Below are 57671 nucleotides of genomic sequence, written 5' to 3'. Positions count from 1 at the left end.
CATAACCAGGTCTAAAAAATTTGACATTTTCAAAGCCAGCAACAGACTTTAATGCTTTAAATTGAACATCTTCAGGTAAGGATGTAGAGAATCCATTGACATAAACCTCAACTGTATTCCAACCCTCAGGCTCTACAAATAATTGATGTCTTTCTTTATCTGCAAATCGATTAATTTTATCTTCAATTGAAGGACAATAACGTGGTCCAGTACTTTTAATTCTACCATTAAACATTGGTGAACGCTCAAAGCCTTCACGTAACAAATCGTGCACTTCAGGACTCGTATACGTCATATGACACGAACGCTGTTCTGTTAATGGTTTAATATGCTCTAAATATGAAAATTTTTCAGGATACTCATCTCCTGGTTGTTCAATCATTTTAGAATAATCTAAAGATCGACCATCTACTCTAGGAGGCGTTCCTGTTTTCATGCGTCCAGATTCAAAACCTAGATCTATAAGTTGTTCAGTAATACCTGTAGCTGCTCTTTCTCCTGCTCTTCCTCCTCCAAAATTTTTGTCACCAATATGAATTAGTCCGTTTAAAAATGTTCCGTTTGTAAGCACTACGGTTTTTGCTTTAACCTCTAATCCCAAAGATGTTTTAACACCAACAACTTTATCTTTTTCAACCAACAAACCAGAAACCATTTCTTGATAAAAATCTAAGTTATTGGTCTGTTCTAAAAGCAATCTCCAATCTTCAGCAAAACGCATGCGATCACTTTGAACTCTCGGACTCCACATAGCTGGTCCTTTAGATTTGTTCAACATCTTGAATTGAATTGCAGAAGTATCGCTTACAATTCCGCTATAACCACCTAAAGCATCAATCTCTCTAACGATTTGTCCTTTAGCAATTCCTCCCATAGCTGGATTACAAGACATTTGAGCAATGTTTTGTAAATTCATAGTAATAAGAAGTGTTTTGCTTCCCATATTTGCCGCTGCAGCAGCAGCTTCGCTTCCTGCATGACCAGCTCCAACTACTATAACATCATATACCTCGTTAAACATAATCTATAAAATTGTTCCACGTGGAACATTAGTTTTTAAAATTTTCAGTTTGCAAATATACGCCTAAATCCGAATATATTAAGATAGTTGATTGATATAGAAATCTTCTTTTGAGCGCATTGTAAGTTTATCAGATTCTGATTTATCTTTATAACCACAATAATGAAGCACTCCATGTACCATAACACGCTTTAGTTCTTCTGTGAACTCTACATTAAAATCTTTAGCATTATCTGCTACTCTTTCAATCGAAATGTAAATATCTCCATGTAGTTCTTTTCCTACGGAATAATCAAAACTAATAATGTCTGTTAAGGTATCGTGATTTAGATATTTCAAATTAATATCATGTAAGTAATCATCACTACAAAAAATGTAGTTAATATCACCTTCACGGCAATCTTCGGAAACAATCACATTAGAAATCCACTTAGAAAAATCTTGTGCCTTAGATAACTTAAAATCGGTTTCGTAGTTAAAGCTGATCATTGGTTTTTTTAAAATACTCTTGGACTTTCTTTTTGTAAACGTCCTGCAAAGGTAAGGCTTGTCTGTTTAAAATTTCAGTTGTGTTAAAATATTCTTTTGCAGTAGGTAGCTTATTATTGCTTGTGTTTTTAAACGTTGTGTTATCAGTTTCGGATTTGCGTTTATTATCTTCGCCTTGCATAAATGTTGCGTTTTCCATTTTCAATAATTGATGTTGTAAATCCATCATTTTTTGAAGTGTTTGGTTTGTAAATCCTTTATTGATCAAATCCAGCTCAACGTCTTCCATGTCTTTTAAAAGCTGCTTGCCTTGACCTTGTTTTCCTAATTCACCAAGTTTATTTTCTAGAGCTTGTCGCAATTGTTGTTGTTGTTGGTAAATTTTATACAATTCGCCATTTAAATCTTCGTTACTTCCTTCGCCTTCGCCTTGAGAATTTCCATTTTCTCCACCATCACCTTCACCTTGTTCTCCCTTTTTGCCTTTTTTTGATTTTTTCCCTTTACCTTCTTTATCTCCTTCTTTCTCACCTTCACCTTCTTTTTCTCCTTCGCCTTCTTGTGGCTTGCCTTGCTGACTTTTTTTCATACCATCTTTCATTTGCTCATTAAGCTGCTCCTGACTCATGATAATGTCTGGCAGTTGCATATCTCCTCCTCCTTGTCCCATTGAAGGATTCATTTGCATATTCATATTGTCAAGAATGTCACTTAAAAAACTCGCTAATTCATTAGTCGCTGTAATTGTGTATTGTTGCGCTGCTACACCTTGATGTAAGCGGTTTTCAGATAATTGTCCGAGTGATTTATCAATATTAAAATACACTTCTGTGATTTGCTTATTGACTTGCTCTGAAATTTTAGGCTGACGTAATGATAATGCAAACAAACTATCATCTACGTGTTCAAAGTGTTCTTTTAAGTTGCTTTGCTTTCTTAAAAATTTACCATATTCATTGTGGTTAATTTCTATGCTCTTAAACTGATCCATTAGACCTTCTTGATCAAACGAAAACAACACCAAATTATCTAAAATTTGTCTCAACATCGTAGCATCTTCTTGCATTTGATCACCACCACTCATTTGCATCATTTGAGCCATTTGTCCGCTCATTTCTTTCATTTTCTTTGCAGCTTGCTTTTGCTTCTTTTTAGCTTTTTGTTGTGGGCTTTGAGGTTGAGTTTCTTGTTGACTATCCTCTTGCTTCTCTTGTTCTTCTTGTTGTTCTTGTTTTTCGCCTTGTTCTCCAGACTCTTGCTTATCTTTTGCTTCTTGTTCTTTTTGCTCTAAAGCATCTGTCGCTTCTTGTTGGTCTTGCTTAATAGATTCCTCTGTTGGCTTATCTTGAGGCAGCTCTATAGGTTTTTTAAGTTCCTTGTTTTCTTTTTGAAGTTCATCCATTTCCTTTTGGAAATCTTCAAACTTTTTATTTAGTTTTTCTTGCGCTTCTTTAGTGTTGTTTTCTTCGCTTTCTTCTGAAAGTTTTTCTTGTTCTTCAGCCAACTGCTCTAATTCTTGCTGTAATTTTTCAGCCTTTTTAGCCACATAAAAACGTTTTGTTAGTTCCAAAAGTTGTTTTAAGCTTCGCTCTTTGTTTTTATTTTGTTTCGCTAATTCTTCAAGTTTTTGAGTGAGTTCTTCCTTTTGAATTTTATCTTGTAGTTTTTCTAACTCTTCTAAAAGCTTTTCATCTTGTTTAAGTTGTTCTTCATTCTCTTCAAGGCGTTGCTTTAAATCTTCTTTGAATTGGTCTTTTTCTTCGTTTTCGTTTTGAAATTCTTCTAAGTTTTCTTTGAGTTTCTTATTGAAGTTTTTCATCAACTGCTCCTGCTCTTTCTGTCGCTTTAAGAAATTTGAAAATTTCTTTTTATCATTGAAATTAAGTTCTTTCTTTTCTTTTTGTGTTTTAGAAAACTCTTCTAATTGTTTGTCTTGTTCTTTGAGTTTTTCAAAAGTTTTTCCAATATCTTTAATGGTTTCGTTTTGTTCTTGAAGTTGTTTTTGCTCTTCTTCTTCTTGAGTGAGTTTTCTATAATTGTAAACTGTACTCTTAGTGCTTTTATAATTATGAATTGCATCGTTATCAAACACTTGAAAATAGAATTCGTAGTCCACACCTTCCGTTAGGTTCAACTGATTTGGAAATGCGCTTACAAACTCATCGAAATTTGATTTTGATATGGAAATATTTTCAAAAGATTTTTCATTAGGATTTGTTGATGGATAATATACCAATTGTAGTTTGCTTAATCCATAATCATCACTCACTTGTCCGAAAAAATATAAGGTCTGGTTGTCCAACGAATCTTTTTCCATTTTAAGATTGAGTTCAGGATAACTATCTTTAATCACACTAAGTGAAAACGCTAAATTCTCATAGTCTTTAAGGTTTGCATTACTTGTGCTAATACTATAATCTGTGTTATTAAAAATACGCTTAGAGGCTTCAAAATTGCCTTTATTTAAGTGTTTAAAACGAAGTGTGTCTTTTGCATACAACGCAACTTCATCTGTAGATCGTGTAGAAACTTTCCAAGTTACATTAGTGCCTTCAGGAATAGTTGAATTTCCTGTACTTTTTAAAATCTCATCGTTCTTTTGTGTATAAGCAGGATAATCTAATACCATTTCAAAATTAACTAGCGTTGGTACTTTAATCACATCAATATTATAGTCCTTAGAGCGAACTTCGTTAGCCGATAAATTAAAGTTAAGCGCATCTTTTAATTGCGGAAACAGATACTCAAATTGTCCTGGAGCTATTTGTTGTAAAAAATAAGATTGTCCGTTATAATGAATCTGAGCATTGTCTGGAATCACATCACCTGCTGTATTGACCATAAGTTTGAATTCTTTGTTTTCAATTGCAGTCATGTTATCATTTGCAACAAAAAACTCAAAAGGAGCAGGTGGTTCATAAGCGGTTTGGTAGTTTACAACACGCTCATAACTATCACTAAACCAATCTATTTTACCAGTTAAATAAGATATTAGTAATATCACTATTGGAATGGCTGCATATTTTAAATACTTGGTGTTCTTTTTGAAATTAATAGCTAGCTTAAAAGGTATCGGACTTAATTCTGAAGATTTTTGCTCGATACTTGCTTCAAGAAGTTCAGACTGAATGCTATTGTGGTTTAATTGAAGCACATTAAGCAGTTTGTCATTAACTTCTGGAAAGTGATTGCCGATAATTAATGAAGCATCTTCATAATTAATGCCTTGTTTTAGCTTGAATAATTTAGCTAAAGGAAATGCAATAAACTTAGTGAATAAAGCCAGCTCAACAGCAACAAACACCCAAAACAAAATGGTTCTAGCTGTAGGATTGAGCCATAAAAAATACTCAATTAACAATGTTACAATTAAATACAGCAAGCCTATAGCGAAGAATAAAATCGCGCCTTTTAGTAATTCATTAGTGTAATATCTCCTAATAAATTGCTCTAACTTAGATTGTATGTTCTTGAAATTATTCAACATTTCCTATTTAACTTACTAATCTACAATTTTATTTTAACCTGCAAATGCCTAAATTTGGTAAGATTCTGTTAATTTCGAGGAGTTGTGTTAAAATAAAGACCAATTCAAAACACTATATTGATGAAAGACCTTAAATATCTCGCTGCATTTTCTATTCCTATTATTGCTTGGGTTGGATTGTTCTTTAAAGGAAGTCTTGTGTTTTTAACACCAATTTATGCGTTTATAATAATCCCTTTACTTGAATTAATCTTTCCTTTAGATACACGTAACCTAACATCTGAAGATGTGAATCAAAAACTTAAAAACAAAATTTTTGATTGGTTGTTATATCTCAATTTACCAATCGTTTATGGTTTGTTGTTTTTTGGAATATATGAAGCTTCTACAAACAACCTTGCGACTTATGAACTTGTGGGAATGATTGTGTCTGTTGGCATTGTTTTAGGTGTTAATGGTATTAATGTTGCTCACGAATTAGGACATAGGCTAACCACAAACGAACGTTTTATTGGTAAGGCTTTGCTCCTACCTTCACTGTATATGCATTTTTATATCGAACATAATTTTGGTCATCATTTACATGCAGCTACACCTGAAGATCCAGCAACAGCAAGATACAACCAAAACGTATACTCCTTTTGGTTTACTTCGGTGTTTAGACAATATTTAAGTGCGTGGAACATTCAAAACAAATTGCTAAATAATAACAATAGAAACGTCTTTTCAATCAAAAATGATATGCTATGGTATGCCGTGTTTCAGCTTTGTTATTTGATTATTATATATTTTATATTCGGAAAAATTGGACTTCTATTTGCTGTTTCTGCTGGAATAATTGGCTTTTTGCTTCTTGAAACCGTCAATTACATTGAGCATTACGGATTGATTCGCCTTAAAACAAAGTCTGGTCGTTACGAGCGTGTAAAAGAAATTCATTCTTGGAACTCTAACCACATCATAGGAAGAATCGTGCTTTACGAATTAACCAGACATAGTGATCATCATTTTAAATCTTCAAAGAAATATCAAATTTTAGATTGCCATGATGAAAGTCCGCAAATGCCTTATGGTTATCCAACTTCAATGGTATTGGCAATGTTTCCGCCTTTATGGTTTCACATTATGAATAAACGTGTGCCAAAAGAAATGATTTCTGCTTAAGCATTTCTATTCTTAAATATCGTTTTATCTTTGCAGTCATAAATTAAAAACCATGACCAAAGACGTTCGTGTGCGATTTGCACCAAGCCCAACAGGACCTTTACATATTGGAGGTGTTAGAACAGCACTTTTTAATTATTTATTTGCTAAAAAACATCGCGGAACGTTTGTGCTTCGGATTGAAGATACAGATCAAAATCGTTATGTTGAAGGCGCTGAAGATTATATTGTTGAGTCTTTGAATTGGTGTGGCATTCCTTTTGATGAAGGTTCAGGTAAAAACGAAACCTTTGGACCATACAGACAAAGTGAACGCAAGCATTTATATAAGCAGTATGCAGACAAACTCATTGAAAAAGGTCATGCTTACTATGCTTTTGATACTCCTGAAACTTTAGATTTTCATAGAAAAGACCATGAAGCAAAAGGAAAAACCTTCATCTACAACTGGCATAACCGATTAAAATTAAGTAATTCCTTATCACTTACTAAAGACGAAGTTAAAGCTAAATTAGAGGCTGGAGACGACTATGTAATTCGGTTTAAGTCACCACAGGATGAAACCTTACACCTTAAAGACCTGATTCGTGGTGATATTAAAATTGACACTAATATTTTAGACGATAAAGTACTATTTAAAAGTGATGGTATGCCAACCTATCACTTGGCAAATATTGTTGATGATCATTTAATGGAAATCTCTCATGTAATTCGTGGAGAAGAATGGTTGCCTTCATTAGCTTTACATTATCAATTATACAATGCTTTGGGTTGGGAAGCACCTCAGTTTGCACATTTACCTTTAATTCTAAAACCAACAGGAAAAGGAAAATTAAGTAAGCGAGATGGTGATAAATTAGGCTTTCCTGTATTTCCTTTAGAATGGACAGATCCTAAATCTGGAGATGTTTCACGTGGTTATAAAGAAGATGGCTATTTTGCTGAAGCGGTTGTGAATTTCTTAGCATTTTTAGGTTGGAATCCAGGAACAGAGCAAGAAATTTTTAGCTTAAGTGAACTTATCAATGCTTTTGATTTAGATCGTGTTAATAAAGCTGGAGCACGTTTTGATCCTGATAAAATCAAGTGGTTTAATCATCATTACATGCAAGAACAAGATAATTATCGTTTAGCTGTTGCATTTCAAAATTCTAAAAGCGAATTGTTAGAAATCGACACGCAATACATTGAAATGGTTGTTGCTTTAGTTAAAGAAAGAGCCACATTTGTTAGTGATTTTTGGGATTTGAGCCATTTCTTTTTTGTTGCTCCAAATACTTATGATGACAAAGCATTAAAAAAAGCTTTAAAAGAAGGAACAGAAGACATTTTAACAACAGTAAAAGAATTGATTGATGGTGTAGAAGATTTTACAGTTGAAAACCTTCAAAATACTATAAAAGATTGGATTACTTCAAACGAAATAGGCTTCGGAAAAGTGATGATGCCTTTACGTTTAGCACTTGTTGGCGCATTACAAGGACCAGATGTGTTTGATATTATTTATATGATAGGTAAGGCAGAAACCATTAAGCGTATAGATAGTTTAATTGCTAAAGCTTAAATGATAGCTTTAAAAAGAGGAATCCGACAGAAAAGTCTCGTATAAAACCAAAAAAGATTCTTCCACTATTGCTCAGAATGACAACAAAGTGTTGAAAATATATCTAAAACGTAATCATCAAGGCAAAAGCCAACATCGTTTGATTGCCTTCAAACTTTTTTGAAGAAGGTGTTGTAGTTAAATCTTCGTCGTTTAGTTTTCTTAAAATATTTGTAAATCCGTAGCTATAGGTTGCTCTTAATTTAAAGTTACCTATTCCTGCTGATGCACCTACTACTCCATTAGCATTAAAAGGAGCAATGTCGCTTATATCTTCAGCTATTAAGCTATCGTAACCATTGATAAGGAATTCTTCTTGATTGCTGTCTTTAAGATCTAGCTTTCCGTTGTATTGTAGTTGCGGACCAACATCAAGTGTAATATTATCACTAAGTAGTTTCACGTGAAGCATAAACGCTAATTGCACAGCCATAACATCATATTCTATCATTTCGGTTTGAAGAGGTGTGCTAAGAGAACGGCCTTCAATTTCAATAGAATTTTGAGAGAGTTGCAAACCGTAACTCACAGTATACCATTTATGAGGAATATCGACAGTAGCAATCATTCCACCAATAAATCCAGAACCGCTTTTGGTTTTAAAATTATCGGTTGTAATATCATATTGAGTTAATCCTCCTATTAATCCAATCCCATTTTTAATGGTATATCGTTTGTGCTGTGCATTACTTATTGTAACAAAAGCCATACAAAACACTACTAATATTATAAACTGCCTTTTTTGCATATCTCAAATGTGTGATTTGAGCAAATATAACTTAATTTAGTAACTGATTATTTCATCTAACCATTTAAAAAACTCATTATGGGCCAATTTATTTTTATTCCTATTATTTTTTTCAGCTTAATTATATTGATTTCTGCATTCTTTATTGTTAAGCAACAAACAGCTGCAATTATTGAACGATTTGGTAAATACCAAATTATTAGACATTCTGGTTTGCAGATGAAAATTCCTCTTGTAGATAGAATTGCAGGAAAATTAAGTCTTAAAATTCAACAATTAGATGTCATTATTGAAACTAAAACATTAGACGATGTGTTTGTGCGATTAAAAGTATCTGTGCAATACAAAGTGATTAGAGATAAGGTCTATGAAGCGTTTTACAAACTTGATTATCCGCATGATCAAATTACCTCTTATGTATTTGATGTGGTTCGTGCCGAAGTTCCAAAAATGAAACTTGATGATGTATTTGTTAGAAAAGATGATATTGCCATAGCAGTAAAATCTGAATTAAACGACGCCATGATAACCTATGGTTACGACATTATTAAAACCCTTGTAACAGATATTGATCCTGATGCACAAGTAAAAGAAGCAATGAATAGGATTAATGCCTCAGAACGTGAAAAAATAGCAGCGCAATTTGAAGGTGATGCAGCGCGTATTTTAATTGTAGAAAAAGCAAAAGCCGAAGCAGAAAGTAAACGTTTACAAGGACAAGGTATTGCAGATCAACGTCGTGAAATTGCTAGAGGTTTAGAAGAATCGGTTGAAGTGCTTAATAAAGTTGGCATCAACTCTCAAGAAGCTTCTGCATTAATAGTTGTTACCCAACACTATGATACCTTGCAAGCCATTGGAGGAGAAACCAATAGTAATTTAATATTATTACCAAATTCTCCGCAAGCAGGAAGTAATATGCTTAATGATATGGTGGCTAGTTTTACTGCAAGCAATCAAATTGGTGAGGCAATGAAAAATGCTAGTAAGAAAAAGGAAGACTAAAATTATAACTCTTTAAAAACTATATAAGCTTCAAGATAATTCTTGAGGCTTATTTTATGAAAAAGGATGTCGCTCTTCCCAATCTCTAACTGGGTTTGCGTATTTTACTGCTAGCTTCAATACTGTATTTGCAATAAAATTATTGGTGTGTTTTAAATGAATAAACATTTGATATGGCTTCGCTCCTATTGAGCTTTTAATTTCCATGGCTGTTCTTGCAAAAATCACTTGAGAATACTTGTTTTCAATACCAAAAAAAGCCATATCAAACAACATGTTTAAATACATTTGATGTTTGTGTTGAAGCTTAGGATTATAGCCTAAAAAATAGGTTTCAAGTTTATCATTGTTTTTAATAAGTGTATAAAATCCGATTAATTGATGGTCTAAAAAGTATCCAAAAAGTTTAAAATCGTCTTGAAGCTCTTTTTTTAGTTGATAAAAATGATTGTTGTGTAATTTAAAAGAATTAACTCCAGCGTTATCAGATACATTTTCGTAAAGTTTGTAAAGCTCGTCAGATAAATTCTTAACATCAATTAAAGTCAACGCTTTACATTCAATATTTTGGCCTTTTTTACGTGCTGTTTTATATCTCCTTCTGTATTTTTTGTTAAAATCTAACACATAATCTTCAGACGACAACCAATGATTTTTAATTTCAAAAATCATATTGGGCTGTGCTTGAGCCTTATAAAAATTATGTTTTTTAAAGAAGCTTGTACTATTAAGAAATGTGTCATTTTCAAAATAATCTTTGAAAGCGATAATACGTATTTTCTTATTGAATTGTTTTCTTATAACTTTCGTAAGTTCTTTAAGACCTTCAGATACTTGGTTTAAATAAATATCTTGCGTTATCCTTTCAGTATTGTAATACATGCCATGTTGACCAGTATGCATAAGGTTACCAACGATTAAAGCATTGCCTTTAACAATTTTTGAAATAAGAACCTTTCCGCAGCGTTTAAAGAATTTGTTAGAAGTCTTTCTAAACACATCATCTAAATACATTTCAACACGCTGAATAATTGCTATTCCCACGAGATTATTAGAATTAAAAACACCTAAAAAATAAGTTGAAATATTTGTAGGACTAGAGGCTTCTAATGCTTTTAAAAAAGGAGTTTTTAAAAACACGTCTTGCACTGGAAGTTCGTCCCAATATTCAGGTAAATCTGAAGTTGAATGATATAATTTAAAGTGTGTCAAATGATAAAATAAAAAGACTGAAAATGTATGTTTTCAGTCTTTTAAAGTTCTTTTATGTTATAGAATTAAACCCAACCACAAACGATGGCTCCCATAATTGTAAGGCACAAGGTCCAATAACCAGCATTAATAAATGTTAGTTTCCAACTTTTTCTTTCAAATAATCCATTAGTTGCCATAATTGGAAATACTAAAAAGATTCCAGCCATTGCACCATGTAAAGCACCATGTTTAAATGTTCTAAAAGCATTTCCGTAGTCAGCCATAAACGCTTCATACGAAGGCAAAGCCGTTTCAATTTCACCACCAATCATGCCTAAGGCTCCAAATTGATGTATCGTTAAAAATTGAGTGAAAAAGGCAAGTAGAATTGACAACACAAATGACAATCCGAAAATAACAGCCATATTACCACCTTTCATTTTTTCTTCTGTCATTCCAGATTCGCGCATCCAAGCATTTTGAAAAAGCATTGGACCATACCAGATAAACCCTAAAACCATAGGTACTACTGCAGCAACAAGAACTGCTAAAAAATTTAATTCCATGATATAAATTGATTATAGTTAGTGTTATAAATATAAGTAAAATCGAATAGCTTTATTAATTTTTAACGTTTCTGAAATAAACTAAACGCTAAAACTTATATGTTTTATAGCAATTACATCGCTTTGGCTTCGGTAACTAAAAGTTCATTTTTATCCTCTAAGGCTTTCGTGATAAAAGCATCAATGTCAGCATTACGTTCTAATCCATTTTTAAGCAGAATACTGAGGGTTAACATCGTTGCAATTCGCGTTCCTACTTTTTTAACAGCTGTGTTGAATAAAGGTTGTAAATCATCATAATTAACCTCTTCGGCAAGTTTTAGAATCTCAGCTTTAACTTTTTCACGTTTTTCTTCAGGTAAATTAGTGTATTTCTTTCCGAGTTGTTTAATAACTTCAATTGCTGGACGTTGCTGTTGTGGTTGTTTAGGTTTATTTTGATGTTGTTGAGTTTTAGGCTTATGTTTCGCCCAAGAATCTCTTAAACCAACGGTCTTATTAAATACTAAATGCTCTGGAGCAGAATCATCATCTACATTAAAATACCCAATACGTTGAAATTGAAAACGCTCTCCTACTTCAACATTAGCCAAACTAGGCTCTATAAAGGCTTCAATAATTTTTAAGGAATTTGGATTGATAAATTCCATAAAATCTTTGTCTTGATGACTATCTGGAGCTTCGTCCATAAACAAGCGATCATATTCCCTAACCTCAACTTTTATTGCATGAGGAATAGATACCCAATGCAATGTGCCTTTTACTTTTTTAGAGGTATCTTCAGAATAGGTACAATGAATTTCTATAATGTTTCCATCGGCATCTTTAACAACACGTTCACCTTTAATGATGTAAGCGTTTTTTAAACGGACTTCACTTCCTAGTTTTAATCTAAAAAACTTATTACTTGCTTCTTCTTTAAAATCTGATTTCTCAATGTAAAGTTCTCTAGAAAACGGAACTTTTCTTGAACCCGCTTTATTATCTTCTGGATTATTTTCGGCATCAAACCACTCATCTTTTCCTTCAGGATAATTAGTAATCACTAATTTTACTGGATCTAAAACAGCCATTACTCTTGGTGCTGTTTGATTTAAGTCTTCACGAACACAGAATTCTAAAAGGGAAACATCGATGACATTTTCTCGTTTAGCTACACCTACTTTTTCGATGAATTTTCTAATAGAGTTTGGTGTATAACCACGACGACGCAATCCTGAAATGGTAGGCATTCTTGGGTCGTCCCAACCAGATACGTGACCTTCTTCAACCAATTTGAGTAATTTACGTTTACTCATAATGGTATAACTTAGGTTTAATCGCGCAAATTCGCGTTGCTTGGGAAGCATAGGAAGGTTTTTTGAAGCATAACCATATACATGCTCCTTAAACCAATTGTAAAGTTCTCTATGAGGTTTAAATTCTAGTGAACATAAAGAGTGAGAAATTTGTTCGATATAATCACTTTCGCCATGTGTCCAGTCGTACATTGGATAAATGCACCACTCATCACCTGTTCTGTGATGATTTTTCTTTAAAATACGATACATGATAGGATCTCGCATCAACATATTTGGATGCTGCATATCTATTTTAGCACGAAGAATGTGTTCACCTTCATTAAATTCGCCATCCTTCATACGTTGAAATAAATCTAAGTTTTCCTCAACCGTTCTATTGCGATAAGGTCCTTCAACACCAGGTTGTGTTGGAGTGCCTTTCTGCTCTGCCATAGCTTCACTAGACTGAGAATCTACATAGGCTTTTCCATCTTTAATTAACTGAACAGCCCAATCGTATAATGTATGAAAATAATCTGAAGAATATAATTCATTTGCCCATTCATAACCCAACCATTTAATATCTCGCTTAATAGCATCAACATATTCTTGCTCTTCTTTTGCTGGATTGGTGTCATCAAACCGAAGGTTTACAGGTGCATTATAGGTTTCTCCTAAACCAAAACTAATTCCAATAGCTTTTGTATGACCAATATGTAAATAACCATTAGGTTCAGGCGGAAAACGAAAACGCAACTTATCTTTTGATAAGCCATTTGCTAAATCTTCTTCTATGATATGCTCAATAAAATTGAGTGATTTTGTTTCTTCAGACATACGTACAAAATTATTGCACAAAATTAAGTAATTATACTATTTGTTAGTTATAAATCTCACCTAGTTTACCTAATTTTATAGAAAAATTAAGCATGAAGAAAATCTTAATGTTTATTACGCTTATAAGCACTCTACAAATAGTACATTCTCAAGACACAAAAAAAGTACTGTTTCTAGGAAATAGTTATACAGCTGCAAATAACTTACCTAACCTAATAAGTCAGATGGCTACAAACACTGGAGACGTGCTTATTTACGATTCTAATACACCTGGAGGACATCGATTAATGAATCATGCAAGCAATAACACAACAACTAATAAAATTAATTCAGATGATTGGGATTTTGTAACCCTTCAAGCACAGAGTCAGGAAACATCTTTTTCACAAGCTCAAATGGAAATTGAATTATATCCATTTGCTTCTCAATTAGTAAATACTATAAGAACAAATTATAACTGCTCTCAACCTTTGTTTTATATGACTTGGGGAAGAGAAAACGGAGACAATAATAATTGTGCTTTTATTCCATGGGTGTGCACATATGAAGGTATGGATGATGCTATTAGAAGCGCCTATATTTTTATGGCTGAGGAAAACACTTCAGAAGTAGCTCCTGTAGGTGCTATTTGGCGATATCTAAGAACAAATCATCCAGAAATTGATTTATACACCAATGATGGTTCTCATCCTTCTCTTGCAGGTTCTTATGCTGCTGCATGTGCGTTTTATACCATGATTTTCAAAAAAGACCCAACCTTAATTACTTGGAATTCTTCACTTAATGAAACACATGCAAATACTATTAAACTAGCGACAAAAACTATAGTATACAATATAATTAATGATTGGGATTATACAGCAAATTTCAACTATACTATAGACGATAATTATGTGACTTTTACAAATGACTATCCAGCAGATTCTGTAAGCTGGAATTTTGGCGACGGACTTAATTCTGTGGAGGATAATCCAACACATATTTATGAGTCGATTGGAGATTTTGAAGTTATCTTAACCATTACCTCGTGTGGTCGAACACATGTTGTTACTAAAACTGTAAGCATAACAAGTTTAAGCATCAATGATTATTCTTTCGAAAAAATTGTAGTCTATCCCAATCCTGCTTTAAACGAATTACACATTAAAGGAATAAATAAGTCTCACTTAAAAGCAAAACTTTATAATGTTTTAGGTCAAGAAATAAAATCTTTTATGGTTATTGGTAACACTACTCTATCTATTTCTGATATTGAAAACGGAACTTATTTTTTAAAGATATTTCAAAATAATAACACCTCGATTATTAAAAGAATAATTAAACAATAACTTAAGCAATTTAAATACCTTTACACTTTAAATGTAGTTAGAATGGGAATTATAAAAGTTGAAAATATACGGGTTTATGCCTTTCATGGTTGTTTAACTGAAGAAACCAAAATTGGAAGCGATTATCGTGTGGATCTAGAAGTTAAAGCTAATTTGAAAACCTCAGCAACTACAGATGAATTAGCTGATACTGTTGATTATGTGCTTTTAAACAGGATTGTTAAAGAAGAAATGCAACAGCCATCAAAGTTATTAGAAACTGTAGCGAAACGTATATTAGATCGTATTTTTAAAGAGGATACATTAGTTAAAAAAGCAACTATTAGTGTGAGTAAACTAAATCCGCCAATTGGTGGAGATGTTAAAATGGTAACGATAAAAATGACTAAAAGACGAAAAAACTAAGGGTTAATAGTGTAAAATGGTATTTTTTTTTACATTTGCCTTCCTTACTTTTTATAAAGTATATAAATGGCGTCTTGGCCGAGTGGCTAGGCAGAGGTCTGCAAAACCTTGTACAGCGGTTCGAATCCGCTAGACGCCTCAAAAACCTTCAAGTTTTTACTTGGAGGTTTTTTGTTTTATCATAAAGTAATCAAGAATTAATATTAAACTTGAGCTAATAACACCAAAAGTAAACATGATATTACCAAATGGCCAACGTTGAATTTTAAAAAGAATGCCAATTATTATTAATAAGATTGAAATTACTAATATTCCATAGTAAAAGAATTTAAGTACGTTATTACCTTTAAACTGTCTTTTAGAAAAGTAACTCAAGCCTTCTTTTATAAACCACCAGCAAAACAACACAAAGACGATGATGTCTAAAACATAAGGCAAATCGATAAGGTGAAATGCTGTATTGCTATAACTTAAAAACCAAAACAAAACTAAGGCTAGTTTAACATAATCGAGTTGCACTTTATTTATTTTTAATAAAAAACGAATGCAGTACAAAAGTGCAACTAAAATACTTCCGATAAGCATTAATTGTTGTGCATATGGCCAATGCATTACTTTAAACAAAGCACCATAAATTATGATTACGAGTGCTAATCGTAATGGTAAGCCTAATTTTTTTAATCTTTTGTTTTCCATTATTCTATTAGATTAATTAAACCACACAGCATAACGTTGTCGCCTTAACTCTAGAGCTAGAATTTCTTCCATTTTTAAGGCTTCAGCTCTGGTTTTTAATGGTGGAATATGATTGTATAAACTTGGTCTTAAATAAGAACCATATTTTTCAACAATACTAGAAGAAAGTTTATATCCTTTTTTATTACGATAACCTGTTTTGTGTTGTTGAAATCGTTCTTTAGGTGTTTTGCTAGTCATACCAACATACAGGCATTCTAACACACCATTAAATTGCGGATTCGCTGCTCTAAACTTTCGATTTTCGGTGAAAACCTTTTTAGATAACTCAACAACATATATGCGATACTCAATTTTAGACAAGATATTATAAGCGATTTTCGATTTGCTCTTGAATTTTTTCTTTGCCTTTAGGAAATAAACCTTGAACTAAGAGCAAAACACCAAATCCGAGAATAGCTAAAGCAACAATCTTTTTGGTTTTATAAATAAGTCTAGGTGTAAGTTTATTTTTTAATCGTTTTGCTACAGCAATTTTAACCAAATCTGTCAAAAAATAAACTGTAAGCATGGTTACAATAAATACTGTAACACCATTTTTAGATTCTGTAATAGAGCTACCTATAACAATAAAACCAAGCCAACCAAGTAATACTCCAATATTGATAAAGTTTAAAAGAAACCCTTTAATAAATAGTTTTCCGAAGGCATTTTTAGGCATTTCTACTTTATGGTATTCTCTTACAATAGATCGAAATGACTTAGAGGTTTTAATGAATGATATAAATCCGTATGCCACTAATAAAACACCTCCAAATATTAAGAAGTTTGGATCATCTTTTATTTTATCAATAAGTTTATTAGTGCTATAAAATGCAACTAAAATAAAGACTATGTCTGCAAAAATAACACCTAAATCGAAGATTAAAGCGCTTTTAAATCCTTTTGTAGCACTGGTTTCTAACAGTACAAAAAATACTGGACCAATAGTGAACGCAAGAATGATTCCGAAGGGAATTGCTGCTAAAATATCATCAAACATAGATAAGACCTAACTTTCCTACAAATTTAATAAAAAAGAACCTATTGTTGTTAGTTTATCTATACTACTGAAACTGCTGTTCCTGTAACTGAAACAAAAAAGTAAGAACCACTTACGGTTTCGATATCGACACTAATCCCAACGACAGCATTTGCTTTTAAATTGTTAGCATTGGTTTGTAATTTTTGAAATGCTTGCTCTTTGGCTTCGTTCATGAGATCTTCAATAATCTGCATGTTTTTATCATTTTTAAAGGAAAATTTTGTTTTAAGCTCTGAAGATGTTCCTGTAACAATGCCTTTATATTCGGTAATTTTAAAACCTTCGATGTTATTTGTTGTGGTAAGTATCATATATAAGAAATGTTTCTTGTTGGTATATAATTATTTTTAAATGTTACAATATCGCGTTAAGGATGGAGGTTTTGTTGGAGCTCTTTTTACTGTGATAAATATTCTTCGGGGAACTTAAAATAACAGTAAAAAAGCGACTACCGAGAGCCTGACTCTACTTTGCTTTAACAAAGTAGAGTAACGCCTAAAAATTAATCTGTTTCGTGTTTACCAATTAAGGTAAAATCTAAATGTTTTTTAACTAAATCGGTGTTTTTAACTTTTACAACCACCTCTTCACCAAGCTGATACATGGTTTTTGAGTTTTTACCGATGAGCGCATAATGATCTTCATCAAATTGGTAATGATCATCTTTCATATCACGCACACTCACCATACCTTCGCATTTATTCTGAATGATTTCAACATAAATTCCCCAATCTGTGACGCCAGAAATTACACCAATAAACTCTTCGTCTTTATGATCTTCCATAAAACGAATTTGCATGTATTTAATGGAATCTCGTTCTGCTTTTGTGGCTAGATATTCCATATTACTAGAATGGTTGCATTTATCATCGTAAACATCTTCGTTAGCCGATTTTCCACCATCGAGATAGTGTTGTAACAAACGATGTACCATGACATCTGGATAACGACGAATAGGAGAGGTGAAGTGTGTGTAATAATCAAATGCTAAACCATAATGTCCGATATTATGTGTTGTATATTCGGCTTTACTCATAGAGCGAATGGTTAAAGTATCGACTAAATTTTGTTCTTTTTTACCAACCACTTCTTTTAATAAATTGTTTAAGGAACTTGAGACACTTTTTCGATCTTTAAAGTTGAGCTTATAACCAAATCGACCAACAACATTTTGAAGTGCAGCTAGTTTGCTATCATCTGGTTCGTCATGTACACGATAGACAAAGGTTTTCTTCGGATTTTGTTTTCCAATAAACTCTGCCACTTTCTTATTCGCTAAAAGCATAAACTCTTCAATGAGCTTATTTGCATCTTTACTAGTTTTAAAATACACTCCTGTTGGATTAGCATCTTCATCGAGATTAAATTTTACCTCAACTTTATCGAATGAAATCGCTCCAGAACTCATACGTTTACGACGCATAAGTTTAGCAAGTCTGTCTAATACTAAAACAGCTTCTGCTATTTTTGATGTCGTGTTATACGGTTTACTTGTAAGAGAAACTTCTTTTGGAATTTCAGTTTTAATGAGATCTCTCGACTGTGCTCGAGATGACAGTTTGTATGTCGGGTTGTTTTCTAAAATAGCTTGCGCTTCTTCGTAAGCAAATCTAGCATCAGAATAGGTAACGGTTCTCCCAAACCATTGGTCTTTTATTTCGGCTTTATCGTTCATTTTAAACACTGCAGAAAAGGTATATTTTTCTTCATGTGGTCGTAATGAGCAAGCACTATTTGATAAGATTTCAGGAAGCATAGGCACCACACGATCAACTAGGTAGACAGACGTTGCACGTTCGTAAGCTTCATCATCAAGAACTGTGTTTTCTTTTAAGTAATGTGATACATCTGCGATATGAATTCCTATTTCATACAAACCATCATCTAACACTTTAAATGATAAGGCATCATCAAAATCTTTAGCATCTTTTGGATCGATAGTAAATGTGAGATCTTGACGCATATCACGACGTTTAGCGATTTCTTCTTTTGTAATAGAAGTATCTAACTGATTAGCATATTCTTCAACCTCATGTGGAAATTCGTTTGGTAAACCATATTCAGCAAGAATTGAGTGAATTTCTGTATTATGTTCGCCAGGTTTACCAAGTACTTTTAAAACGCGTCCATAAGGAGAATCGGCTTTTTCTGGCCAGTCTTCTAGAGAAACTAAAACTTTATCACCTTCTTCTGCTTCATTTATTTTATTGATAGGTACAAAAATATCTTTATACATTTTAGAACCATCTGGTACTACAAAAGCATAATTTTTATTGATTTGAATGGTTCCTACATATTCGCTTTTAGCACGTTTAATAATGCTTGTAATTTCGCCTTCAATTTTGCCACGTTTACGACGTTTATAAGCATAAAATTCGACTTCGTCACCATCTAAAGCTTTATTGATGTTATTTGAAGCAATATAGATATCTTCATCAAAATCTTCAGAAATAATATAACCAGATCCTCGTGATGCCATATCTAAAATACCAGTATGATACTCGGTATTTACAATGGCTTTAAATTTACCACGATCAACCTGTTCTATTTCTTGTTTAGAGGCTAATTTAGCTAAGGTTTTTATAATTTGATTGCGACTACTTGCGTCGTTAACACCAAGTATAGCTGCAATTTGTTTATAGTTAAATGTTTTGTTTCTATCTTTTTTTAAAATACTTAGAATTGTATTGGTAAGGTTTGAAATCCCTTTTTTAGATTTCTTTTTTTTCTTTCTTGTCATTTATCTTATAATCATGTTATTATTTTTTGTCATTCAGAGTGAAACGATGAATCTTATCTTCTGAAGAGATTGCCACACTTCGACTGCTCTCAGTGCAGGCTCAATATCTGCTCGCAATGACAACGAACTTTAAATGCAATAGCAGGTGAAGTAAATCTATTACATTTTATACAAATCTACGCTTTAATTATTTAATTGTGTTTTGATAGTGTTAAATTAATGAAAAAGAGCTGTAAAATTTTCAGCTCTTTTAAGTATAATATTAGTTGTTTAATTACTCTATAATCAACTTTTTAGAGGATTTTCCTTGAGTGGTTTTGATTTCTATAATGTAAGTTCCTGAAGTTAATGTTGAAGTATTTACCTCTAACTCTTTACTCCTTAAAACTTCTTTTCCTAAAGTGCTATAAATGGTTATTTGTTTTAAAATTGAACCATCATTTAACTGAATTGTAAATTGTTCTTTTGCTGGATTTGGATATAATTGAAAAGAAGATAAATGGTTTTCATCAACACTTAAAGTCGCATTAACCTGGTTTATAATTGCTTGAATCTCTAAAGGTGTTGGATTATTTGGATCTGAAAAAGTTCCATTTTGTAAAGCTGTGCTATAATCTACACCTTCAATAGCTCCTGAAACTCCTGAGATTCTATTTAGTTGTGCAGCAGTTATAGTAATTCCATTACCATTACCTAAAATATCATCAACAACTTGTAATAACGAAATTTCTGGTGCTAAACTAAATACTTGTACACGTCCTGAATCTATACCATTTGCATCATTAAGGTGTTCTCCAATTGCAATAACACTAGCATCAGAAGATAAACTTATACTTCGACTCCATTCATCTGCTTCAACTTCAATATTATCACCAATCTGAATCCAGCTTCCGTTTTGATTACCAAATACTCTTACAAATATTGTATTAAGATTATAATTATTAACTGTAAAAGCTATAACACTACCATCTGAAGATAATGTTACATTAAGACCTATAATTCCAAAATCATCTCCAGAAGCTTCTCCTTCAATAGTTTGTCCTATTTGAACCCAATTTCCACCTTGATTTCCAAATACTCTTATAACTCCAAAATCTGTTGGTCCACCTCCTGCAGCAGTATTTGCTCCAATTGCTAATATTGTACCATCTGATGATAATTCTAAACTCCATCCAAAATCTGATGAACCCATTTCGCCATCAATATCTTGACCAATTTGAGTCCATGTTCCTGATACATTTTTATATACACGTACATGACCTCTAAAACCTGCATTTCCTATTGCTCCAATTGCTACTGTACTACCATCTGAAGACAGACTTAATGACCAAGCTGAAAGATCATAAGCAGCTTCTCCATCTATATCATTTCCAATCTGAACCCAGTTTCCACCTTGATAATTAAAAATTCTTACATGACCTGAATCTGGTCCATTTACACCATCATTATTTTGAGAACCAATAGCTACTGTACTACCATCTGCTGATAAACTTACTAATCCAGATTCATCTCCTGCAGTTTCACCATTAATATCATTTCCTAACTGAATCCAATTTCCGCCTTGATTTTCATAAACGCGTACATGGCCTGAATTAACTCCATTTCCACTATTCGTATATGATCCAATAGCTACTGTACTACCATCTGCTGATAAACTTACTATTTCTGATGCATCACCAGCAGCTTCACCATCTATATCATTTCCAATCTGAACCCAATTTCCGCCTTGATTTTCATAAACACGTACATGTCCTGAATTAACTCCATTTCCATCATTTCCACCAGCTCCTATAGCTACAATATTTCCATCTAATGACAAGCTTACAAATCCAGAATTATCGTCAGCAGCTTCTCCTAAAATATCTTGACCTATTTAAATTTGGCTAATACTTAAAAAAGGTAGTAATAAAAAAAGTAGTATGATCTTTTTCATAATAAATAAATTTCTTTAAAGTTAAGACATTTTAGTAGAAACATATCTTATCAACATATATATTCATATTATCTTTTTTCTTTTAAAAATTTAAAAAATAAATAATGATTATTATAGCTTGTTAATAATACCAATAACTTTTTTAAACTTTATTTTGATATGTAATTTATATAATTCAGTTAATACGTAGTTAACATTAAATTTACATTTAACTCACTCATTTTTAATAGAACTTTTAAAGCTATTAACAGCTGTTGAAAACTTATGTTGACAACTAAAATTTAATAAGTATTATAAAACTTACTGTTGGTATCTTAATATTTAGATGCTCATAACTCAACTAAAAAAAACAATTAACTTTTTAGGAAGTTTCATTTTAGTTTTGGTTTGAAAAAAATATCAGATAATCCTAATAAAAGTTTTAAATACTTAAGAGAAGATATTAACAAGTAATGAAACAAAAATTACATATAAGTTAACAAGGCTTATAACTAGTATTATTTTTAAACTTAATTATTTTGAATAAGTAAAGTCGCTTTCTATATTATAATTTATAAGCAATTATTAACTTTATACTTTTAAACAACACTTTATAACTATGACAATTTCTATAGGAAACGATCACGCTGGAACTGAGTATAAACAAGCGATTCAAGAGTATTTAGAATCTAAAGGATTTACAGTTAATAACTATGGAACTAATACAAATGATAGTGTAGATTATCCAGATTTTGTGCATCCTGTTGCAACAGATGTTTCTAATGGTAAAGTTGATTTTGGTATCTTAATATGTGGTAGTGCAAATGGTGTTGCTATAACTGCAAATAAACACCAAAAAGTTAGAGCAGGAATATGTTGGACTAAAGAAATTACAGAACTTACCAGACAACATAATAATGCAAATATTTGTTGTATTCCTGCGCGATTTACAGCCATACAGCAAGCAATTCAAATTGTAGATACCTTTTTAAATACTGATTTTGAAGGTGGTCGACACCAAAAACGTGTAGATAAAATTCCTATTTCATGCTAAATGGGTCATTCACATTCTCATAATCACTCTCATGCTCATAGCGATTTAAAAGGAAGGAATCTTTTTATTTCCATCTTATTAAATATTGTTATTACTGTGGCTCAAGTCATAGGTGGATTATTATCTGGAAGCTTATCACTTCTTAGTGATGCACTACATAATTTTAATGATGTTATTTCATTAATCGTCAGTTATATTGCTAATAGATTAACCAAAAAGAAAGCCTCTTTAAATAAAACTTTTGGATATAAACGTGCCGAAATTTTAGCAGCTTTTATTAATGCAGCAACGTTAATTATTGTTGCTATTCTTTTAATTATTGAAGCTGTAGAGCGTTTTCAAAATCCGCATGAAATTGAATCTAACCTTGTAATTTGGTTGTCTGTTGTTGCAATTTTAGGTAATGGTTTTAGTGTGTTACTTCTAAAAAAAGATAGCCATACTAATATGAATATGAGAAGTGCATATTTACATCTTTTAACAGATATGATGGCTAGTGTTGCAGTGTTAATTGGTGGATTATTAATGAAATTTTATCAAGTGTTTTGGGTAGACAGCGTTCTAACTTTTGCTATTGCTATTTATCTTATTATTATGGGTTATGATTTACTTAAAGATTCATTTAAAGTACTAATGCTTTTTACACCAGAGTCGATTGAAGTTGGTGATATTGTAAAAGTTATTCAACGTATAGAAAGTATTAAAAATGTGCATCATGTTCATATATGGCAATTAAGCGAAGAAGAAATTCATTTAGAAGCACATATTGATTTTAAAGAAGATATTACCTTATCTCAATTTGATGTAGTGTTGCGAGACATTGAAGTTTTAGTAATGCATAACTTCGGAATAAATCACGTTAATATTCAACCAGAGTTTGGAAAATGTGATGATAAAGCTATTATTGTTCAAGATTAAAAGTTATGTTAACAATTAAAGTAAACACCTTTCAAAAATTAACAACACAAGAGTTGTATGATGTACTTCAACTTAGAAGTGAAGTTTTTGTAGTAGAACAAGATTGCGTGTATCAAGATATAGACGGAAAGGATAACAAAGCACTTCATGTTATTGGTTATAAAAACGATAAAGTAGTCGCTTATGCTAGAATTTTTAAACCAGGAGATTATTTTGAAGATGCAAGTATTGGTAGAGTAGTGGTTAAAGGTACAGAACGTCAACATCAATATGGTTACGATATTATGAAAGCCTCAATTGAAGCGATTAAAAACCACTTTAATGTGAGTACTATTAAAATATCTGCACAAACGTATTTAAAGCGTTTTTATAATAATTTAGAGTTTTTTGAAGTAGGAGAGGAGTACCTCGAAGATGATATTCCGCATATAACTATGATAAAGCACTAATTTCGTTGTCTAGTTTCACCAACATAAGTAACCAAAATTTCAACACGACGATCAAATTTAGGTTCTCCACCTAATGGAAATTTACGACGCATACCAACATATTTCATACGTCGTTTACTAACTCCTTTTTTGGCTAAGTAATCATAAATAAATTTTGCTCTAGCTACAGATAGATTTCTTTTTTTAGTTTGTCTATCTATAGCATCTCTACTATTTTGTGTACAACACACATGGCCTTGAATGGTAAAGTAAATATCTTTTCGTTCTAATAAAGCATCAGCAATACTTTTAAGTGTAGGTTTAGATTCTGGAAGTAAAACACTATAACCAGTTTTAAATAAAATATTATCTAGAGTAAATTTATCACCAGCTTTTAATTCACCTTTAATAATATCTTCAACACTTTTAGGTTGTTTTACAGCCACTTTTTTAGTTCTGGCAGGATTATAAGGTTCTACAATAATTTCGACCTTTCTATTTAAACCTCTAATTTTATGTATATCTTCTTCTTTAACAAGTTTTAGTAATACTTCTCCTTTTCCGTCAACATTAGTAATTATAGATTCGTCAAATTCATTATTAGAAAAAATAGTTTTTATTGCGTTAGCTCTATTTTGGGAGAGCACTAAGTTATAAGAATCACTACCTCTATCATCTGTAAATCCGTAAATGGATATTTTTTTAATATCAAGCGATTCAATTTCAGATAAGAAAAGCAATAACCGATAATGCTCAGTTGGAGGTACTTCAAATTGATCGGTTTCAAAATATACCTCATGCGTTTGTGTCTTTGTTTGTGAAAACAAAAACGAACAAAAAAACAATATAACAAATGGTATGTTTTTCATATAATGGTATTAAACAGAAACTCTAATATAGTTTATTTTGATTTTTATATCAATAATTCAAGAGTATTATTTAATCTAAATATCCTTGATAATTAGAAGTAGAATTAAGAATATCTTTACCTTTTTGAATTTCTGGATTAGTAGCTTTATAGTAAGTATACAAGCCTTCCCTATAAAAATAACGTTTTATAATTTCGTCTGATAATAAGGCTAATAGCTCTGTTTTATTAGCATCAATAGTTTGAGTTTTATAAGTGTTTAAAGCATTTAATAAACCTTCATAATCCTTATCAATTGCTGTTCCAATTTTTTCTTCTTTTGCTACTAAAAAAGCTTCTGCAAAAGCTTTTTCTGCCTTGGTTTCAAAATTAAAATTGTTACTTCTTAAAAAGTTTTTAAAACCATTAAATTCTGCATCAGTTAATTCAAACTTTGTAATATCTGAAGGTTCTGGATGCTTATAATAATAGTCTGTTGCATATTTAAAAATTAAGTTTTCAGCTAAAATGGCATTGGTAATTGGACTCTGTTTAGAGGCTTCTAATTCTAAGTCAGGTTGAATTCCTCCTCCATCGTAAACTATTCGTCCTTTTTTAGTTTTAAAGGCATTGTAATTTTCTTGTTTTGTTCTAGTAGCTTTTCCATTTTCATCACGATTCCAGTAATCTAAAGCTTGAATACATCTTCCTGAAGGTGTATAATAACGTGAAATGGTCACTTTCATTTGTGTGCCATAAATTAATGGTTTCGGACGTTGCACTAGACCTTTTCCAAAGCTTCTTGCACCAATTACCACAGCACGATCTAAATCTTGAAGTGCTCCAGACACAATTTCACTAGCAGAAGCCGAACTTCCATCAATTAAAACCACAACGGGAATTTCAGTATCTACAGGTTCTTTTTGTGTGTAATAGGTTTTATTATATTTTTTTACTTTCGATTTAGTCGTCACTACCAATTGATCTTTAGGTACAAAAATATTAGTCACGTTTACAGCTTCGGTTAATAAACCACCAGGATTTCCTCTTAAATCTAAGATGAGTTGTTTAGCGCCTTGATTTTTTAGAGCTCTAACAGCACTTTTAGTTTCTGAAGAGGCTTTTCGAGTAAACTTACGAAGTACGATGTAACCTGTTTTATCATCAACCATTGAAAAATGTGGTACAGCATGAATATCTACAGCTTCACGTTTAATGGTTGCTGAAGCTGTTTTTCCTTGACGAACATATGTAACAGTAACTTCAGAACCAGCTGCGCCTTGAAGTAAATTACCAGCATCATCTTTAAAATCTGCCACCACAACATTATCTACTTTAATAATTTCATCACCAGCTTTTAAACCCGCTTTATCTGCAGCATAATCTTTATAAGGTTCAATAATTACTAGTTTGTCTTTAAGGGTTAATACATTAGCACCAATTCCTGTATAATCACCAGAATTATTAATTCTTGATGCTTCAACATCTTGTTCGTTATAGTAGTTGGTATAAGGATCTAAATCTGCAAGCATACTTTTTATTGCAGTATCCATTAAATCACCAGGATTGGTATCATCAACATAATTCATGTTGAGTTCTTTGAATACTGTAGTAAAAATTTCAATTTGTTTAGCGATTTCAAAAAACTCACTTTTAAAAGCAGTTCCTCCAAAAAAAATAGCGAATGCAATAAGTGGAATTAGAACTCGTTTGTGTAGTATTTTTTTCATCATGTTCATCATTTAGTTTTGTGACACTTTTTTAGAAAAAGTATCTAAAAGTAGTTTCATTTTCTTGTCTATGGAATCAAAATCTGTTCCATCTTTACTAATGTACAAAATCATTAACGCATAAGACCCTAAAATGTTGTTAAAATAAGAGGCTTTATTTAATCTGTATGCTTCTCTTAATAAGCGTTTAATGCGATTTCTATCGACAGCATTTTTAAAATTTCGTTTACTTACTGAAACACCAGTTTTAAATTGAACCTCATCATCAAAATCAGTTTTTAGATACACCATTCGAAGCGGAAAAGCAGACACAGATTTACCTTCAGAAAACAGTTGCCCTATTAACTTCTCACTTTTAAGTTTTTCTTTTTTTGGATACGAAAACGACATCTAATGTTATTGAATTTTGTGTTCCAGATTCATAATTTTACATTCTAACTCATGCAATTTATCATAAACATTAACCGGTTTAGGAATTTGTTTTGATGCATACATAACCACTTGCCAGATTTCCATAACATCTTCTGAAGAGATGCTATAATCTGGAAAATTTCCATCCTTATTATCGCTCTTTAAAATGAGTTTTTGTTGATGTTCTGAATGATTAATAACGCGTTTTAAAACCACACCATCGTTTTTACTTACAACAATGTAAACTTCATTGTCTTTAATATCTGAAATGGCTTCTAGGTATTTTCCAAAAACAAAATCTCCATCAAAAAATGTTTGAACCATAGAGTTGCCTTGCACTTCAAAACACCTGAAAGTTCCGTTGGTTAATTGTGGCATTTTAAACGATGGAAGCGATTCAATAAAATCTACATCTCCATAACCATTTAAATAACCAGCTTTTGCTTTTGTTGATACAAATACCACATTTTCTTCACCTTCTAAAGTTGTTGAAATAACCTGTGGCATTCCAGAATATGTTGGAATAGATTTGATTTCTGAAGCAAGCATAACCTCACTCTTTCCAAATAAATAATCAGGATTAATGTCGAAAGTTTCAATAATAGCCAAAAGAACATCATAACCAGGTTTGGTTTTTTTTCGAGAACCATCTTTTTGAGGCCTTCCATTAACAATACTATCTATCGTTGTTCCTGTAACACCTATACGTTTAGAAAATGCATAATTATTAAGGTTAAATTGATGGATGATTGCTGTTATTTTTTCATCTATAGGAAGCATGGTTAAATGTATTGAAACTCTTATTTTTATTGAATTGCCAATATACTAAAAGCACTTCAAAACCAAACATTTGTTGTAATATATTATAACACTATTTTAGTTTCTTTTTTTAGTAGCTAAAGTATTGTTGTCTTTATTCACATCTGCCATTAAACCCGAAGGATCAATTTGAACAGATGCGACTTTTTTTGAAGTATAAAAGGTATATGTTGGATATGTCCAAGCCCAATCTTTAAGAAGTGTTGCTGAGGTTGGTTTTTCTCCTCGCATTTCACGCAACGGAATGTAAAAATCTTCCACACTTCCATCCTTATAAGTTACTCTAAGATCGATTGGCATTGCCATTTCACCTATACGTTCTAAAGTGATAGTTTTTACATCTATATCCTTTATTGAATAATCAATAGTATTTGTGGTTTGCGAAAAATCGATTAAATACCAATCGAGTTCTAGTCCAGAAACTTTTTCAGCTACGCGAATAAAATCAAAAGGTTTAGGATGTTTAAAAGCAAAATCGGAATAATATTTTTTAATAGTTTTATCTAAATATTCTTCGCCAATTACATAAGCTAATTGTGCTAAAAATACACAACCTTTATGATATGAAGAAGAACTATAGGATCTGTTTAAATCATATCTGTCGGCATAAATGCTTTGTGGTTGCTCAAAACCAGATGTGGCATTTTCTATATAACGATTATATGATTTTTCCCAAGGATTGGATTTATTTTCATTATAAAACTCATCCATGGCTTTATATTCAACATAGGTTGCAAACCCTTCGTCCATCCATTCATGCTTAGCTTCATTGGTTGCTAATAAAAACTGAAACCAAGTATGTGCCATTTCATGAGATAGTGTAGTTCTAAACATACTTTCAAGCTCTTTTTCTCCTCTAATAAAGGTACACATACCATATTCCATTCCTCCATCTCCTCCTTGAATTATAGAGTATTGTTTGTAAGGATATGTACCAATTAAATCACTGAAGTATGTCATTAATTTTGCAGCTCTTGGTTGCAATTGTTTCCAATTTATAAGCTGTTCTTGAGTCATGGTATTTTTATAGAAAAAATGAAGCATAGGTCCATTATCTACTTGTAAAGTATCATGTTGATAATTAGGATCTGCTGCCCAAGTAAAATCATGAACATTAGGCGCAATAAAATGCCAAGTGAGCTTATCTCCTTTAGTTTCGATGGTTTTAGAAGCATAACCATGACCTATAGTTTCAGGATTTTGCAAATATCCTGTACCTCCAATAGTATAGTTTTTATCGATAGTAATTTTTACATCATAATTTCCCCAAACACCATAAAATTCTCTAGCAATATAAGAATAGGCATGCCAACCTTCATTGTCATATTCGGCTAATTTTGGATACCATTGTGCCATAGACAAGGCAACACCTTCTTTGTTATGTCGCCCAGAACGTCGAATTTGAAGAGGTATTTGCCCTTCAAAAACCATATCAAATTTCACTTGTTCACCAGGCTGAATAACTTGGTTTAATTCTACTTCTAAAACGGTTCCTTCAACTTTATAATTTAATTGAGTTCCATTTTGAAGCAAAGATTCTACATCAATATAACCTATTTCATTAGGTTTTAATTTTGCAATTCTACTTTCATAAATAGGATCTTCTTTAGAACCAACATTTTGAACCAAACGCCTACTTGGATCTGGAATGTTTTGCGCTCTTATATCCATTTCGCTATCTGGCCGAAACGCATTAAAATATAAGTGATAAAACACTTTATTTAAAACGTCTGGTGAATTATTTGTGTACGTTATGGTTTGTTTTCCGCTGAATTGATATGAGTTAACATCCATATCAATGGCCATAATATAATCTGCTTGTTGTTGCCAATACGTATCTGTTTTATAAACTATTTCAGGAATGTCTTGAGCAAATATATAGCTAACAAAGAATAAAAGAATCATTTGAAAAACAGCAACAACATATTTCATAAGTAGCTTTTTGAAGAATTATTGATTTGCCATTTGCGATGCCATAATTAGTGCGTTGTAGGCATTAACAATTTTTCCAGATTTTGAGATATCTGTTAAGTTTTCAACAGTTTTAGATTTGCCAACAACAACCTTTGTGTTTATAGGTAAACCAGAATCCATAATAATTTGTTTGACTTGAGGAGCAGTTAAGTTTGGATATTGTGACCTAATTAAAGCTGCAACTCCACTAACATTAGGAGCAGACATTGATGTTCCGTTTTGTCTTTTATATTTATTTTCGGGTATTGAGGAATAAATTTCAGATCCAGGAGCAAAAACATCTACATTAATCTTTCCGTAGTTAGAATAATCGGCAACCATACTTGAACCATATCTAGGTGTAAGAGCTCCAACTGAAATGAAGTTGTCTGTAACTTCAGAATCTATACCAATAGCATCATTAGGATAATTGTTGTGTTCATCAATGTTATGGCCATCATTTCCAGCTCCATGAACAATAAGTACATCTTTAGAAGCCGCATAAACAATAGCATCTCTAACCCAATCACTTTGAGGTGAAAATGATTTTCCGAAACTCATATTTATAATTTTTGCGCCATTATCTGCGGCATAACGAATTGCCAAAGCCACGTCTTTATCTCGTTCATCTCCATTTGGTGTTGATCTAATAGCCATAAGCTTAGCATTGTTAGCAATACCTTTTATGCCTTTATTATTATCTCGTTCGGCTAAAATAATACCACTTACATGAGTGCCATGACTTTCTGTTGTTACAGTTGGCCTTGGGTTATTATTGCCATAACCAACATCTGACAAATCATTAGGATTATCGTTTACTTTTCTCCCTTTAAAGTTCTTGTTTAGGTGATAATCTAATCGTGTATTAATTGTTACCAAATCGTCTTCAACCGCATTTTTAAATGCTTCAACAGTTTTATAATCTAACCCTAAAACATAACTAATTAAGGCCACAGAATTTTGAAGTGTTTCGTCTTCGGTTTTTATTGCTAACACCTCTTTTTGAGTATAAACGTTCTTTTTTAAATGTTTAGAAATAGCATCATCAGCTTTAATGACTTCTTGTAATAATTTAGACGAGCGTGTTTTAAGTTCTGAATATTTTTGATACTGATTATTATACATTTCTTCAGCTTCGGTATATCTTGGATTGCTTCGATCACCTGAAGCTAATAATCTTACATATTCCAATTGTTCGTAATAGGTATCACCAATAAAATTCCAACCATGAATATCATCTATATAACCATTGTTGTCGTCGTCTTTTCCGTTGTTAGGAATTTCATCTTTGTTAACCCATAATACATCATCTAAATCTTCATGATCTATATCTGTAGCAGAATCAATTACAGCAACAATAACTGTTTTTCCTTTTTTGTTTTTGATGAGCTCTGCATATGCTTTATTAACACTCATACCTGGAATAGTATCTTTTATCAAGTCTAAATGCGACCATGTATTTAGTTCTACTTCAGTTAATAGAGATACTTTTAGTGGTGAACTATCTACATTTTCAACAGGTGTAGACACAATAGAACCAGAACTACCACAAGTAAATAGGAATATAGAAGTACAAAAAAGTACAGCAAAAAATTTGAGGTTAGTATTCATCTTAAATAAAAATATCATTTGTTGTATAAACATCTTTTAGTCTAACGCCTTTTTCAGTATGTTGAACAGTGATAATTTCATTATGTGCATCATGTTCTAAAAAAAGATAGTAATTGTGGTCGGCTGCCATGTTGAGAAATTTTGCTTTTTCATCTAAGGTTAGCAAAGGCCTTGTATCATAACCCATTACAAACGGAATTGGTAAATGTCCAGCAGTTGGAAGTAAGTCTGCCATAAAGCAAATGGTTTTTCCTTTATACTGAATCATAGGAATCATTTGTTTTTCGGTATGTCCATTAGCAAAGAAGATATCGAAACCTAATTCAGAATTTTTTAATATATCAATTTCTGGAAGTGATGTAAACTTAAGTTGACCACTCGCTTCCATCGGAAGAATATTTTCTTTTAAAAACGATGCTTTTTCACGATTATTAGGTTGTGTTGCCCATTTCCAATGGTTTTCGTTGCTCCAAAATTGAGCATTTTTAAAAGCAGGCTCGTAACCTGTTCGGTCTTTATTCCATTGAATACTTCCACCACAATGATCAAAATGCAGATGTGTCATAAATACATCTGTAATATCATCTCGATGAAATCCATGAGTTTTAAGAGAGTTATCAATGGTGTCATTTCCCCAAAGGTAATAGTAGCCAAAAAACTTATCACTTTGCTTATTTCCCATTCCAGTATCAATTAAAATCAATCGATTTCCATCTTCAATTAACAAACAACGTGCTGCAATATCAATCATATTGTTAGCGTCAGCAGGATTAGTTCTAGTCCATAATGATTTTGGAACTACGCCAAACATAGCGCCTCCATCTAGTTTAAAATTTCCAGCGTTTATAGGATATAAATTCATGAATGCAAAATAATAAAAACGCTAAACTCCTTAAAATTCTTGTGATATAATTAAGATTTATAGGGTTTTAAATTTTTTGATTAAGATATCGAGATTTTATGCGCTTTGATTTCGATTAATTCTTGTTAACTTTACTCCACATCAAACCAAAATTAATGATAGAGTTAGCAGGAATTATTATCTTAGGTATTTTAGCACAATGGGTAGCGTGGAAATTTAAAATACCAGCAATTTTACCGTTAATATTAATTGGACTTTTAGTAGGACCAATTGCAGCCGAATTTTTATCTGAAAATGGAACAAAATGGATTGAACCTATCTGGAACGAAAGCCAACAAAAAGGATTGTTTCCAGGTGAAGGTTTATACTATTTTGTGTCTTTGGCTATTAGTGTGATTTTATTTGAAGGCGGACTCACATTAAAGCGTTCTGAGATTAAAAATGTTGGTCCATCAATTACAAAACTTATAACTCTTGGTGCTGTTATTACCTTTTTTGGAGCAGCTTTAGCGTCATACTTTATTTTTGAATTGAGTTGGGAAATTTCCTTTTTATTCTCTGCCTTAATTATTGTAACAGGTCCAACTGTAATTACACCTATTTTAAGAAACATACCTTTAAAAAAAGATGTGTCAACAGTTTTAAAATGGGAAGGTATTTTAATTGACCCAATAGGTGCATTAGTAGCAGTTTTAGTTTTTGAATTTATTAGTGTTGGAGGTGATAGTGGCTTTACAAAAACAGCGTTTATTGAATTTGGAAAAATTATATTATTTGGAACCACTTTCGGATTCACTTTTGCGCATGCTTTAGCATTTGCCATTAATAAAGGTTTAATTCCGCATTATTTGTTAAATGTTGTTTCACTCTCAACAGTATTGTTAGTGTACGTAGAATCTGATGTGTTTGCACACGAATCAGGTCTTTTAGCAGTAGTGGTTATGGGAATGGTTCTAGGAAACGGAAAGCTTCAAAACATCAAAGAATTATTATATTTTAAAGAATCTTTAAGTGTATTACTTATTTCAATTCTATTTATTCTTTTAGCTGCCAATATCGATTTTAAAGATTTGTTACTATTATACAATTGGAAAACAGCTATTTTATTTGCCATAGTGGTTTTTGCAATAAGACCAATAGCAGTGTTTTTAAGTACATATGGATCTAAACTTAAAACAAAGGAAAAATTATTTATTAGTTGGGTTGGACCTCGTGGAATAGTAGCAGCTGGTATCGCATCACTTTTTGGAAGCAAACTAATAAAACAAGGTGTTGAAGGTGCCGAATATATTACACCTTTAGTATTTATGATTGTTCTAGGAACCGTTTTATTGAACGCTACAACCGCTAGATTATTTGCTAAAATAGTAGGTGTGTTTTTAACAAAATCTGATGGAATTCTTATTGTTGGTGCTTCTAAATTTTCGAGATTAATTGCACATTACCTTGAAGAAAACGGACGAAGTGTTGTGATGATAGATAGTAATCAATCTAATATTGATAAAGCAAACGAATTAGGTATTGAAGCCATGAGTGCAAATATTTATTCAGATACACTTACAGACAATATTGAATTAAACGATGTTGGCTATTTAATGGCTATGACACCAAATTCTGAAATTAATAAATACACAATTGAACATTTTGGTAAAGATTTTGGTGAACACGGAAGTTTTAGATTAGTAACTTCAGATGAAATGAATGATACTACAAATAGTCCAAAAGAAGGCTTGTTTTCTCCTACAGATGATTTCATTAATTTAAGTGAAGTAGCAAGAAAATATCCAGCAATACACGAAACAGATATTCAAGACAAAGAACATTATGAAGAATTAATAGATACTTCAAATAAGGATATAAACGTCATTCCTCTTTTTATAAAAAATGACGAAGGTGATTTAAAAATTATATCGTCCTTTAGTAAAGACGTAGGAACGATTAAAGAAGGTTACAAGCTAGTCTATTTAGGAAAAGCCTTTGATGTTGAAGAAGTTTAACCTTAGGTTAATCATTCAATTTTAACACAGCCATAAATGCTTGCTGCGGAATTTCAACATTTCCAACTTGACGCATACGCTTCTTACCTTTTTTCTGCTTTTCTAATAGTTTACGCTTACGAGAAATATCTCCACCATAACATTTTGCAGTAACATCTTTACGCAAGGCTTTAATGGTTTCTCTAGCAATAATTTTTGCACCAATTGCAGCCTGAACAGGAATATCAAATTGTTGTCTTGGGATAAGTTCCTTTAACTTTTCAGTGATTTTCTTTCCAATAGTATAAGCATTATCAGCATGAATTAAAGCCGAAAGCGCATCAACTGTTTGAGCATTTAATAAAATATCTACACGAACCAACTTAGAAGCACGCATACCAATTGGCGAATAATCAAAAGAAGCATAACCTTTTGAAACCGTTTTTAATCGATCGTAAAAATCAAATACAATTTCAGCTAAAGGCATATCAAAATTGAGTTCGACACGCTCTGTAGTTAAATAAGTTTGGTTGGTAATAATACCACGTTTTTCAATACAAAGCGACATCACATTTCCAACAAAATCAGATTTTGTGATAATGGTAGCTTTTATATAAGGTTCTTCAACACGATTTAAAGTTGAAGGCTCTGGTAAATCGGAAGGATTATTAACAATGATAACCTCATCAGGATGCTTATTTGTAAAGGCATGATACGATACATTAGGAACTGTAGTAATTACAGTCATATCAAATTCGCGCTCTAAACGTTCTTGAATAATTTCCATATGAAGCATTCCAAGGAAGCCACAACGAAAACCAAAACCTAAAGCTGCAGAGCTTTCAGGTGTAAACACCAACGATGCATCATTCAATTGAAGCTTTTCCATTGATGCACGAAGGTCTTCATAATCTTCAGTATCAACAGGATAAATTCCAGCAAATACCATTGGCTTTACATCTTCAAATCCTTCAATTGCATTGGTTGTTGGATTTTTAGCATCTGTAATCGTATCACCAACTTTTACTTCTTTTGCTTCCTTAATTCCAGTGATGACATAGCCTACATCTCCAGCTTTTATTTCCTGTCTTGGAAATTGTTTCAGCTTTAAAGTTCCAACTTCATCAGCACCATACGTTTTTCCAGTCGCAATAAATTTAATTTGTTGGTTTTTCTTTATGGAACCATTAATCACTCTAAAATAAGTTTCAACACCTCGAAACGGATTGTAAACCGAATCAAAAATTAAAGCTTGAAGCGGTTCATCTACATTACCTTCAGGCGCTGGAATACGTTCAATAATTGCTTTTAAAATATTATCGACACCAAAACCTGTTTTTCCACTAGCATGAATCACTTCTTCAGGATCACAACCTAACAAATCGACAATATCATCAGTAACTTCTTCAGGATTTGCGCTAGGTAAATCTACTTTATTTAAAACAGGAATAATTTCTAAATCATTTTCTAAAGCAAGGTATAAATTAGAAATGGTTTGCGCTTGTATACTTTGTGCAGCATCAACAATTAACAATGCACCTTCACAAGCAGCAATAGATCGTGATACTTCATAAGAAAAATCAACGTGACCTGGAGTGTCGATTAAGTTTAACACATACTCTTGACCTTCAAAGGCATACTCCATTTGAATGGCATGCGACTTAATTGTAATACCACGTTCACGTTCTAGATCCATATTATCTAAAAGTTGGTCTTGCTTTTCGCGTGAAGTAACAGCTCCAGTATAATCGAGTAATCGATCTGCCAAAGTACTTTTTCCGTGATCAATATGTGCAATAATGCAAAAGTTTCTAATGTGCTTCATAAATCAAATCTCCTTTAAAAGATGCTGCAAATATAATTGATTTATTATGCATAAAACGCTTTAAATGTTTACAAAAACCTCAACATGTATGGAAAATCCGTAAAAAGGATTTAAAAACAAATGCTATATTGCATATTAAATTCTAATTTTAGTTTGAAGTCCCTACACATCTTTACATTTTTGTTTCTATATTCAATATTGAGTTATGGACAGGATTTTTCTGTTTCAGGAATTGTTATTGATGCAGAAAACAACCCAATTGAATTTGCTAATGTGGTTTTGTTTTCTGAAGATAGATCTGAAGTTTTAAAAGGCACATCTTCAGACCAAACGGGTTTTTTTAGCCTCAACAATTTAGAAGCCAAAACCTATGTGATTAAAGTGAGTTATATTGGTTTTACTGAGTTTACTCAAAAAATTGTGCTTACAGGAACTTTAGATTTACAAACAATTGTATTGAAAGAGGCATCTGAGCAACTAGACGAGATAAGTATTATAGCTCAAAAGCCAACCATAAAGCGAGAAGCAGATCGTTTGGTTTTTAATATTGAAAAAACCGCTTTAGTTGAAGGTAATATGCTTCAAGTGTTAAAAAGTACACCAGGTGTTTTGGTTATTGGTGATGAAATTACTGTTAAAAACTCGAATCCAACGGTTTATATTAATAATCGAAAAGTCAATTTGTCTTCAGAAGACTTAAATCAGCTTTTAGAAGGCTCGTCTGCCAATGCTATTAAATCGGTTGAAGTAATAACCAATCCTTCTGCTAGATATGATGCCGAAAGTGGTGTTGTGTTAAATATTATAATGAGTAAAAATCTAGTTACAGGTTATAGAGGAAGTGTGTTTTCAAATTATACACAAGCAGTATTTCCTAGATATACAGCTGGAACAAGTCATTTTTTTAAAAATGAAGACATTAGCTTGAATGTGAACTACAGCTATTCAAAAGCTAAAATTAATAGAGATGGTGATGATACTGTAAATTTTTTAAATGCTTCAAATACTACAGACGAAAGTTGGCAATCAATCACGAATAGAAACACTTGGTCAGAAACACATAACCTTAATGCTAACTTCGATTATTTTATTAGTGACAATAATACGTTGAGCTTTTCTACAAGCGCTTTATACCTTCCGTATTTTAAGTATAAAATCGACAATAATACCACGATACGTGATGCTAATGGTGATTTTGATTCTAGATTTACAGCAGATAATTTATCTCGAGATACCAAGTATAATCTAGCATTCGACTTAGATTTTGACCATAGTTTTAAAAAAGGAAGCCTTGCCATTAATACACATTACACCAATTATAATTATGAGAGAAATCAAGGTGTGATTAGTAATTTTTACGATGTAAATAATTCATTTCTAAATGCTAGTGCTTTTAATACAACTAATAATCAAGATACGAATATATTTGCTGGTAAAATAGATTATAGTTTACCTTTAAGTGAATCTTCTAATTTTGAAACAGGACTTAAATTATCAAATACCAAAACCGAAAGTGATATTACTCAGTTTGATGTTGATTTGAATTCTGGCAATGAAACCATTGATACTCAAAATTCTGATGCGTTTGATTATGATGAACAAATTTATGCTGCTTATGTAAATTACGATTTAAGTACCGAAAAATGGAGCGTCAATGCTGGCTTAAGAGTTGAACAAACTAATGTAGAAGGAAACTCACCATTAACCAATATTAAAAATACTCAAGATTACCTAGAATGGTTTCCAAACGCCAACATACAGTATAATTTTTCTTATGATTATAGTATAAAAGCAAACTACAAAAGAAGTATTGCGCGACCAAGTTACGCGTCGTTAAATCCATTTCGATTTTTCTTAAACGATAATTATGTGGTGTCTGGAAATCCGTTTTTAGCACCAACATTTACAGACCATTTTGTTGTAGGCACTAATATTACAGATTATTTCACGTTTGAGGCGTATTACAAGAATTTTGATGGCGCAATTTCAGAAATTCCTAGACAAGATAACAACACCAATGTTATTGATTATATTTCTGTGAATTTCGATAAAACAGTAGAGTATGGCTTTGATTTTATAACTTATTTTAATGCTACGAATAGATGGTCGGTTTATGCTGTAACATCGTTTTACAATTTTGAAGAAGAAACCAATTTCGGACAAGGGTTTGTGACACAAAATCAGTGGTCTAATTATTCTGAATTACAAAATGATTTTACCCTTTTAAAAGACAATAGCTTAAATATTAGCTTTGTTTTAACTTGGGTTGGAAAAAACCTTCAAGGTTTCCAAACTGTTGAAGACCGATTGTTTTCAGACTTAGCAATCTCTAAAACGATTTTAAATAAAAAAGGGATACTCTCTTTATCTGTGAGTGACTTGTTTAATATGCAAGATTCTGATTCTAATGTAAAGTACCAAAACCAATTTAGTACACGGTTTGTTGATATCGATAATCGTTTTGTAAGACTAGGTTTTAGATATAAGTTTGGAAATACTAAATTGAATAGTAATGCTCGTGCTATCGATTCTGAAGAACGAGAGCGTTTAGAAAAGCAAGAGAATTAATTCAATGTTGCATCAACAACTAAACGGAACTACTCCTGTTGAGTTTCAGATTAAATGAAGAATCTCAGTCTTGCCACTCTGCAATAAATAAATTTGTATCACGTCCTCCTCCATTATTTCTATTGGAAGAAAATGCCAAGTATTTTCCATCGTTAGAAAACACAGGAAAAGCATCAAAGGTTTCTCCATGAGTGACACGCTCTAGGTTCTTTCCATCAATATCAATTAAATAAAGGTTAAACGGAAAACCACGTTCAGCTTCAAAGTTAGATGAGAATAACACTTTTTTTCCAGAAGGATGAAAAAACGGACTCCAATTCGCATTTCCTAAATCGGTTAACTGACGCAAATTACTTCCGTCGGCATTACAAATATAAAGTTCCATATCTGTAGGCTCAACCAAACCTTCGGCTAGTAAATCTTTATATTCTTTGATTTCTTGTTCTGTTTTAGGTCGAGATGAACGGAAAATTAGTTTTGTTCCATCTGGTGAAAAGAAAGCGCCTCCATCGTAACCTAATTCGTTAGTGATTTGTTTAACATCACTTCCGTCAATATTCATAGTGTATAACTCTAAATCACCACTTCGTGTTGAGGTGAACACTATTTTATCACCTTTAGGAGATACTGTTGGCTCAGCGTCATAACCAACTTCATTTGTTAATTGCTTAACAATATTACCCTCTAAGTCTGCTACAAAAATATCATAGCTATCATAGATTGGCCAGATGTATTTTCCGTTTTTACGCAATGGTGTGTCTGGACACTCATCTTGTTGTAAATGTGTTGAGGCATAGATGATATGTTTATTGTCTGGCAAAAAATAAGCACAAGTTGTACGACCTTTTCCAGTACTAATCATAGGAGGTGTTTTGTCTTTGAAAGTCTCATCTACATTCATTAAAAACATTTGGTCACAACCAACATTCCATTCTTTATTATTAGATTGAAACACCAGTTGTTTGTCATCAAAACTCCAATAGGCTTCGGCATTATCACCACCAAAAGTAACTTGACGAATGGATTTAAAATGTTTTTCGCCAGGATAAATTAAAGAGTCTACCCATTTGGTTGCTCCTGAAACAGCATCTGTTGAAGACTCCTTTTTGTCAGATTTACAAGATATTATTAACAATCCTAAAAGGATAATAAGTGTGTTAGTTTTTTTCATAATTCTTGATATAAATATTATTTATATACCTAATTTTGTTCAAAATTAAGACTTCATACGATGAAAAACATATTATTTGTCCTTTTTTTAATTGTATTGATTGGATGCAAGACAGAAACAAAAGTTGAATCAATTAGTATTAAAGATGATGTTGTTTTTTTAGCATCAGATGAACTTGAAGGCAGACAAACAGGAAGCGATGGTGAGAAAGCAGCAGCAAACTATATAGCATCTCGTTTTAAAAGTTTAGGCTTAACAGCTAAAGGCACTGAAGATTATTTTCAAGCGTTTTCATTTAAACCCAAAACCGATCCTCATCAAGAAGTTAACTACACTGTTAAAGATGGAGATAGCACAATTACAGGAACCAATGTGATTGGGTTTTTAGATAATGAAGCAGAGAACACTATTATTATTGGTGCACATTACGATCATTTAGGTTATGGCGCTGAAGGCTCTTTGTTTAGAGGTGAATCTCAAGAAATTCACAATGGCGCAGATGATAATGCGAGTGGAGTTGCAGTATTATTAAACTTAGCGATGAAACTAAAGGAAAAGAATACAGGTAACAACTATTTGTTTATGGCATTTTCAGGTGAAGAAATGGGATTACTAGGTTCTAATTATTTTACTAAAAACCCAACAATTGATTTGTCTAAAGCGAACTATATGATTAATATGGATATGGTTGGTCGTTTAAAACAAGATAGTACTTTAGCGGTTTATGGCGTAGGAACCTCTCCAATTTTAAAACAAGTTGTAAAAGCTAACAATTCTAAATTTAAAGTTATAGAAAATGAATCTGGTGTTGGTCCAAGTGATCACACTTCGTTTTACAATAGTGATATTCCTGTATTACATTTTTTTACTGGTCAACATGAGGATTATCATAAACCAGGAGACGATTTTGAAAAGTTGAATTATGAAGGGATGGAAATCATTTCATCTTATATTTTCGACATTATTTCAGATTTAGATGATAATGGAAAATTAGCATTTAGGAAAACGAAGAATGAAAGTGAAGATGTACCAAGATTTAAAGTTGGTTTAGGTGTTATTCCAGATTATCTCTACGACGGAAAAGGTATGCGTATTGATGGTGTTAGTGAAGATAAACCAGCACAAAAAGCAGGACTTCAAAAAGGCGATATAGTAGTTAAACTTGGTGATAGTCTAGTGACAGATATGATGAGTTATATGCGAGCATTATCAACGTTTGATAATGGCGATACAACCAAAGTAACTGTAAAACGTGGAGAAGACGAAGTAGAAGCAGTGATTGAATTTTAGTATGGTAAAGATAGGCGACATAGAACTTTCTGACTTTCCGTTGTTGTTGGCTCCAATGGAAGATGTTAGTGATCCTCCATTTCGAGCGTTATGTAAAGAGCAAGGTGCAGATGTAGTGTATACCGAATTTGTATCTAGTGAAGGTTTGATTCGTAATGCTGCTAAAAGCGTTATGAAACTCGATATTTATGAAAAAGAGCGTCCTGTTGGGATTCAGATTTTTGGTGCCAACATGGATAGTATGCTGCAAACTATTGATATTGTTGAGCAATCTAATCCAGATATTATTGACATCAATTTTGGTTGTCCTGTAAAAAAAGTTGTGAGTAAAGGTGCAGGAGCTGGTATTTTGAAAGATGTATGTTTAATGGAACAGTTAACGGCTGAAATGGTAAAACGTACCAATTTACCTGTAACTGTAAAAACCAGATTGGGTTGGGATCACGATTCTATAAAAATTGTTGAAGTTGCTGAACGTTTACAAGACGTTGGCATTAAATCGATTGCTATTCACGGAAGAACACGTGCTCAAATGTATAAAGGAGATGCTGATTGGAAACCTATTGCTGCAGTAAAAAATAATCCGAGAATGCATATTCCTGTGTTTGGAAATGGTGATGTTAATACTCCAGAACGCGCAGCAGAAATGCGAGATTCTTATGGTTTAGATGGCGCAATGATTGGTCGTGCAACTATTGGTAATCCTTGGTTTTTTAAGCAAGTAAAGCACTATTTTAAAACAGGTGAACATCTAGCTCCAATTTCATTAGAAGAGCGTGTTGATGCTGCTAGACGTCATTTACAAATGTCGATAGATTGGAAAGGTGAGAAGTTAGGTGTTTTTGAAACGAGACGTCATTATACAAACTACTTTAAAGGGATTCCGAATTTTAAAGAATACCGAATGAAAATGGTAACCAGTGACGACTCAAAAGATGTATTTGCAGCTTTTGATGAGGTTTTAGATAAATTTTCTGGTTACGAATTTGCAACTTGATTGTATTGCAAGAAGGATGGCAGTGGCATCCTTTTGGTAATAACCAAAAGATATAGCGAACAGCCTGTTTGCGTTAGCAACTTGCCCAAATAAATCTAATTAGATTTTATCAAATTTTTAGTGATACGTTGAGAGGCTAGTTTTGATGCCAAAAGACCCAATGTTGTAATAGTTACCAAAACAATGATAAAGTTAATGGCCTGAATGACTACTGGATAAGGCTCTGAAGGAATAATCATAACCAATGAAAATTGCTTTTGTAAAAAGATAATTATAAAACCTAAAATGAGTCCGATAATGCCACTTAAAATAGTCATTAAGCTTCCTTGTAGAAAGAAGATGTGTCTAATTTCTTTTGTTGTTGCACCTAAGTTAAATAGTGTGTGTAAGGATTCTTTTTTGTCTAGAATCATCATAATTAAAGCTCCAATCACATTAAAAAGTGCTATAATAATGACTAAAGTGAATATGAGATAAACTGCTACGTTTTCGGTATTTAGCATTTTGTAAAGCGCATCGTTGAGCTGAGTTTTGTTTTTGACTTGAACATCGTTTCCTAAGATATTTTGAAGCATTTGTCTTACTTCACTTTCATTTGAATTTGGTTTTAGTTTAAATTCTAAAGCCGATAGTTGATTGTCTTTGTAATTTAAGAGTTGCTTTACGATATCTATGTCTGCATATATGTATTCGTAATTGAGAGTTTCGTTAATATTAAACACACCAATATTTGATACTTTTATAGTGTTGAAGGCACTTTTTACAGAAGTAATTTGTCCTTTTCCAGGTTTAGGAACAGCGATGGTAAGACTTTTAGTAATATCTAAAACACCAAAAGACAAGGTGTTAGAAATTCCTCCTCCAGAAACAATTTGTGATGTGCCATGCTCTAACCATCGTCCATAAATAATCATAGAGTCAATTGCAGTTACTTTTTTGTAGTTTGAATCAACACCTTTTAACGTAATGATTTGTTGTTTTTGGTCAAACTGAATAATAGCACGTTCTTCAATAATTTTTGAATAGGATGCCACTGCATCTACAGCATTTAATTGTTTTATATGATCTTTAGTGATATCGAATGATTTTCCTTGAACAGGAACCACTTTTAAATCGGGATCGACATACGAAGAAAATTTTAAGCTAAAATCTTTTAATCCAGCAAAACCAGAAAGTACAATAAACAAGGCAGCAGAGGCAATTATAGTTCCAGAAGCTGCTATAATGGTCATTATATTAATAGCGTTATTACTGCTTTTTGAAAACAAGTAACGTTTAGCTATGTATAATGAGACGTTCATTTTTTGATTTAGAAAGTAACGCTTAGGACTTTTTACGTTTATCTAAAAGGTCTTTATTTTTGATAGGATTATCTTCGCCTTTCAAGGATTTTTCGATACCATCTATATATTCTAAAGAATCATCAATAAAAAACTCTAAGTTAGGCATACGACGTAATTGGTGTTTGGTACGTTGTGCTAACTCATGTCTTATTAAAGGTGTATTAGAACGAATACCATCTAGTAATTTTTTAGCATCTTTATTCGGAAAAATACTGAGGTAGGCTTTTGCAATAGACAAGTCTGTTGTAACATTTACCTTACTCACAGAAATAATTACACCTCTCAATCCACCATCAGTAGCTGCTTTTTGTAGAACTTCAGCAAGGTCTTGTTGAAGGATGCCTCCAATTTTTTTTTGTCTTTGTGTTTCTTCCATAGTAACTATTATGTGTAGTCCTCTGCAAAAGTAGAGGATATTTAAGTATTATCTTGTTTTTGACAGTAAAATTCATACCTTAGATTATAAGATAGTCATTATTTAAAAAAACTCAAAATATAAGATTCTCGCTTTCTCGAGAAAGAACTATGAAAAAAATTGAACATATTGGAATTGCAGTAAAAGATATAGAATCGTCTAATGATTTATTTGGAAAGTTGTTAGGCAACTCACATTATAAAATTGAAGCTGTAGAGAGTGAAGGCGTAATGACTTCGTTTTTTAAAGCAGGACCTAATAAGATCGAATTGCTACAAGCTACTAATGAAGAAAGTCCGATAGCTAAATTTATTGAAAAGAAAGGCGAAGGCATACACCACATTGCATTTGCAGTTGATGATATTAAGTCTGAAATTGAGCGTTTACAAGAGGAAGGCTTTAAAATGATTCACGAGAAACCTAAGAAAGGAGCAGATAACAAACTTATTGCTTTTTTGCATCCTAAGTCTACAAATGGCGTTCTCATTGAGTTATGTCAAGATATTAAGGAATAAATTTCTTGCAGTCTTTGAAAATATGTAGTAATATTGCAGCCTTATTGGTCCCATAGCTCAGTTGGTTAGAGCACCTGACTCATAATCAGGTGGTCCTTGGTTCGAGCCCAAGTGGGACCACAAATTTAATCTAAGACTTTAGTTTTTTACTAGAGTCTTTTTTTGTTTTATTCCATTAAGCTAGTATTCACTTAGCACTTGCCATTTTTTTATAATTCCATTTTAAACAGAGCATAAGATAAATATGGTAGTCTTTTAGGAGCCCATTTTTTAAAAATTTGTTTTCTCAATATTTTAAATTGATGAACAACCAAGACATTTATTATTAGTTAATTATCTCAATTTTCATTTTTTATAATATACAAACAAGGGGAAAATAGATGCCTTTCTTGTTATACTAGTGATGCATTAATGAACTGACTCTAAGTTTATGAAGCTATCAAGGACTAAAAAATCACAAACAAATGAAACAAATTTTAACAGGCCTCATACTCTTTATCAGTTTATTAGGAAACACTCAAAACAATCCTGCAGATGTAGATTTAACAATTGGTAATGATTATGCATCTTTCACTTCGGTTAATAAAATAGTGACTCAACCAGACGGAAAAATATTAGTAGGAGGTGCTTATTATAACACTAATGGTAGAGTAGCAAGATTTAATACCGATGGAAGTACAGATACAAGTTTTCAAATAAATTCATTTACTCATAATACGAGTAATGTTATCATATCTGACATTATAATTCAGTCAGATGGAAAAATATTAGTGAGTGGATTATTTAGTTCATTTAATGGAGAATTTGCAAATTACATTATTAGATTAAATTCAGACGGAACTAAAGATACTTCTTTTGTACCTTCTCAATTCACTAGTGGAGGAGGCATTCTATATGACATGGCCTTGCAACCAGATGGTAAAATAATAATAGGAGGTCAGTTTAGTGTACAGGTTAACGGACACAATCAGTATAATGCATGTCGATTAAATACAGATGGCTCAATAGATCATTCTTTCGATTTCGGACCAGAAGGCGGTCCTCCTAATGGAACAGGAGGTGTTAGAACAATTGCACTTCAATCTGACGGAAAGGTATTATTAGGTGGAAGTTTTACTGTTTTTAACAATCAGAGTCAAGGCACTTTAATTCGTTTACATCCTGATGGTTCAAAAGATACAACATTTGATATAGGGTCAGGAGGAAATATTGGGTTTGTTGTAGGAAGAATACTGCTTCAGCCTGACAATAAAATACTAATAGCTGGTGGATTTGAAACTTGGGATGGACAACCAAAAGCTCACCTAATACGATTAAATAGTAATGGAAGCATTGATGATAGTTTTATAAATGAGTTTTCTGTTTCCAATGTAGGAAATAATACACCTACAACGATGAATTTACTGGCTAATGGAAAAATATTGGTAGTGGGTAATTCTTTTACATTATATGGGCAAAAGAACCTTTGGTTGTTAAATAGTGACGGAAGCCTTGACAATAGTTTGTCTATTGATGAAGACTCAATTAGCCAATTAAATACAATTGTCGAATTATCTAATGGTAAAATACTCTTGGGAGGCATGTTTACAGAATTTGAGGGAAGAATGCGAGACTGTTATGTGAGATTAAATCAAGATGGCTCATTAGATACTTCTTTTTTAAGTCAAGGATTTAATGATGAAGTTGTTACAATGGCACTTCAAGAAGACGGAAAAGTAATTTTAGGAGGTAGCTTTACTACGTTTAACACCATTTCACAAAATAGAATCATAAGAATTAATGGTGATGACGGAACAAAAGACATGTCATTTAATATTGGTTCGGGATTTAATGGCGATGTAAAAATAATTCTAATACAGCCCAACGGTAAAATTTTAATTGGTGGTGATTTTACAATGTATAATGGACAGAACGCGAATCATCTCATTAGATTAAACCATGATGGTACGATAGATACAACTTTTAATATAGGCTTAGGATTTAATGCTTATGTGAAAACAATTGCTCTACAACCTGATGGCAAAATAGTTATTGGAGGAAATTTTACGACATACAATGGTCAATCACAAAATTATTTAGTTCGTTTAAATGAAAACGGAACAAAAGACTCAACTTTTAATATTGAAAATTCATTTAATGGTAGAGTAACCTCACTTATATTACAAGAAGATGCTAAAATTATTGTTGGAGGAAATTTCACAACATTTAATGGAGATGAGCAACGTTATCTCGTTCGTTTATATGAAACAGGAACAAAAGACTTCTCTTTTACACCTCCTCAAGACAATGAGTTTCTTTGGAACTATACTTCAGAAGATGCTATTTTAGATTTTGCATTGACACCTAGTAAAATTTATGTAGCTACTGGATACGTCTCTAGAAGGCTAAATATGGATGGCAGTATTGATGATAGCTTTACAGCTTTATTCTACAATACTAAATCTATAGCAATTCAAGACAACGATAAAATACTTTTGGGAGGTACGTTTAGTTTTATTTTTAATAATGGTGGATATCGAAGAGGTTTGGTACAGCTAAATGATGATGGAACTATAGATACAGATTTTGATATAAGTCTAAACGGAAGCATGGATTTAGGTGGTTTTTTTCAAAATAATATAAATGATGTTTATGGTTGTAAAGATATTTTGATTCAACCAGACAATAAAATTTGGCTTGGAGGTAACTTCTTTTCTTATCGAGGCCATGAATCCTTTGGTGTAGTGAGACTAATAGGAAATGATGAGAATCTTTCAATAGATGATTTTGAAAATGCTAATACAGAACAAATGGCAATCTTTCCAAACCCTGTAAGCAATACTTTGAAAATTAATACTAAAAATAAGGAAAGTATTCATTTAGTAGAAATTTACAACCTCACAGGACAATTGGTGTTAAAGCAAACATCAGGAGGTGATACTATTGATGTTTCTACACTTGATAAAAGTATATATCTTATAAAGATAACTACGTCTAATACTAGAGAATATACATCAAAATTTATAAAGCAATAATGCATTTAAAAAGGCTAAACGATTGAAGAACTTTTATTTTTATAAATGTTTCCTCAACGAATTCTAGTTTAACTATTACGAATTCTAGAAGCTCCTCTTGTTCACTCTAAAGTCGGTCTATATTTGAATCAAACAAGTATAAACCCATAAAACAAATCATTATGAAAACTTTAAAGAAAACTCAGGAGAAAATCGTAAAAACGAAGCTTAGAATATTTCAAGCTTTACTTATTGTAGCAGTATGTTTTATTGCTTCAGATGTGTATTCGCAAACAAAAGAAGTAGAATTCGATGTTTACTCAACTTCAGCAACTAAAGCCTCAAAATATGTGTTGGCAGATGATGTTTCACTTCGTGATTGTCCGTCAGTACAATGTGAGCAACTTACAACAATTAATATTGGAACCAATGTGAGATTATTAGCCAAAAGTGATACACCTCATACAATTAATGGTATTAAAAGCAGATGGTATAAAATTAAAATGGGACCACAAGTAGGTTGGGTTTTTGGAGGTATGATTTCTCAAAAAACACTAGCAAGTTCTACAAATCCAGAAATAAAATTTCTTTTTGGTGAAGCAGGATACGATTTTAAAGGCAACAAGCAATTTCAAGTTAGAGCTATTAAAAATGGAGTTCAAATTGATAAAATTGTGTTTCGTTCTAAGCGACTAAATCACGAGAACATATCTTTAGTAAATCAAAAAGAGGCTAAATTAAATGGTGATGTAATTGCACTTGATGATCGTGTTGATAATGCATCATATATTGTATTTAAAGATAACAAACTTAAAAAAACAAATACGTTAATTGCTAAAACAAACACTAAACCAATATATACTGGACTTTCTTATGTGTTGTGTGAAGATGAAAATTAATAAATGTTGTAGTTGATGTTTTTAGCGCTGCGTTTCTTTAAAGATCGTGGCGCTTTTTTAAGGATATTAAAAATGTATATACTTCAACGCTCAAAACTGCGTTCAAAATTGTAAGTTGCATTCAGATAGTTATACCATATTGAAAAGCATTTTATCATACTGCCTTTTAGTGTTTTGTTGTTTGTTTTTTTATAAAATACAATCTCAAAACAAGCAACTTAGAGCCTATACTTTAGAGGATGGCTTACCTCAATCACAAGTTTATGCAATGACATTAGATACCAAAGGGTATTTGTGGCTAGGGACTCAAGGAGGAGGTTTGGCAAGATTTGATGGCAGTAATTTTAAAGTTTTTAATAAAACTCAAGGATTGGCATCTAATTATATTCAAGTCATAAAAGCTTCAAACGACACGTTATATTTAGGCACAAAAAAAGGACTTTCTATAAAAGTAAAAGACAAGTTTTTTAACATAAATATTCCTCAAGTCAATGAAATTTTAAAGTTTGATCAAACAATCTATTTATTAACCAACGACGGACTTTATAAATTAAAGAATACGACTTCAGCAGAAAAACTACAATTACACTCAACAATTAATAATAGCAAGATTAACGATCTAGTCTTTAATGGTAAACACTATTGGTTAGCAACTAACAATGGGCTTTGGAAATTGAGTGCCATAGATACAGAAGCAAAAACCATCGAACAATTAGATTATAATGATTATATAGGACTAGCCGTTTTGGGTTCTAAAATTTTCGCCTCTACATTTAATAATGGCATTTTGGTTATTAAATCGCAAAACTTCGAAGATGCTTATTTAATAAGAGAACCGTCGCGAATTAATAGCATATCTATTCAAAATAGCAATCAACTTTGGGTGGCAACAGATAATACTGGAGTTTCAGTGCTAGATACTGAAACTTATAAAGTCTTATTTCAGATTAAAAATACCAACGGACTTTCGACATCTCACGTAAGAGATGTTTTATCAGATCAGCAAGGAAACATTTGGATTGGAACTTCTGGTGGTGGACTTTATAAATATTTTCAGAATAGTTTTAAGTTCTATAATGTTGAAACAGGTTTAAATGGTAATCGAATTTACGCAGTTCATCATAACCAAAAAGGATTGTGGATTTCTAATGCAGAAGCTGGATTAATGAGAATTGATGCTATGGGAATTCATGATGTAGAACTGCCCGAAACATTTTCAGGAGTTAAAATTAAAACAATAACAAGTAATGAAGATGGTAATATTTGGTTTGGTTCCGACGGAAAAGGATTGGGATTTAGAGGAACCATTTTATCAGATTCTATAGTTATTGATACCTTAAAAAAGTCTAAACAAAGAATTCCAATAGAACAAGTTATTACTAAAAGTTTTAATACCAATAATGGGTTTCCTTTTGACTGGATTCGATCAGTATACGCTAAAAATGACACCATTTGGGCTGCAACATATTCAAGTGGAATTGTAAAGTTTGGTTTTAATCCTGTTCGAGACAAACTAAGCATTTATAAAACCTACTCTAAACTTGAAGGTCTAGAAGATGTGTATATAAGAGACATGTTTGGAGACCATCACAACCGATTATGGTATGCAACTCAAAATGGTCATATAGGTTATTTAAAAGGAAATCGAGTTTCGCATTTAGGTCAGGTTTTAGATCAAAGCATTTCAATTAACTCCATTGTAATTCATAACAACACCATATTTTTAGGTACAGCAGGTAATGGTGTTTGGTGGTCTAATGATGTTAATTTTAGTACATTCAAAAAATTAAAAGGCACAAAAAATTTAGCTTCAGAAAATGTATATCAGTTTATGTTTGACGATCAAGGCTACCTTTGGGTTGGTTCAGAAAAAGGCGTAGACAAAATTGAATTAAACAAAAACAATGAGATTAACGATGTGTTTTTCTTCGGAAGAAATGATGGGTTCTTAGGCATTGAAACCTGTTTAAATGCTGTAGACAAAGATGATAAAGGCCATTTGTGGTTTGGTGCTATTAATGGATTAACCGAATATCAGCCAACAAATATGAGCTTCAATTCTAAAAAGCCAAAACTGTTTTTTGAAGATGTAAAAGTGGCTTACAAAAGTATAGACACCATTAATTTATCAACTTGGAGCAATTCAAATAAAGTACTGCAATTAAATCCAAATCAAAATCAAATTAGTTTTACATTTAAAAGCATCGATGTTGATCATCCTAACGGAATAGAATATCGTTACAAATTAAACGATAGCGATTGGAGTTTATGGACAACACACAACTCGCAAGATTTCTCCGAACTTCATTATGGACATCATAATTTTATCGTGCAATCTAGAAATCATAGATGGACAGAAAGTGAACCTTTGCAATTTTCATTTTATATTGAAACACCTCTACACAAAAAAGCATGGTTTCAATGGTTGCTTATTGCATTAGTCATTTTAATATTTGCTCTTTTAAGTCTTCAATACATTAAGAGATTAAAACAAAAAAATATAATTGAGCAAGAACGACTGCAACTTGAAAACCATTTATTAACCCTAGAACAAAAGGCTTTACGCTTGCAAATGAATCCGCATTTTATTTTTAATGTTCTTAATGGCATCAAGGCAATGGCGTCAACAAAACCAGAAAAGATGAATACCACAGTGAATAGTTTTGCAATACTATTGAGAGAAACTTTGATGAATTCTAGAAAAGATAAAATTAGCTTAGACCAAGAAATTAAAACCTTAAAGCACTATATTGAAGTAGAGCGTTTAATGGCAGAAAAACCTTTTGAATATAAAATTATTACAAATTCTAAATTAGATACGGAAGAAATTCTGATTCCATCAATGTTAATTCAACCTTTTGTTGAAAATGCAATAAGACATGGCATTTTAAAAGGATCAAGAACAGGGCAACTTAACATTCAATTTGATACAATTGAAGATAAATTGAAAGTAACTATTAAAGATAATGGTATCGGAATTTATAAGTCACAACAGCAAAAACCAAAAACCGATCATCAGTCTATGGCACTTAAAGTTACACGAGAACGATTAGAGTCTATATCTGGTAAAGACGCGCTAGAAATTAAAGAAACAAAACAACAAGACGGAACAATTACAGGCACAACCATTATGTTTAAAATCCCTCTTGAAACCGATTATTAATTATGTTAACAGCAATCATTGTAGAAGATTTAGAAGATGCAATGCAACTTTTAAAAAAGGACGTAGAAATACATCATCCTGAGATAAAAATTATAAATACTGCCAAAAGTGTTGTTGAAGCAGCAAAAGTACTTCGTAATAACCAGCCAGATATTTTGTTTTTAGATATCATGCTTGGAGATGGTACAGGGTTTGACGTACTTGAAATTTTCCCAGAATTAAAATCGAAAATCATTTTTGTCACTGCTAGTGATGAATACGCCATTAAAGCCTTTAAGTTTGCTGCCATAGATTATGTGCTAAAACCTTATGCTCAAGAAGAATTGTCAAATGCCATTGAAAGAGCAAAGCAGCAAATTCAACCCAATAAAGAACGACTAGACATATTAAAACAGACGTTGAGTTCTCCTGAAAAAAAGCCTGATAAAATTTCGCTTCATACACTTGATAAAATTAGTATTGTTAATCTAGATGATATAATTCGTTGCGAATCCGACAGTAACAATACGATGTTTTACTTAAAAGAAGGAAAAAAAGTATTTGTAACTAAAACCCTGAAATATTTTTCAGATTTGTTAAAGCCTTTTGGTTTTTTGAGAGTCCATCAAAGTCATTTGGTTAATTTACAATACATCAACGCTTTTATTAAAACAGATGGAGGTTATTTGATGCTAACAAATGGTAAAAGTGTTCCAGTCTCTGTGAGAAAAAAAGCCGAAGTTATAGACGTGTTAGATCAAATGCACAAATAAGAAGATGTTTAAATACAAAACAAAAACAGTAAAATACAACATAACAAGTAATTAAAACTAAAATAATATTGATTTGCTTTTATATGTATTAAAAAAGCATATATTTGACATTAGGAAAATTTTAACGATTTCAAAAAGCAAATTAACACTTCAACGATGTTTTTTGTTTTTTAGAGAGTAGTTTTCAATTTTTATTTTGTTGACACAGTTTTTTTTATACATTTACGGACTAATGAAAATGCAAAACAGGAAATATATTGCCTCAATCTTATTTGTATTAATAAGTTTTGTGTCTAATGGTCAGACCGATGGAACTCCACCTCCTCCTGTTCCACCACCACCACCTGGTTTACCAATTGATGATTTTTTACCTGTTTTATTTGTAGTTGCTTTAGCTTATGGTGTAATAAAGCGCTTCAAATTTTCAAAACGTTAAGATGCTGTATTTAAATTGTACAGTCGTTTTATATATTTTCCAACAACATCAAATTCTAAGTTAACAACAGTTCCAACTTCAAACGTATTAAAATTGGTATGTTCATAGGTATATGGAATTATCGCAACACTAAATTGATTTAATTTTGAATCAACAACAGTTAAACTTACACCATTTACAGTTATCGATCCTTTTTCAATAGTAATATTGTTTAAAGATGTGTCGTATTCAAACGTAAAAACCCAACTTCCATCAACAGGTTTAACAGATTGACAAATAGCAGTTTGATCAACATGACCTTGAACAATATGACCATCAAGTCGGTCTCCAAGTTTCATAGCACGCTCAATGTTTACTTGATCTCCAACCTTTAAATGACCAAGGTTAGTTTTGTCTAATGTTTCTTTAATCGCTGTTACAGTATAAGTATCATCTTTAATTTGAATCACAGTTAAGCAAATACCATTATGCGAAACACTTTGATCTATTTTTAATTCATGAGTAATGCTTGATTGCATAGTTAAATGAAGGTTCTCTTGCTCATGTTCAAGTCGAGTTACAATCCCTAAGTCTTCAATAATACCTGTAAACATAATGTCAATTAAATGGTTAAATTTGTAATCACAAAAATACATACAAAAGATAGTATTTAATTAAAACGACCTATAAATTTTAGCCAAAACGATAACAGAACAATGCTAAAAGATAATAGAATATAAATGAAGAAAGAAAGCAGAATAAAAGTAGGAATTTCTATAGGAGACCTCAATGGAATAGGCTCAGAAATCATTATAAAAACCTTTGAAGATAATAGAATGTTGGAGTTTTGTACACCAGTAATCTTTGCTTCAATAAAAACAATGTCGTTTTTTAAAAAGCATTTTAAAAGCGCTATTAATTTTCATAGTATAAACCACACAGATCAAATTGTTGATGGTAAAATTAATGTCTTAAATGTGTGGAAAGAAAATGTTAAGATTAATTTTGGAGAAGAAAATACGACTATTGGAGCGTATTCGGTGAAATCTCTAGAAAAAGCGACAACTGCTTTAAAAAATGAAGCTATCGATGTATTGGTCACTGCGCCAATTCACAAGCATAATATTCAGTCTGAAAATTTTAAATTCCCAGGACACACCAATTATTTAGCTGAAAAACTTGGCGGAAAAAGTCTGATGTTCATGGTCACTGAGAATTTAAAAGTTGGACTACTAACAGATCATGTACCAGTAAAAGATGTTCCAGCACATATTACCTCAGATCTCATTGAAGACAAAGTAAAAACAGTTTACGAATCTTTAGTTAAAGACTTTAGAGTTAATAAACCCAAAATTGCTGTTTTAGGAATTAATCCTCACGCTGGAGATAATGGTGTAATAGGAAATGAGGACGACAATGTATTAAAACCTACCTTAGAAAAAATTAGAGCAAATAATAAATTAGTGTATGGACCATATTCAGCCGATAGTTTTTTTGGCTCTGGAAACTACAAAAATTTCGACGCTATTATTGCAGCTTATCACGACCAAGGATTAATTCCTTTTAAAACCATTGCCTTTGGAAATGGTGTTAATTATACAGCAGGACTCAATAGAGTAAGAACCTCTCCAGATCATGGAACAGCTTTTGAAATAGCTGGAAAAGGCAATGCCGATAACGGTTCGTTCAAAGAAGCAGTTTTTACTGCCATTCAAATTTTTAAAAACCGAATAGAATTCCAAAACATCTCCAAAAACCCTCTTAAAGCAAGACCAAAAAAGATATAAACATTTTTTGTTTATAACATCTTTAAATTTAATAAAAAATGTATATATTTGCAGGCTCAAAATGAATGCGATGATGAAGCCTTTAAAAGACTATACCATACCATATGTTGGTCTCAAGATAGGAAAGCACCATTTTGATTATCAAATTGATAAAACGTTCTTTGAGCATTTTGAGTATGATGATTTTAATGATGTTGATGTCAAAACAGAATTGACTTTCGAAAAAAAGACAACACTGTTAGAGTTGCATTTTCATGTTTCAGGCATTGTAAATGTTAATTGTGACATCACAAATGAACCTTATAATCAAGAGGTCAATGGAGACTTTAATTTGGTTGTAAAGTTTGGAGATGAATATAATGATGATTTTGAAGATATTGTTATTTTACCTCATGGTGAATACGAAATAAATGTTGCGCAATACGTATATGAATTAATCATATTGTCAATGCCAGCTAAACGAATTCATCCAGGAGTAGAAGACGGAACATTAGATTCAGACATACTTAAAAAATTAGAAGAATTAAGTCCAAAGGACTTGCAAGAAAAAGAAGAAACATCAGAGGAAATAGATCCTCGTTGGAATACATTAAAAAAACTATTAACGGATAAATAACATATAAAATGGCACATCCTAAAAGAAAAATATCTAAAACAAGAAGAGATAAAAGAAGAACACATTATAAAGCATCTGTTCCTACAATTGCTACGTGTCCTACAACAGGAGAAGCACACCTTTACCACAGAGCTCACTGGCACGAAGGTAAATTATATTACAGAGGTCAAGTATTAATTGACAACTCTGAAACAGAAGAAAACTTAGCATAAGTATTATGCAAGCATATAATAAAACGCTCAACTTTGGGCGTTTTTTTTATGTTTAATTTCTAAAAGTCTTAAAAACGACTTAATTTGCGCCATATTCGTTCAAAATTTAGTAAATTCATTGAAATTTCGCCTTTTTTTGACGATTTAGTCTTGTTAAGACTGCTTTTAAAAAAATGATATGAGTAAAATAACAGCTGCCATTACAGGTGTAGGAGCTTATTTACCTGAATATAAGTTGACCAACCAAATTTTGGAAACTATGGTCGATACTAATGACGAATGGATTACGACACGAACAGGTATTAAAGAACGTCGCATCCTTAAAGAAGACGGAAAAGGAACTTCATTTTTAGCTATAAATGCTGCTAAAGACCTTATCAATAAAAAGGGAATAGATCCAAAAGAGATAGAATTAGTAATCGTTGCAACTGCAACTCCAGACATGAAAGCGGCTTCAACCGCAGCGTTTACAGCAACTCAAATAGGAGCAACAAATGCGTTTTCATTCGATTTAGAAGCAGCTTGTTCTAGCTTTCTTTACGGAATGTCTGTAGCTGCACGTTATATAGAATCTGGAAAATATAAAAAAGTATTACTCATTGGAGCTGATAAAAATTCTTCAATGATTAATTACAAAGATAGAGCAACATGCATCATTTTTGGTGATGGAGCAGGAGCAGTTTTGTTTGAACCAAACCACGAAGGCTATGGACTGCAAGACGAGCTTTTAAGAAGTAATGGTGAAGGACGAGAGTTTCTTCATGCACAATATGGAGGTTCATCATATCCTTCAACACCTGAAGCAATTGCAGAAGGAAAACATTTTGTGTTTCAAGAAGGACGTACTGTGTTTAAAAATGCCGTATTTAATATGGCAGATGTCACTGAACGTATCTTGGAGCGAAATAACTTAACCAAAGACGATATTTCGTGGTTGGCTGCACATCAAGCTAATAAACGAATTATTGAAGCCACAGCAAATCGAGTATCATTAGAGCCAGAAAAGGTAATGATGAATATTCACAAGTATGGTAATACTACATCAGCTACATTACCATTACTATTACACGATTACGAATCACAATTAAAAAAAGACGATAAAATTATATTCGCTGCCTTTGGTGGTGGATTTACTTGGGGTTCCATTTATTTTAAATGGGCTTATAATTCCTAAACTTTAACTAACTAATTTAAAGACTAATTCATTATGGATATTAAGGAAATTCAAAACTTAATTAAATTTGTAGCAAAATCTGGTGCAAGTGAGGTTAAATTAGAAATGGATGATGTTAAAATCACCATTAGAACAGGAACAGATGGAAAATCTGAACCTACCACTTATGTTCAACAAATACCAATGGGTCAACCAGTAGCACAAGCTCCAGCAGCTCCAGTTGCTGCTCCTGCTCCAGCAGCTCCAGCTACCGAAACTCCTGAAGCTTCAGACGACTCAAAATACATTACTATAAAATCTCCTATTATTGGAACATTCTATCGCAAACCTTCTCCAGACAAACCTGTGTTTGTTGAGGTTGGATCGTCAATAGGTGAAGGCGATGTGCTTTGTGTTATTGAAGCAATGAAACTATTCAACGAAATTGAATCAGAAGTCTCTGGAAAAATTGTCAAAATATTAGTTGACGATGCCTCACCAGTAGAATTTGATCAACCGTTATTTTTGGTAGATCCATCATAATCTGAAGTTTAAAGTTTAAAGTTTAAAGTCTAATGCATATCGTATTTAGACTTTAAGCAGACAAACCCATAAACGCTTAAACTCAAAAGTTATGTTCAAAAAAATATTGATTGCCAATAGAGGAGAAATAGCACTACGTGTTATTAGAACCTGTAAAGAAATGGGAATAAAAACGGTTGCTGTGTATTCTACAGCAGATGCAGAAAGCTTACATGTAAAGTTTGCTGACGAAGCCGTATGTATTGGACCACCTTCCAGTGCAGATTCTTACCTTAAAATATCAAACGTAATAGCAGCAGCAGAAATTACTAATGCAGATGCCATTCATCCTGGTTATGGTTTTTTATCTGAAAATGCTAAGTTTTCTAAAATCTGTGAAGAACACAATATTAAATTTATTGGTGCTTCCGAAGATATGATTGCCAAAATGGGAGACAAAGCCACAGCTAAAGCAACGATGAAAGCAGCTGGTGTGCCTTGTGTTCCTGGTAGTGATGGAATTATTGAAGATTTTGAAGCTTGTCAAAAAATTGCAAAAGAAACAGGTTATCCTGTTATGTTAAAAGCTACAGCTGGTGGTGGTGGAAAAGGAATGCGTGCGGTTTGGAAACCAGAAGATTTAAAAGACGCTTGGGATTCTGCTAGACAGGAATCTAAAGCTGCTTTCGGCAATGACGACATGTACATGGAAAAACTCATCGAAGAACCACGTCATATCGAAATTCAAATTGTAGGTGATTCTACAGGAAGAGCCTGTCATTTATCAGAGCGTGATTGCTCTGTGCAACGTCGTCACCAAAAGTTAACCGAAGAAGTGCCTTCACCTTTTATGACACCTGCTCTACG

General features: G+C 32.2%; 49 protein-coding genes and 2 tRNA genes (2 of these 51 cut by a window edge). 26 read left to right on the top strand and 25 right to left on the bottom strand.

Annotated elements, in window-relative coordinates; genetic code table 11:
- The 3 genes from mnmG to ACP15M_RS06560 all read right to left on the bottom strand — a co-directional run.
- Positions 1 to 1021, bottom strand: partial view of a tRNA uridine-5-carboxymethylaminomethyl(34) synthesis enzyme MnmG gene (mnmG, locus tag ACP15M_RS06570; protein ID WP_425076388.1) — the 5' portion only. It extends 851 nt beyond the left edge of the window; 1021 of the gene's 1872 nt are visible here — the first part of the coding sequence; the start codon lies at positions 1019 to 1021; the stop codon falls past the left edge of the window.
- 78 nt (positions 1022 to 1099) lie between these two features.
- A complete protein-coding gene (gene ybeY, locus ACP15M_RS06565) occupies positions 1100 to 1510 on the bottom strand; it encodes an rRNA maturation RNase YbeY (RefSeq protein WP_425076387.1) in 411 nt (136 codons plus the stop codon).
- Positions 1497 to 4997, bottom strand: coding sequence for a DUF4175 family protein (locus ACP15M_RS06560; RefSeq protein WP_425076386.1), 3501 nt, complete (start codon positions 4995 to 4997; stop codon positions 1497 to 1499). Before ACP15M_RS06560 ends, ybeY begins: the two co-directional genes overlap by 14 nt.
- Before the next feature lie 120 nt (positions 4998 to 5117).
- Between ACP15M_RS06560 and ACP15M_RS06555 the strand changes: the two genes are divergently transcribed.
- Both ACP15M_RS06555 and gltX read left to right on the top strand, forming a co-directional pair.
- On the top strand, positions 5118 to 6161 hold the full coding sequence (locus ACP15M_RS06555; protein WP_425076385.1) for an alkane 1-monooxygenase: 1044 nt from the start codon (positions 5118 to 5120) through the stop codon (positions 6159 to 6161).
- 52 nt (positions 6162 to 6213) lie between these two features.
- Positions 6214 to 7725, top strand: coding sequence for a glutamate--tRNA ligase (gltX, locus tag ACP15M_RS06550; protein WP_425076384.1), 1512 nt, complete (start codon positions 6214 to 6216; stop codon positions 7723 to 7725).
- 103 nt (positions 7726 to 7828) lie between these two features.
- Here the strand turns inward: gltX and ACP15M_RS06545 are convergent, their stop codons facing one another.
- Positions 7829 to 8473: an outer membrane beta-barrel protein gene (locus tag ACP15M_RS06545; RefSeq protein WP_425076383.1), complete on the bottom strand. Its 645-nt coding sequence runs from the start codon at positions 8471 to 8473 to the stop codon at positions 7829 to 7831.
- Positions 8474 to 8590: 117 nt separating this feature from the next.
- Here ACP15M_RS06545 and ACP15M_RS06540 point away from each other — a divergent pair, with 117 nt between their 5' ends.
- Positions 8591 to 9517 (top strand): SPFH domain-containing protein, encoded by a 927-nt coding sequence (locus tag ACP15M_RS06540; RefSeq protein ID WP_425076382.1) that lies wholly within the window; start codon positions 8591 to 8593, stop codon positions 9515 to 9517.
- A gap of 54 nt (positions 9518 to 9571) precedes the next feature.
- Here the strand turns inward: ACP15M_RS06540 and ACP15M_RS06535 are convergent, their stop codons facing one another.
- From ACP15M_RS06535 to ACP15M_RS06525, 3 genes are all read right to left on the bottom strand, one after another.
- Positions 9572 to 10729, bottom strand: coding sequence for a GNAT family N-acetyltransferase (locus tag ACP15M_RS06535; protein ID WP_425076381.1), 1158 nt, complete (start codon positions 10727 to 10729; stop codon positions 9572 to 9574).
- Between the two features lie 65 nt (positions 10730 to 10794).
- On the bottom strand, positions 10795 to 11277 hold the full coding sequence (locus ACP15M_RS06530) for a DUF1761 domain-containing protein (protein WP_425076380.1): 483 nt from the start codon (positions 11275 to 11277) through the stop codon (positions 10795 to 10797).
- 113 nt (positions 11278 to 11390) lie between these two features.
- Positions 11391 to 13394, bottom strand: a complete 2004-nt coding sequence (locus ACP15M_RS06525) for a glutamine--tRNA ligase/YqeY domain fusion protein (protein ID WP_425076379.1) — start codon at positions 13392 to 13394, stop codon at positions 11391 to 11393.
- 92 nt (positions 13395 to 13486) lie between these two features.
- Here ACP15M_RS06525 and ACP15M_RS06520 point away from each other — a divergent pair, with 92 nt between their 5' ends.
- The 3 genes from ACP15M_RS06520 (at position 13487) to ACP15M_RS06510 (ending at position 15266) form a co-directional block, all read left to right on the top strand.
- Positions 13487 to 14722, top strand: coding sequence for a T9SS type A sorting domain-containing protein (locus tag ACP15M_RS06520; RefSeq protein ID WP_425076378.1), 1236 nt, complete (start codon positions 13487 to 13489; stop codon positions 14720 to 14722).
- Between the two features lie 42 nt (positions 14723 to 14764).
- Positions 14765 to 15127 (top strand): dihydroneopterin aldolase, encoded by a 363-nt coding sequence (folB, locus tag ACP15M_RS06515; RefSeq protein ID WP_425076377.1) that lies wholly within the window; start codon positions 14765 to 14767, stop codon positions 15125 to 15127.
- Positions 15128 to 15195: 68 nt separating this feature from the next.
- Positions 15196 to 15266: transfer RNA gene (locus ACP15M_RS06510), tRNA-Cys, on the top strand.
- Positions 15267 to 15283: 17 nt separating this feature from the next.
- Here the strand turns inward: ACP15M_RS06510 and ACP15M_RS06505 are convergent.
- From ACP15M_RS06505 to ACP15M_RS06480, 6 genes are all read right to left on the bottom strand, one after another.
- Entirely contained in the window at positions 15284 to 15823 is a 540-nt protein-coding gene (locus ACP15M_RS06505) for a GldL-related protein (protein WP_425076376.1), read from the bottom strand.
- Positions 15824 to 15835: 12 nt separating this feature from the next.
- A complete protein-coding gene (locus tag ACP15M_RS06500) occupies positions 15836 to 16186 on the bottom strand; it encodes a ribose-5-phosphate isomerase (RefSeq protein ID WP_425076375.1) in 351 nt (116 codons plus the stop codon).
- Positions 16187 to 16190: 4 nt separating this feature from the next.
- A complete protein-coding gene (locus ACP15M_RS06495; protein WP_425076374.1) occupies positions 16191 to 16865 on the bottom strand; it encodes a LysE family translocator in 675 nt (224 codons plus the stop codon).
- 59 nt (positions 16866 to 16924) lie between these two features.
- A complete protein-coding gene (locus tag ACP15M_RS06490) occupies positions 16925 to 17218 on the bottom strand; it encodes a YbjQ family protein (protein ID WP_425076373.1) in 294 nt (97 codons plus the stop codon).
- Positions 17219 to 17409: 191 nt separating this feature from the next.
- Positions 17410 to 19647, bottom strand: coding sequence for a ribonuclease R family protein (locus ACP15M_RS06485; RefSeq protein WP_425076372.1), 2238 nt, complete (start codon positions 19645 to 19647; stop codon positions 17410 to 17412).
- Positions 19648 to 19921: 274 nt separating this feature from the next.
- Positions 19922 to 21466: a T9SS type A sorting domain-containing protein gene (locus ACP15M_RS06480; RefSeq protein ID WP_425076371.1), complete on the bottom strand. Its 1545-nt coding sequence runs from the start codon at positions 21464 to 21466 to the stop codon at positions 19922 to 19924.
- A gap of 712 nt (positions 21467 to 22178) precedes the next feature.
- Between ACP15M_RS06480 and rpiB the strand changes: the two genes are divergently transcribed.
- The 3 genes from rpiB to ACP15M_RS06465 are packed head-to-tail and all read left to right on the top strand — an operon-like array spanning position 22179 to position 23980.
- The gene (rpiB, locus tag ACP15M_RS06475) at positions 22179 to 22613 is read left to right on the top strand and encodes a ribose 5-phosphate isomerase B (RefSeq protein WP_425076370.1); all 435 of its coding nucleotides are present in this window, start codon (positions 22179 to 22181) and stop codon (positions 22611 to 22613) included.
- Positions 22614 to 23531, top strand: coding sequence for a cation diffusion facilitator family transporter (locus tag ACP15M_RS06470; RefSeq protein WP_425076369.1), 918 nt, complete (start codon positions 22614 to 22616; stop codon positions 23529 to 23531).
- Between the two features lie 5 nt (positions 23532 to 23536).
- Positions 23537 to 23980, top strand: coding sequence for a GNAT family N-acetyltransferase (locus tag ACP15M_RS06465; protein ID WP_425076368.1), 444 nt, complete (start codon positions 23537 to 23539; stop codon positions 23978 to 23980).
- Here ACP15M_RS06465 and ACP15M_RS06460 read toward each other — a convergent pair.
- From ACP15M_RS06460 to ACP15M_RS06430, 7 genes are all read right to left on the bottom strand, one after another.
- Positions 23977 to 24828, bottom strand: a complete 852-nt coding sequence (locus ACP15M_RS06460) for an OmpA family protein (RefSeq protein WP_425076367.1) — start codon at positions 24826 to 24828, stop codon at positions 23977 to 23979. The genes ACP15M_RS06465 and ACP15M_RS06460 overlap by 4 nt on opposite strands.
- A 70-nt stretch (positions 24829 to 24898) precedes the next feature.
- The gene (locus ACP15M_RS06455; protein ID WP_425076882.1) at positions 24899 to 26536 is read right to left on the bottom strand and encodes a S41 family peptidase; all 1638 of its coding nucleotides are present in this window, start codon (positions 26534 to 26536) and stop codon (positions 24899 to 24901) included.
- A gap of 12 nt (positions 26537 to 26548) precedes the next feature.
- A complete protein-coding gene (gene rnpA / locus ACP15M_RS06450; protein ID WP_425076366.1) occupies positions 26549 to 26926 on the bottom strand; it encodes a ribonuclease P protein component in 378 nt (125 codons plus the stop codon).
- A 6-nt stretch (positions 26927 to 26932) separates the two neighbouring features.
- A complete protein-coding gene (locus ACP15M_RS06445; RefSeq protein WP_425076365.1) occupies positions 26933 to 27727 on the bottom strand; it encodes a S24 family peptidase in 795 nt (264 codons plus the stop codon).
- Positions 27728 to 27823: 96 nt separating this feature from the next.
- A complete protein-coding gene (locus ACP15M_RS06440; RefSeq protein ID WP_425076364.1) occupies positions 27824 to 29698 on the bottom strand; it encodes a M1 family metallopeptidase in 1875 nt (624 codons plus the stop codon).
- An 18-nt stretch (positions 29699 to 29716) separates the two neighbouring features.
- Positions 29717 to 31330 (bottom strand): S8 family peptidase, encoded by a 1614-nt coding sequence (locus tag ACP15M_RS06435; protein ID WP_425076363.1) that lies wholly within the window; start codon positions 31328 to 31330, stop codon positions 29717 to 29719.
- A gap of 1 nt (position 31331) precedes the next feature.
- Entirely contained in the window at positions 31332 to 32192 is an 861-nt protein-coding gene (locus ACP15M_RS06430) for an MBL fold metallo-hydrolase (RefSeq protein WP_425076362.1), read from the bottom strand.
- A gap of 155 nt (positions 32193 to 32347) precedes the next feature.
- On the opposite strand from ACP15M_RS06430, the gene ACP15M_RS06425 reads away from it, so the two are divergent.
- Positions 32348 to 34189, top strand: coding sequence for a cation:proton antiporter (locus ACP15M_RS06425; protein WP_425076361.1), 1842 nt, complete (start codon positions 32348 to 32350; stop codon positions 34187 to 34189).
- Between the two features lie 7 nt (positions 34190 to 34196).
- Here ACP15M_RS06425 and lepA read toward each other — a convergent pair whose 3' ends face one another.
- Entirely contained in the window at positions 34197 to 35993 is a 1797-nt protein-coding gene (lepA, locus tag ACP15M_RS06420) for a translation elongation factor 4 (protein ID WP_425076360.1), read from the bottom strand.
- Positions 35994 to 36146: 153 nt separating this feature from the next.
- Between lepA and ACP15M_RS06415 the strand changes: the two genes are divergently transcribed.
- Entirely contained in the window at positions 36147 to 38561 is a 2415-nt protein-coding gene (locus ACP15M_RS06415) for a TonB-dependent receptor domain-containing protein (RefSeq protein WP_425076359.1), read from the top strand.
- A gap of 64 nt (positions 38562 to 38625) precedes the next feature.
- Here the strand turns inward: ACP15M_RS06415 and ACP15M_RS06410 are convergent, their stop codons facing one another.
- Entirely contained in the window at positions 38626 to 39732 is a 1107-nt protein-coding gene (locus tag ACP15M_RS06410; RefSeq protein ID WP_425076358.1) for a TolB family protein, read from the bottom strand.
- A gap of 60 nt (positions 39733 to 39792) precedes the next feature.
- Between ACP15M_RS06410 and ACP15M_RS06405 the strand changes: the two genes are divergently transcribed.
- Together ACP15M_RS06405 and dusB are read left to right on the top strand one after the other, a co-directional pair.
- Positions 39793 to 41022, top strand: coding sequence for a M28 family peptidase (locus ACP15M_RS06405; protein ID WP_425076357.1), 1230 nt, complete (start codon positions 39793 to 39795; stop codon positions 41020 to 41022).
- Position 41023: 1 nt separating this feature from the next.
- Positions 41024 to 42019: a tRNA dihydrouridine synthase DusB gene (dusB, locus tag ACP15M_RS06400; RefSeq protein ID WP_425076356.1), complete on the top strand. Its 996-nt coding sequence runs from the start codon at positions 41024 to 41026 to the stop codon at positions 42017 to 42019.
- Positions 42020 to 42114: 95 nt separating this feature from the next.
- Here dusB and ACP15M_RS06395 read toward each other — a convergent pair whose 3' ends face one another.
- The gene (locus ACP15M_RS06395) at positions 42115 to 43320 is read right to left on the bottom strand and encodes an ABC transporter permease (RefSeq protein WP_425076355.1); all 1206 of its coding nucleotides are present in this window, start codon (positions 43318 to 43320) and stop codon (positions 42115 to 42117) included.
- A 22-nt stretch (positions 43321 to 43342) separates the two neighbouring features.
- Complete coding sequence (gene rbfA, locus ACP15M_RS06390; RefSeq protein ID WP_425076354.1) at positions 43343 to 43738, bottom strand: 30S ribosome-binding factor RbfA; 396 nt, start codon at positions 43736 to 43738, stop codon at positions 43343 to 43345.
- A 149-nt stretch (positions 43739 to 43887) separates the two neighbouring features.
- Here rbfA and mce point away from each other — a divergent pair, with 149 nt between their 5' ends.
- The 7 genes from mce (at position 43888) to ACP15M_RS06355 (ending at position 52535) form a co-directional block, all read left to right on the top strand.
- Entirely contained in the window at positions 43888 to 44292 is a 405-nt protein-coding gene (gene mce / locus ACP15M_RS06385; protein ID WP_425076353.1) for a methylmalonyl-CoA epimerase, read from the top strand.
- Between the two features lie 46 nt (positions 44293 to 44338).
- Positions 44339 to 44412: transfer RNA gene (locus ACP15M_RS06380), tRNA-Ile, on the top strand.
- A 344-nt stretch (positions 44413 to 44756) separates the two neighbouring features.
- Complete coding sequence (locus ACP15M_RS06375; protein ID WP_425076352.1) at positions 44757 to 47306, top strand: T9SS type A sorting domain-containing protein; 2550 nt, start codon at positions 44757 to 44759, stop codon at positions 47304 to 47306.
- 161 nt (positions 47307 to 47467) lie between these two features.
- Positions 47468 to 48184 carry a hypothetical protein gene (locus tag ACP15M_RS06370; protein WP_425076351.1) on the top strand — a complete coding sequence of 239 codons (717 nt, stop codon included), beginning with the start codon at positions 47468 to 47470 and terminating at the stop codon, positions 48182 to 48184.
- A gap of 181 nt (positions 48185 to 48365) precedes the next feature.
- Positions 48366 to 51347, top strand: coding sequence for a ligand-binding sensor domain-containing protein (locus ACP15M_RS06365; RefSeq protein ID WP_425076350.1), 2982 nt, complete (start codon positions 48366 to 48368; stop codon positions 51345 to 51347).
- Between the two features lie 2 nt (positions 51348 to 51349).
- Positions 51350 to 52099 (top strand): LytR/AlgR family response regulator transcription factor, encoded by a 750-nt coding sequence (locus tag ACP15M_RS06360; protein WP_425076349.1) that lies wholly within the window; start codon positions 51350 to 51352, stop codon positions 52097 to 52099.
- Positions 52100 to 52331: 232 nt separating this feature from the next.
- The gene (locus ACP15M_RS06355) at positions 52332 to 52535 is read left to right on the top strand and encodes a hypothetical protein (protein WP_425076348.1); all 204 of its coding nucleotides are present in this window, start codon (positions 52332 to 52334) and stop codon (positions 52533 to 52535) included.
- Here ACP15M_RS06355 and ACP15M_RS06350 read toward each other — a convergent pair.
- Positions 52532 to 53128: a riboflavin synthase gene (locus ACP15M_RS06350; RefSeq protein ID WP_425076347.1), complete on the bottom strand. Its 597-nt coding sequence runs from the start codon at positions 53126 to 53128 to the stop codon at positions 52532 to 52534. The two genes, ACP15M_RS06355 and ACP15M_RS06350, sit on opposite strands and share 4 nt — an antisense overlap.
- A 126-nt stretch (positions 53129 to 53254) precedes the next feature.
- On the opposite strand from ACP15M_RS06350, the gene pdxA reads away from it, so the two are divergent.
- The 6 genes from pdxA to accC form a co-directional block, all read left to right on the top strand.
- Positions 53255 to 54301 (top strand): 4-hydroxythreonine-4-phosphate dehydrogenase PdxA, encoded by a 1047-nt coding sequence (gene pdxA, locus ACP15M_RS06345; RefSeq protein WP_425076346.1) that lies wholly within the window; start codon positions 53255 to 53257, stop codon positions 54299 to 54301.
- A 73-nt stretch (positions 54302 to 54374) separates the two neighbouring features.
- A complete protein-coding gene (locus tag ACP15M_RS06340; RefSeq protein WP_425076881.1) occupies positions 54375 to 54917 on the top strand; it encodes a YceD family protein in 543 nt (180 codons plus the stop codon).
- An 8-nt stretch (positions 54918 to 54925) separates the two neighbouring features.
- Positions 54926 to 55129 (top strand): 50S ribosomal protein L32, encoded by a 204-nt coding sequence (gene rpmF, locus ACP15M_RS06335; RefSeq protein WP_425076345.1) that lies wholly within the window; start codon positions 54926 to 54928, stop codon positions 55127 to 55129.
- Positions 55130 to 55307: 178 nt separating this feature from the next.
- Positions 55308 to 56303, top strand: a complete 996-nt coding sequence (locus ACP15M_RS06330) for a beta-ketoacyl-ACP synthase III (RefSeq protein WP_425076344.1) — start codon at positions 55308 to 55310, stop codon at positions 56301 to 56303.
- A gap of 33 nt (positions 56304 to 56336) precedes the next feature.
- A complete protein-coding gene (accB, locus tag ACP15M_RS06325) occupies positions 56337 to 56825 on the top strand; it encodes an acetyl-CoA carboxylase biotin carboxyl carrier protein (RefSeq protein ID WP_425076343.1) in 489 nt (162 codons plus the stop codon).
- Between the two features lie 91 nt (positions 56826 to 56916).
- Positions 56917 to 57671, top strand: the 5' portion of a protein-coding gene (gene accC / locus ACP15M_RS06320; protein ID WP_425076342.1) for an acetyl-CoA carboxylase biotin carboxylase subunit. The gene runs 595 nt beyond the window's last position; 755 of the gene's 1350 nt are visible here — the first part of the coding sequence; it begins with the start codon at positions 56917 to 56919; its stop codon lies beyond the right edge, outside the window.

Source organism: Psychroserpens sp. S379A (genome assembly GCF_049800755.1).
GTDB lineage: Bacteria > Bacteroidota > Bacteroidia > Flavobacteriales > Flavobacteriaceae > Psychroserpens.
The sequence above is the reverse complement of the archived record's forward strand: the minus strand, read 5'-3'. Positions and strand labels throughout refer to the sequence as shown.

Coding starts and splice junctions, on each gene's coding strand:
- rbfA (WP_425076354.1), bottom strand. CDS start 43,738: ATGGAAGAAACACAAAGACAAAAAAAAATTGGAGGCATCCTTCAACAA.
- ACP15M_RS06355 (WP_425076348.1), top strand. CDS start 52,332: ATGAAAATGCAAAACAGGAAATATATTGCCTCAATCTTATTTGTATTA.
- accB (WP_425076343.1), top strand. CDS start 56,337: ATGGATATTAAGGAAATTCAAAACTTAATTAAATTTGTAGCAAAATCT.
- rnpA (WP_425076366.1), bottom strand. CDS start 26,926: ATGTCGTTTTCGTATCCAAAAAAAGAAAAACTTAAAAGTGAGAAGTTA.
- ACP15M_RS06525 (WP_425076379.1), bottom strand. CDS start 13,394: ATGTCTGAAGAAACAAAATCACTCAATTTTATTGAGCATATCATAGAA.
- ACP15M_RS06360 (WP_425076349.1), top strand. CDS start 51,350: ATGTTAACAGCAATCATTGTAGAAGATTTAGAAGATGCAATGCAACTT.
- dusB (WP_425076356.1), top strand. CDS start 41,024: ATGGTAAAGATAGGCGACATAGAACTTTCTGACTTTCCGTTGTTGTTG.
- ACP15M_RS06530 (WP_425076380.1), bottom strand. CDS start 11,277: ATGGAATTAAATTTTTTAGCAGTTCTTGTTGCTGCAGTAGTACCTATG.
- pdxA (WP_425076346.1), top strand. CDS start 53,255: ATGAAGAAAGAAAGCAGAATAAAAGTAGGAATTTCTATAGGAGACCTC.
- ACP15M_RS06465 (WP_425076368.1), top strand. CDS start 23,537: ATGTTAACAATTAAAGTAAACACCTTTCAAAAATTAACAACACAAGAG.
- ACP15M_RS06430 (WP_425076362.1), bottom strand. CDS start 32,192: ATGAATTTATATCCTATAAACGCTGGAAATTTTAAACTAGATGGAGGC.
- ACP15M_RS06405 (WP_425076357.1), top strand. CDS start 39,793: ATGAAAAACATATTATTTGTCCTTTTTTTAATTGTATTGATTGGATGC.
- ACP15M_RS06505 (WP_425076376.1), bottom strand. CDS start 15,823: ATGGAAAACAAAAGATTAAAAAAATTAGGCTTACCATTACGATTAGCA.
- folB (WP_425076377.1), top strand. CDS start 14,765: ATGGGAATTATAAAAGTTGAAAATATACGGGTTTATGCCTTTCATGGT.
- ACP15M_RS06330 (WP_425076344.1), top strand. CDS start 55,308: ATGAGTAAAATAACAGCTGCCATTACAGGTGTAGGAGCTTATTTACCT.
- ACP15M_RS06485 (WP_425076372.1), bottom strand. CDS start 19,647: ATGACAAGAAAGAAAAAAAAGAAATCTAAAAAAGGGATTTCAAACCTT.
- ACP15M_RS06540 (WP_425076382.1), top strand. CDS start 8,591: ATGGGCCAATTTATTTTTATTCCTATTATTTTTTTCAGCTTAATTATA.
- ACP15M_RS06440 (WP_425076364.1), bottom strand. CDS start 29,698: ATGAAATATGTTGTTGCTGTTTTTCAAATGATTCTTTTATTCTTTGTT.
- ACP15M_RS06425 (WP_425076361.1), top strand. CDS start 32,348: ATGATAGAGTTAGCAGGAATTATTATCTTAGGTATTTTAGCACAATGG.
- ACP15M_RS06490 (WP_425076373.1), bottom strand. CDS start 17,218: ATGATACTTACCACAACAAATAACATCGAAGGTTTTAAAATTACCGAA.
- ACP15M_RS06435 (WP_425076363.1), bottom strand. CDS start 31,330: ATGAATACTAACCTCAAATTTTTTGCTGTACTTTTTTGTACTTCTATA.
- ACP15M_RS06555 (WP_425076385.1), top strand. CDS start 5,118: ATGAAAGACCTTAAATATCTCGCTGCATTTTCTATTCCTATTATTGCT.
- ybeY (WP_425076387.1), bottom strand. CDS start 1,510: ATGATCAGCTTTAACTACGAAACCGATTTTAAGTTATCTAAGGCACAA.
- ACP15M_RS06350 (WP_425076347.1), bottom strand. CDS start 53,128: ATGTTTACAGGTATTATTGAAGACTTAGGGATTGTAACTCGACTTGAA.
- gltX (WP_425076384.1), top strand. CDS start 6,214: ATGACCAAAGACGTTCGTGTGCGATTTGCACCAAGCCCAACAGGACCT.
- ACP15M_RS06470 (WP_425076369.1), top strand. CDS start 22,614: ATGGGTCATTCACATTCTCATAATCACTCTCATGCTCATAGCGATTTA.
- mce (WP_425076353.1), top strand. CDS start 43,888: ATGAAAAAAATTGAACATATTGGAATTGCAGTAAAAGATATAGAATCG.
- ACP15M_RS06375 (WP_425076352.1), top strand. CDS start 44,757: ATGAAACAAATTTTAACAGGCCTCATACTCTTTATCAGTTTATTAGGA.
- ACP15M_RS06460 (WP_425076367.1), bottom strand. CDS start 24,828: ATGAAAAACATACCATTTGTTATATTGTTTTTTTGTTCGTTTTTGTTT.
- lepA (WP_425076360.1), bottom strand. CDS start 35,993: ATGAAGCACATTAGAAACTTTTGCATTATTGCACATATTGATCACGGA.
- ACP15M_RS06455 (WP_425076882.1), bottom strand. CDS start 26,536: ATGAAAAAAATACTACACAAACGAGTTCTAATTCCACTTATTGCATTC.
- ACP15M_RS06545 (WP_425076383.1), bottom strand. CDS start 8,473: ATGGCTTTTGTTACAATAAGTAATGCACAGCACAAACGATATACCATT.
- ACP15M_RS06410 (WP_425076358.1), bottom strand. CDS start 39,732: ATGAAAAAAACTAACACACTTATTATCCTTTTAGGATTGTTAATAATA.
- ACP15M_RS06445 (WP_425076365.1), bottom strand. CDS start 27,727: ATGCTTCCTATAGATGAAAAAATAACAGCAATCATCCATCAATTTAAC.
- ACP15M_RS06395 (WP_425076355.1), bottom strand. CDS start 43,320: ATGAACGTCTCATTATACATAGCTAAACGTTACTTGTTTTCAAAAAGC.
- ACP15M_RS06560 (WP_425076386.1), bottom strand. CDS start 4,997: ATGTTGAATAATTTCAAGAACATACAATCTAAGTTAGAGCAATTTATT.
- ACP15M_RS06370 (WP_425076351.1), top strand. CDS start 47,468: ATGAAAACTTTAAAGAAAACTCAGGAGAAAATCGTAAAAACGAAGCTT.
- ACP15M_RS06495 (WP_425076374.1), bottom strand. CDS start 16,865: ATGTTTGATGATATTTTAGCAGCAATTCCCTTCGGAATCATTCTTGCG.
- rpmF (WP_425076345.1), top strand. CDS start 54,926: ATGGCACATCCTAAAAGAAAAATATCTAAAACAAGAAGAGATAAAAGA.
- ACP15M_RS06340 (WP_425076881.1), top strand. CDS start 54,375: ATGAAGCCTTTAAAAGACTATACCATACCATATGTTGGTCTCAAGATA.
- rpiB (WP_425076370.1), top strand. CDS start 22,179: ATGACAATTTCTATAGGAAACGATCACGCTGGAACTGAGTATAAACAA.
- ACP15M_RS06520 (WP_425076378.1), top strand. CDS start 13,487: ATGAAGAAAATCTTAATGTTTATTACGCTTATAAGCACTCTACAAATA.